Origin of the sequence: Caballeronia sp. LZ029, from assembly GCF_031451275.1 — a bacterium.
GTDB lineage: Bacteria > Pseudomonadota > Gammaproteobacteria > Burkholderiales > Burkholderiaceae > Caballeronia > Caballeronia jiangsuensis.
Genome location: NZ_JARUXO010000001.1, coordinates 1,591,600 through 1,649,270, shown reverse-complemented (window position 1 = coordinate 1,649,270; position 57,671 = coordinate 1,591,600). Strand labels below are relative to the sequence as shown.

Sequence of the window (57,671 nt, the reverse complement as noted above, 5' to 3'; positions counted from 1 at the left end):
CGACATCCTCCCGCAGGATGCCGCGTTGTGGGACTTCTTCGAAACCACCGTCAAGTCGATGCTGCGCGCATACGGCTATCAGAACATCCGCACGCCGATCGTCGAGCATACGCAGTTGTTCACGCGCGGTATCGGCGAAGTGACCGATATCGTCGAGAAAGAGATGTACAGCTTCACGGATGCGCTCAATGGCGAGCATCTGACGATGCGCCCGGAGAACACCGCGGCGGTCGTGCGCGCGACCATCGAGCACAACCTGCTGTACGACGGCCCCAAGCGCCTGTGGTACGTCGGCCCGATGTTCCGTCACGAGCGTCCGCAGCGCGGGCGTTATCGCCAGTTCCATCAGGTCGGCGTGGAAGCGCTCGGCTTCGCGGGTCCGGATACCGACGCCGAAATCATCATGATGTGCCAGCGTCTCTGGGACGATCTCGGGCTCACCGGCATTCGCCTCGAACTCAACTCGCTCGGTCAGGCGGAAGAGCGCGCGGCGCATCGCAAGGAACTGATCGCGTATCTGGAGAAGCATGCCGATTCGCTCGATGAAGAAGCGAAACGCCGTCTCTATACGAACCCGCTGCGCGTGCTCGACACGAAGAATCCGGCGATGCAGGAGATCGCGCAGAACGCGCCGAAGCTCGTCGATTTTCTGGGTGACGCGTCGCGCAAGCACTTCGAAGGCGTGCAGCGTCTGCTCAAGGCGAACAACATTCCGTTCAAGATCAATCCGCGTCTCGTGCGCGGCCTCGACTATTACAACCTCACCGTGTTCGAATGGGTCACCGACAAGCTCGGCGCCCAGGGCACGGTCGCGGGCGGCGGTCGCTACGATCCGCTCATCGAGCAACTCGGCGGCAAGCCGACGGCCGCGTGCGGCTGGGCGATGGGCGTCGAGCGCATCCTCGAGTTGCTGAAGGAAGAGCAACTCGTGCCGGAAGCCGAAGGCACGGACGTGTATGTCGTGCATCAGGGCGAAAAGGCGGCGGAGCACGCGTTCATCGTCGCCGAACGTCTGCGCGACACGGGCCTCGACGTCATCCTGCATTGCAGCCCGGACGGCGCGTCCGCGAGCTTCAAGTCGCAGATGAAGAAGGCCGACGCGAGCGGCGCGGCCTTCGCGGTCGTGCTCGGCGAGGACGAACTCGCGCAAGGCATGATCGGCGTCAAACCGCTGCGCCGTTCGGGCGACGAAACCTCCGACAGCCAAAAGAACGAGCAAGTGAACGTTCCGGCGGAAGACTTGACCGAATACCTAATCAATGCGATGGTTGCAACCGCCGATGACGAGGGCGCCTGAGATACAGGCCCATTTTGCCGTTCGCCGCGGTCCGGATCGACACAATCCGGCATCGCGCGCGGTGCTCGTTGAGGGAATTGAAACGCAGGAAGGAATAGCTGGACGATGAGCTATCACGACGAACAAGAATCACTTGAAAGCGTAAAGGCCTGGTGGGCCAAATGGGGTAACACCACGACGTGGGTTGTGCTCGTGGCGCTCGTCATTGGGGCCGGGTACAACGGATGGAATTTCTGGCAGCGTCGTCAGGCGGCCGAAGCATCGGTGCTCTACGACCATCTTCAGCAGGCAGTCAACGCCAACGATCAGGCGCTCGTCACGCGTGTTGCCACCGACATGGAAGACAAGTTCGGCGGCACGGGTTACGCGCAGATGAGCGCGCTCGCGGCCGCGAAATCGCTTTACATGGCGGGCAACACGGCGGGTGCGAAGACGCAGCTGCAATGGGCCATCGACCACGCGAAGGACGACGAGTACAAGCAGATCGCGAAGCTGCGTCTCGCGCTCGTCCTGCTCGACGAGAAGAACTACGACGCAGGCCTCAAGCTGCTCGCGGATCAACCGCTCGATGCGTTCAAGGGCGTGATCGCGGATCGCCGTGGCGACCTGCTCGCCGCGCAAGGCAAGCGCGACGACGCGCGCGCGGCCTACAAGGTCGCGCTCGAGACGCTGCCCGAGAACGACACGTCCGCGCGTCAATTGATCCAGTTCAAGCTCGATGCGCTCGGCGGCTGATCCGCATCGTTTCAATCGGTATCGATCGATCCTGCACATCAGTCAATCAAGCCGCCCGCCACGGCGTCGCGATGCAGCGACGCGGCGGCCGGCGCCGATCAACCCAATTCACCAATTCATGTTGCGTCCACCGATGACTTTTTTGAAACGCTACGCCGTGCCGCTCACTTGCGCGATGACCGTCTTGCTGGCCGCCTGCTCGTCGACCAAGGATGAACGCCGCGTGCCGACACCGCTCGCGGACTTCAAGCCGGTGTTGAGCGTCAACCAGACGTGGAAGGCGAGCGTCGGCAAGGCGGGCCGGTATCTGTTCTCGCCGGTCGCGGTCGGCGATTACGTCTTCGCCGCGGGCACGAACGGCACCGTCGCCAAAATCGATGCGAAGACCGGTCAGGACGTCTGGCGCATCAAGCTCAAGGACGATCTGTCCGCGGGCGTCGGCAGCGATGGCAATCTCACGGCCGTGGGCGGTCTGAAGGGCCAGGTCGACGTGCTCGGCTCCGACGGCAAGCTGCTGTGGACGGCCACGGCGCCCGGCGAGATCGTCTCGCCGCCGCTCGTCGGCAACGATCTCGTGATCGTGCGCACGATCGACGGCAAGGTCATCGCGTTCAACGCGCAGACGGGCGAGCAAAGGTGGGTCTTTCAGTTGCGCGCCGTGCCTTTGAACCTGCGTGTCGCGGCGGGCATGACGTTCGCCGGCAATCAGGCGGTGCTCGCGGGCTTCCCCGGCGGCACGTTCGCGGCGATCAACCTGCAAACGGGCGATGCGTACTGGCAGGCGCCGGTGTCGTATCCGAAGGGCGTGACCGAAGTCGAGCGTATCAACGACGTGACCGGCGCGCCGGGACTCGTCGGCGCGCAGACCTGCGCGGTGACGTTCCAGGGCCGCATCGGCTGCTTCGATGCGAACTCGGGCCAGCCGGTGTGGGAAAAGAATTTCTCGAGCGACAGCGGCCTCGCGCAAGACGAGCAGATCGTCGCGGCGGGCGACGACTGGTCGGTCGTGAACGCGTTCCGCGCGACGGACGGCTCGCAGATCTGGAAGACGGATACGCTGAAGAACCGCAGCGTCAGCGTGCCGTACATTCTGGGCCGTGCGGTCGTCGTGGGCGACTATCAGGGCTTCGTGCACTTCCTGAACACGGAAAACGGCCAGATCATCGGCCGCGCACCGACCGACGGCAGCGCGATCACCGCGGCGCCTGTGCTGGCGGGCAACACGCTCGTCGTGCAGACGCATGACGGCGATCTCTACGGTTTCCGTCCGGGCAACTGAGTGAAAACCGGGCTGCGAGCGCGTGACGCGCACTCGCAGCCTTGAGCAGCAAAGCGCGCCGTCGATGTCCGGCGGCGCGGCAGGCTCGCCACGACGAGCCGCACGAGAAAGAAGCGTCGCGCCGCGCGCGCATCGCGATAAAACCCGCCTGCAAAAGCAGGGTAGAAGAACGAGCGCGTCGTGCGAAGGCGCCGCGCAAGACGAGCCTCGAACGAGGCAAGACCGGCGAACGACCGCCGATCATCCGGCCAACCGACGCGCCTCGCGTGCGGCAAGCCGAATCCATGCTAATTTGCGACAAGCGCAGCCATTGCGCGGCGTAGCGGAACGCAACGAGACGTTTCTACCGCCCGTTCCGCGTTCGCCTTGCGTTCAACCTTGAACAAAATCAGATGAAACCCGTGATCGCGCTCGTCGGGCGCCCCAATGTTGGGAAATCGACGCTTTTCAACCGGCTGACGCGCTCGCGCGACGCGCTCGTCGCGGACTTGCCGGGCCTGACCCGTGACCGCCACTACGGCGAAGGTCGCGTGGGCGGCGAACGTCCGTATCTCGTCGTGGACACGGGCGGTTTCGAGCCGGTGGCGAAGGACGGCATCCTGCACGAGATGGCGCGGCAGACGCGTCAGGCGGTCGAAGAGGCCGATATCGTCGTGTTCATCGTCGATGGCCGCAACGGACTCGCGCCGCAGGACAAGGCGATCGCCGACTATCTGCGCAAGACCGGCCGTCCGCTCTTTCTGGTCGTGAACAAGGCCGAGGGCATGAAGTACTCGGCGGTCGCAGCGGACTTCTACGAGCTCGGTCTCGGCGATCCGCGCGCGATCTCGGCGGCGCATGGCGACGGCGTCGTCGAGATGATCAACGATGCGCTCGACATCGCGTACAAGGATCAGCCGGAAGAAACGGACGAAGAGAAGGCGAAGCACGGCGTCAAGATCGCGATCGTCGGGCGTCCGAACGTCGGCAAGTCGACGCTCGTGAATACGCTGATCGGCGAGGAGCGCGTGATCGCGTTCGACATGCCCGGCACCACGCGCGATTCGATCTATGTTGATTTCGAGCGACAAGGCCGCAAATACACGTTGATCGACACAGCCGGTCTGCGCCGCCGCGGCAAGGTGTTCGAAGCGATCGAGAAGTTCTCGGTCGTGAAGACGCTGCAGTCCATCGCGGACGCCAACGTCGTGATCCTTCTGCTCGATGCGCAGCAGGACATCTCGGAGCAGGACGCGCACATCGCGGGTTTCGTGGTCGAGCAGGGCCGCGCGCTCGTCGTCGGCGTGAACAAGTGGGACGGTCTGGACTCGCATGTGCGTGAGCGCACGAAGGCGGACCTGACACGCAAGCTCAAGTTTTTGGACTTTGCTAAATTCCACTACGTTTCGGCGCTGGAGAAGACGGGCATCGGCGCGCTGATGAAATCGGTCGACGACGCCTACGCCGCCGCGATGGCGAAGCTGCCGACGCCGAAGCTCACGCGCGCGCTGATCGACGCGGTGGAATTCCAGCAGCCGCGCCGTCGCGGCCCGGTGCGGCCGAAGCTGCGTTACGCGCATCAGGGCGGGCAGAATCCGCCGATCATCGTCGTGCACGGCAACGCGCTCGACGCGATCACGGAGACGTACAAGCGTTATCTGGAAGGACGTTTTCGCGAAACTTTCGGGCTCGCCGGCACTCCACTTCGCATAGAGTTTCGGTCGAGTCACAACCCATACGCGGACAAGGACTGAGAACCGCGTGAAGCCTTACGGTTCGGTGCCGTCAGCCATTTGGCCGAGGGGTCCCGAAAACGTAAAACAGCGAAAATCGGCTATAGTGTAGCGATTGTCGGCGGATCTCTTTTTCTTCGTCCACAATACTTCCAACCTGCAAAAAAACACGGAGTTTGCTATGAGCAACAAAGGGCAATTGTTACAAGACCCGTTTTTGAACGCACTGCGTAAAGAGCATGTGCCGGTGTCGATCTATTTGGTCAACGGCATCAAGCTTCAAGGCAACATCGAATCTTTCGACCAGTACGTCGTGTTGCTCCGAAATACGGTCACCCAGATGGTCTATAAGCACGCTATTTCGACGGTCGTGCCTGCCCGCCCGGTGAATTTCCACCCGGACGCTGAACCGTCCTAAACCTCGTCGCGGCCGGCGCGAATCTGCCATTTCAAAAGCGAACATTAAGCAACTCGCCGGTCGCTTCAAAAACGTAAATACATCAATTTGATCAACGCAGCGCTCGTCGGCATAGACTTCGGCAAGATCGATTTCGAAGCCAGTCTGGAAGAACTCAGCCTGCTCGCACAAAGTGCGGGCGCTCATCCCGCCGTCACGCTCACCGGCCGCCGCTCGAGCCCCGATGCCAAGATGTTCATCGGCAGCGGCAAGGTCGAAGAACTGCGCCTGCAGTGTGAAGCGAACGACGTCGAACTCGTCATCTTCAATCATGCGCTCGCGCCCGCGCAGCAGCGCAATCTCGAGGTCGCGCTGAATCGCCGCGTGGTGGATCGCACGAGCCTCATTCTCGATATCTTCGCGCAGCGCGCCCGCAGCCACGAAGGCAAGCTGCAGGTCGAGCTTGCGCAACTGCAATATCTGTCGACGCGCCTCATTCGCGCGTGGACCCACCTCGAACGCCAGAAGGGCGGTATCGGCTTGCGCGGCCCGGGTGAAACGCAGCTCGAAACCGACCGCCGTCTGATCGGCGAGCGCATCAAGGCGCTCAAGTCGCGGCTCGAGAAGCTGCGCCGTCAGCACGGCACGCAGCGGCGTCAGCGCGTGCGCAACCGGACCATGTCGGTGTCGCTCGTCGGCTATACGAACGCGGGCAAGTCCACCTTGTTCAACGCGCTGACGAAGGCGCAGGCGTACGCGGCCAATCAGCTCTTCGCTACGCTCGACACCACGTCGCGCCGCGTGTTTCTCGGCGAGGAAGCGGGGCATGTCGTCGTGTCGGACACGGTCGGGTTCATCCGCGAATTGCCGCACCAGCTCGTCGCCGCATTCCGCGCCACGCTCGAAGAAACCATTCATGCGGACGTGCTGCTACATGTGGTCGATGCATCGAGCGCGGTGCGCCTCGATCAGATCGATCAGGTGAACGAGGTGTTGCGCGGCATCGGCGCGGACAACATTCGCCAGATTCTCGTCTTCAACAAGATCGATGCGGTGCCTGAACTCGCGGCCCGTGACGAAGCGGTTGAAAGGGACGAGTATGGTAATATTTCGCGCGTTTTCTTGAGTGCACGCACGGGTCAGGGGCTCGATGCGCTGCGCGCTGCCATCGCCGAAATCGCCACGGCGGAAATCGGTGAGATCGATGCGGGCCTACCCAGCGTGCTCGCCGAATTTCCGGGCTCGCACGAGGCGTCCGACGCAACGCAATCCACGCAGTCCGAGTCAAACGCCACACACGACACGAACGCGCAGCCGGACGACCACCGGCAGGCTGTCGAACGTGACGATCACAAGGTCCCCGAGCACGGACATTAAGTTGCTTCGGAATTGCATCGACCCGGCATCGACCCCGGCTGTCTAATGGTGAATCACCGAGTGAACGACTACAAAGAGCGGACTATCCGGCAAGCTGTGCATGCCGTCTTTTCGATCAACGATCCGCGCTGGGGGCGGGGCGACGGCAATGGCGTGAAGAACGACTCGAAGCGCCCGCAAGACGGCAAGCGCCCGAACGGCAAGGACGAAGGTCCACCCGATCTCGACGAGATGTGGCGCGAGTTCAATCGCCGCATCGCCGGCGTGTTCGGCAAGAAGCCCGGCAACGGCGCACCGCGCGAGAACGGTCGCGGCACGAAGATCGGCGTCGGCATCGTCATCGGCGTGTTGATCGCCATCTATCTCGGCAGCGGCGTGTTCGTCGTGCAGGACGGGCATGTCGGCGTCGTCTCGCAATTCGGCAAGTATCGTCAGACGGTCTCGCAGGGCATTCACTGGCGTCTGCCGTATCCGTTCCAGTCGAGCGAAATCGTCGATACCTCGCAGATTCGTTCCGTCGAGGTCGGCCGCGGCACCGCGCTGTCGCAAGGCAACGTGCGCGACGCGTCGCTTCTGACGAACGACGCGGATATCGTCGACGTGCGCTTCGCCGTGCAGTACCAGATCAAGTCGCCCACTGACTTCCTCTTCCGCAGCGTCAATGCTGACGACAGCGTCACGCAGGCCGCGCAGTCGGCGATCCGCGAGATCGCGGGCGGCCTCACCACGGACGACATGCTCTACAAGGATCGCGAGGCGCTGCGCGCGCGCCTGATCGAAACGATCCAGCGCTCGCTCGACACCTATCGCACCGGTCTGCAGGTGACGGGCGTCGCGGTGCAGAGCGTGCAGGTGCCGCAGCAGGTGCAGTCGGCGTTCGAGGAAGCGGCGCGTGTGCGTCAGGACAACGAACGCGCCCGCGACACCGCGCAAGCCTATGCGGATCAGTTGCTGCCGCGCGCGAAGGCCGACGCGGCCAAGCTGATCGACGAGGCGCGCGCCTATAGCAACCGCGAAGTCACGCAGGCGCAGGGAGACGCGGAGCGCTTCAAGGAGGTCTACGCGGAATATTCGAAGGCGCCCGCGGTCATTCGTCAACGCATGTACCTGGACACGATGCAGCAGATCTACTCGCGCACCACGAAGGTTTTCGTCGACAGCAAGGCGGGCAATAACGTCGTCTATCTGCCGCTCGACAAGCTCGTCGAAGCCAATCGACAGCAAGCGAAGGACGCGGCCGAAGGCGCGAGCGGCGCAGCCGCATCCGCCGCACCCGCCGCGACGGAAGCGCCTCAGGCGCGCGCGCAGGGCACGGCGGGCGCGTCGGCGCCTGCTGCTGCCGCACCCGCCAGCGCGGCAAGCGCTGCCAGTGGCGCGAGCGCGAATGCCGGCGGCGATCCGCTGCGCTCGCGCGACGCGTTCCGTTCCCGCAGCCGGTCGGAAGACCTGCAATAAGGAGCGCGAACATGAATCGAATCTTTGCGCTCGTCGTCGCCGTCGTCATCGTGCTGTTCATCGGTTCGTCGATGATCTTCACCGTCGACGAAAGACATGCCGCCGTCGTCGCCGCACATGGCGAAGGCAATCCGCGTCTCGAAGGCCCCGGTCTGCACTTCAAGCTGCCGCCGCCGTTCCAGACGCTTACGCTCATCGACACGCGCACGCTCACCATCGACGAATCCGGCGCCGACCGTTTCTCGACCGCGGACAAGAACGAAGTGCTGGTCAACACGGTGATCAAATATCGCGTCTCGGATCCTTTGAAACTCTTCGAAAGCAACGAGAAGAACACGCAGACGGCCGAGGAGCGCATCACCGCGCTTGCGCGCACGGCGCTCGCGAGCGCCTTTGCGAAGCGCCCGCTCACCGACGCGCTCGGCGCTCAGCAGGCGATCGAAACCGACGCGCAGAAGAGCGTCGAAAGCGCGGCCGCGGTGTTCGGCGTGCAACTGGTCGACCTGCAGATGACGCGCATCGACTTCCCGTCGGCGGTGGCCGATTCCGTCTACAAGCGCATGATCGCGGCGCGCCAGCAGGCCGCGGCGAACGAGCGCGCGAAGGGCACGGCGGAGGCGGACAAGATCAAGGCCGATGCGGAGCGCACGCAGCAGGCCATCGTCGCGGACGCCTACAGTCAGGCGCAGTCGATCAAGGGCGAAGGAGACAGCAAGGCGGCGGCCATAGCGGCCGATGCGTACGGACGCGATCCGCAGTTCTACCAGTTCTATCAGAGCCTGGAAGCGTATAAGAAGACGTTCAAGCCGGGCGACGTGATGGTCGTCGACTCGAACAGCGATTTCTTCCGCTTCATGAAGAGCCCGACCGGCGGCGCGACGGATACGTCGGCCCCGGCGACGGCGAAGCGCTGATTCCCGTCCGCGCCGCGCGCCGGATCGTCACGGTCGCGCGGCATCAAAAAAAACCCCTGGACATGGCCGAGACGTTACTGCTCGCTCTTGCGTTGATGCTGATTATCGAAGGCATGTTTCCCTTCGTTTTCCCGACCGCCTGGCGCGATACCTTTCGCCGCATCGCGGAGCGGCCGGTGCACCATATCCGCATCGGCGGACTGGTCGCCATGGTGCTCGGCCTGATTCTGCTCCTGATCGCGACGTGAGCCTCGTCCGGCAGGCCGCCGCCATTTCGCCTATCTTGTCCTTATCCTTTCGTCCCTGACCGTTCAAGTCCGTGAGCGCCGCGCGATCCGCGCCGAGCCTTCTCGTCCCGTAGGAAACGTATCGATGTCCACCTGGTTACTTCCCGAGAATATCGCCGACGTCTTGCCGTCGGAAGCCCGCAAGATCGAAGAGCTGCGCCGCCGCCTGCTCGACCGTTTCCGTTCGTACGGCTACGAGCTCGTGATGCCGCCGATGCTCGAGTATCTCGAATCGCTTCTGACGAGCGGCGGAAGCGACCTGAATCTGCGTACCTTCAAGCTCGTCGATCAATTGTCCGGGCGCACGCTCGGTCTGCGCGCGGATATCACGCCGCAGGTATCGCGCATCGACGCGCACCTGCTGAACCGGCAGGGCGTGACGCGTCTGTGCTACGCGGGCGTCGTGCTGCACACGCGCCCGCGCGGACTGCACGCGACGCGCGAGCAGATTCAGATCGGCGCGGAAATCTATGGGCACGCCGGGCTCGAAGCGGATCTCGAGATCCAGCAGCTCATGCTCGATTCGCTGCATCTCGCAGGTCTGAAGAAAGTGCGTCTCGATTTGTGCCACGCGGGCGTGCTCGCCGCGCTGCTGGAACTCGAGCCGGCGGCGGCATCGCTCGGTGAAGCGCTTTACGAAGCGCTCGCGAGCAAGGACGTGCCGCGCCTCAATGAGCTGACCGCGCATCTCGGACAAGTGCCGCGCGAGGCGCTGCGCGCCTTGCCGTCGCTCTATGGCGATGCTTCGGTGCTGCAGATCGCGCGTGGCCGTCTGCCGAATCTGCCGGTGATCGCGCGCGCCCTCGACGATCTCGCGTTCCTCGCAGGTCAGGTCGAAGGCGCCGAGCTGATGATCGACCTCGCGGACCTGCGCGGCTATGCCTATCACAGCGGCGTGATGTTTTCCGCCTATGTCGATGGCGTGCCGAACGCCGTCGCGCGCGGCGGCCGATACGACGACGTTGGCCTCGCCTACGGCCGTGCGCGGCCCGCTACGGGCTTCTCGCTCGATTTGCGCGAAGTGGCGCGCATCTCGCCCGTCGACGCACGCGGCAGCGCGATTGTCGCGCCGTGGAAGCACGATGAACCGCTGCGCGCAGCGATTCTCGCGTTGCGCGACGCGGGCGAAGTGGTGATCCAGGCGCTGCCCGGCCACGACCACGATCTGGACGAATTCGCGTTCGACCGTGTGCTCGTCGAACGTGACGGCAAATGGACGGTCGAAACCCGCACCTGAAGCGGACGATGAATACAGGCGCTTGATCGGCAAGGGAATTTGCTTAGCGGATTCCAATCACGCAAGCGTGACGAAATCGCGAAACGCGTCCCGAAAAACTCGGAACCTTTCGCGAACATAGGTAAAATACGTTTTTAACCAGCTAACGAATCAACATGTCTGCCAGTGCAGTGAATGTGAACCCGGGGCGCAACGTCGTCGTGGTGGGCACCCAGTGGGGTGATGAGGGCAAAGGCAAGATCGTCGACTGGCTGACGGACCACGCCCAGGGCGTCGTGCGCTTCCAGGGCGGTCACAACGCCGGCCATACGCTCATCATCGGCGGCAAGAAGACCATTCTTCGCCTCATTCCCTCGGGCATCATGCGCGCGGGCACGGCCTGTTACATCGGCAATGGCGTCGTGTTGTCGCCGGAAGCGCTGTTCAAGGAAATCGACGAACTGGAAGCTGCGGGCGTCGATGTCTGCAAGCGCCTCTTCATTTCCGAAGCCGCCACGCTCGTTCTTCCGTATCACGTCGCGATCGACCAGGCGCGCGAAGCCAAGCGCGGCGCCGGCAAGATCGGCACGACCGGTCGCGGCATCGGCCCGGCGTACGAAGACAAGGTGGCCCGTCGCGGTCTGCGCGTGCAGGACCTTTTCGATCGCGCGGTGTTCGAAGAACGCCTTCGCGAAACGCTCGAATTCCATAACTTCGTGCTGACTCAGTATCTCGGTGCGAAGGCCGTCGATTTCCAGGAAACGCTCGAGACAATGCTCGGTTACGCCGACCGTCTCGCGCCCATGGTCACGGACGTTTCCCGCCGTCTCTACGACGAAAACCACGCCGGCCGGAATCTGCTGTTCGAAGGCGCGCAAGGCACGCTGCTCGACATCGACCACGGCACGTATCCGTATGTCACGTCGAGCAATTGCGTCGCGGGCGCGGCGACTTCGGGCGCGGGCATCGGGCCGCAGCGTCTGAACTACATTCTCGGCATCACCAAGGCGTACTGCACGCGCGTCGGTTCGGGCCCGTTTCCGAGCGAGCTGTACGACGCGGACAACGCCCAGCGTCAGGATCAGGTTGGCCTGAATCTCGCGACCGTCGGCAAGGAATTCGGCTCGGTCACCGGCCGTCCGCGCCGCACCGGCTGGCTCGACGCGGCCGCGCTGCGCCGTTCGATTCAGATCAACGGCATCTCGGGCCTGTGCATGACCAAGCTCGACGTGCTCGACGGCCTCGACGAAGTGAAGCTGTGCACGGGCTACACGCTCGACGGCAAGCTGATCGACATCCTGCCGCGCGGCGCATCGGAAGTGGCGCGCTGCGAGCCGGTGTATGAAACCTTCGGCGGCTGGAAGGAAAGCACCATTGGCATCACGCAATGGGACGGGCTGCCGGAAAACGCGCGCAAGTACCTGTCGCGCGTGCAGGAAGTGGCGGGCGTGCCGATCGACATGGTGTCGACCGGTCCGGACCGTGACGAAACCATCCTGCTTCGCCATCCGTTCAAGGTCTGAGCGCTTTAACGAGCCTCGACCGGAACCGGACGCTGTAAAGAATGTGGCCGCCTGATGCGGCCACATTTCGTATATAACCTAAGCATTTGAAAGAGCCTCACCATGATCGCGATGACGGACCCGCGCAACGACGACAAGAACCTCTGGGTCGGCTGGGATGAATACCACCGGCTGATCGAACTCCTCGCACTGAAGGTGCACGAGTCGGGCTGGAAGTTCGACAAGATCCTGTGTCTCGCGCGCGGCGGCCTGCGCGTGGGCGATCAACTGTCGCGCATCTACGACCTGCCGCTCGCCATTCTCGCGACGAGCTCGTACCGCGAAGCAGCGGGCACGGAGCAGGGCGATCTCGACATCGCGCAATACATCACGATGACGCGCGGCGATCTGTCCGGCAACGTGCTGCTCGTCGACGATCTGGTCGATTCGGGCGTCACGCTCGCGCGCGTGCAGGAGCATCTGAAGGAGCGTTATCCGGCGATCACGTCGGTGCGCTCGGCGGTGCTCTGGTACAAGGCGTGCTCGAAGGTCAAACCCGACTATCACGTTCAGCATCTTGAAACGAATCCGTGGATTCATCAGCCTTTCGAGGAGTGGGACACGGTGCGTCCGCACAACCTGGGCGCGTGGATCAAGCGCGGCACGCAAAACGGACGCGGATGATCGGCGACACCTGATCTTTCGCATGACAGACGCCGTTCGCCTGGCACGAAGCCGGGCGCAACGGCGTTTTTTGTTTTCGCGAGATGACGGACCGGACGCCGAAGCATTGTCGTGAACACGCCCGCCGACGCACGCGGAGTGCGATGCTACACTCTCACACGCGTCTCTCGTGGCGCTGGAGCAACACGCGAGAAGGCGTCTTCGCGTGCAACGTTAGATAGAATGGCGTTCGTTTTTTTCCGCCCTGGACGGATATATCGCTTTTATGACTAACACGACTCACGCGCACGAGCATAAACAGCCAATGCACTCGCTTGCGCTCGCCGCCATTGGCGTCGTTTTCGGCGACATCGGCACGAGTCCTCTCTACTCCCTGAAGGAAGCCTTTAGTCCGTCGCACGGCATCGGCTTGTCGGAGGCGTCGATTCTCGGCGTCATCTCCTTGCTCTTCTGGGCGATCGTCATGGTGGTCGCCGTCAAATACGTGCTGTTCGTCATGCGCGCCGACAACAACGGCGAAGGCGGCGTGTTCGCCATGACGACGCTCGCGCTGCGCAGCGTGAGGGAGGCGGGCAAGATCTCGGGCGTGCTGATGATGCTGGGCATCTTCGGCGCATGCATGTTCTACGGCGACGCGGTCATCACGCCGGCGATGTCGGTGCTTTCGGCGGTCGAAGGTCTCGAGATCGCCGCGCCCAAGCTCACGCCGTACGTGCTGCCGATCACGATCGTGATTCTCATCGCGCTCTTCTGGATCCAGCGCCACGGCACGGCGGTGGTCGGCAAGCTCTTCGGCCCGATCATGGTCGTGTGGTTCGCGACGCTCGCGGTGCTCGGCGCCGCGCATATCGTGATGGAGCCGCGCATCATCGTCGCGCTCAATCCCTATTACGCCTTTTCCTTCATGGGGCAGCACGTCCTGCAGGCGTATATCGTGCTCGGCTCGGTCGTGCTGGTGCTGACCGGGGCGGAAGCGCTGTACGCGGACATGGGGCACTTTGGCGTCAAGCCGATTCGCTACGGCTGGTATGGCTTCGTCATGCCGTCGCTGTTGCTGAATTACTTTGGTCAGGGCGCGTTGCTGATGCACTCGCCACAGGCCATCGAGAACCCGTTCTTTCTGCTCGCGCCCGACTGGGCGTTGCTGCCGCTCGTGATTCTGTCGACGGTCGCGACCGTGATCGCGTCGCAGGCAGTCATTTCCGGCGCGTATTCGCTGACGAGCCAGGCGATTCAGCTCGGCTACGTGCCGCGCATGAAGATCCTTCACACGTCGGAACTTGCGATCGGCCAGATCTATATTCCGCTCGTGAACTGGATGCTGCTTTTCATCATCCTGTGCATCGTCATCGGCTTCAAGAGTTCCGAAAATCTCGCCGCCGCGTACGGTCTCGCCGTCACCGCGACGATGCTCACGACCACGATCCTCGTGTCCGTCGTGATGGTGAATCTGTGGGGCTGGAACCGCTGGCTCGTCGGCGGGATGATCGCCGTGTTCCTGATGATCGACATCGGCTTCTTCGGCGCGAGCCTGCTCAAGATCGAGCAGGGCGGCTGGCTGCCGCTGTGCATCGGCGGGGCGCTCTTCTTCTTGCTGATGACCTGGTACAAGGGTCGCATGATCGTGAAGGATCGCACGGCGGCGGACGGTATCCCGCTGATGCCGTTCCTGCAAGGCTTGCTCGCGCATCCGCCGCATCGGGTGTCGGGTACGGCGATCTATCTCACCGGCAGCGATTCGCTCGTCCCCGTGAGCCTTCTGCACAACCTGAAGCACAACAAGGTGCTGCACGAGCGCACCATCTTCATGAACTTCAAGACGCGCGACATTCCTTATGTCGACGATGCGCATCGTCTCGAAGTGAAGGACATCGGCGGCGGACTGTTCCTCGTGAAGGCGGCATACGGCTTCAACGAGACGCCGGATGTGAAGGCCGTGCTCGAACAGATCACACGCACGCACGCGATGACCTTCGAACTGATGGACACGTCGTTCTTCATGGCGCGCGAGACGGTCGTGCCGACGGAATTGCCGGGCATGTCGGTGTGGCGCGAGCGCGTGTTCGCGTGGATGCATCAGAACGCCGCGAAGCCGACGGATTTCTTCAGTATTCCCGCGAATCGCGTGGTCGAGCTGGGCACGAAGATCGAAATCTGACGCTTCGTTTTCAGAAGCGCAAAAAGAAAACCCCACGTTGCAAGACGTGGGGTTTTTTATTGGCAGCGGGGAACGTCAGCGTTTCAGTTTTGCGAATGCCGCGGCCATCGCACCGGCGGCTTCCGGTTCGCGACGCTGCTGCGGACGCTGACCCGAACGACGATCCTGCGAACCGCGCGATTGCGCGCCGCCCGCACTGCCGCTCGCCGAAGCCTGCGCGGAGTCATCGTCCAGACGCATCGTGAGCGAAATACGCTGGCGCTTCACATCCGTCTCGATCACTTTCACCTTGACAACCTGACCGGCCTTCACGACTTCGTGCGGGTCCTTGATGAATTTCGTGGACATGGCCGATACGTGCACGAGACCGTCCTGATGCACGCCGATATCGACAAACGCGCCGAACGCCGCGACGTTCGTCACCACGCCTTCGAGGATCATGCCCGGCACGAGGTCCGAGATTTTCTCGATGCCTTCCCTGAACGTCGCCGTCTTGAACTCGGGGCGCGGATCGCGGCCCGGTTTTTCGAGTTCCGCGAGAATGTCGCGTACGGTCGGCAGGCCGAAACGATCGTCGACGAATTCAGTGGGCGACAGGCCCGTCAAGGCGTCGCGCTTGCCGAGCACATCGCCGATATGCTTTTTGATCTTCGCGAGAATGCGTTCGACGACCGGATACGCCTCCGGATGCACCGACGAGCGATCGAGCGGATTCTCGCCGTTGTTGATGCGCAGAAAGCCGGCTGCCTGCTCGAAGGTCTTGTCGCCGAGACGCGGCACCTTCTTCAGATGCGCGCGCGACGGGAACGGCCCGTTGGCATCGCGATAATCGACGATATTGCGCGCGAGCGTCGAATTCAGCCCCGACACGCGCGCGAGCAGCGCGACCGACGCCGTGTTCGCATCGACGCCGACGGCGTTCACGCAATCCTCGACGACCGCATCGAGCGAGCGCGCGAGTTCGCGCTGATTCACGTCGTGCTGATACTGGCCGACGCCGATCGCCTTCGGCTCGATCTTGACGAGCTCGGCGAGCGGGTCTTGCAGCCGCCGTGCGATCGACACCGCGCCGCGCAGCGACACGTCGAGCTCCGGAAACTCCTTGGCGGCAAGCTCCGATGCCGAATAGACCGATGCGCCCGCCTCGGACACGACGATCTTCTGCAGCTTCAGATCCGGGTGCTTCGCGATGAGTTCGCTCGCGAGCTTGTCGGTTTCGCGCGATGCGGTGCCGTTGCCGATCGACACGAGTTCGGCCTGAGTCGCGTGCGCGATGCGGGCGAGCTTCGCGATGGAACCGTCCCAGTCGCGGCGCGGTTCGTGCGGGTAGATCGTGTCGGTCGCGAGGAGCTTGCCGGTGCGATCCACGACCGCGACTTTCACGCCGGTGCGCAAGCCCGGATCGAGACCGATCACGGCCTTCGGGCCGGCAGGCGCCGCGAGCAGCAAGTCCTTCAGATTACGCGCGAAAACGCGAATGGCTTCATGCTCGGCTTCTTCGCGCAATTGCGTGAGCAATTCGGTTTCGATGTGCGGCTGCACCTTCACGCGCCAGCACCAGCGGCACACGTCGGAGAGCCACTTGTCGCCGGCGCGGCCACGATTGGCGATGCCGAAGTGCTGCGCGATCATCGCTTCGCAGGGGTGCGGAATCTGCGCGTCGAGTTCCTCGCCGAGGCCGAGCTTGACGGTCAGCACGCCCGCATTGCGGCCGCGGAACAGCGCGAGCGCGCGGTGCGACGGCACGGTGCGGATCGTCTCGCTGTAGTCGTAGTAGTCGCGGAATTTTTCGCCTTCCTCGCCTTGTTTGCCGTCCACCACGCTCGACGTGACGAGCCCCTGGTTGAACAGATGCTCGCGCAGCTTGCCGAGGATTTCGGCGGTTTCGCCGAACTGCTCGGAGAGAATGTCGCGCGCGCCGTCGAGCGCGGCTTTGGTGTCGGCGACGCCTTTTTCCGCATCGACGAACTTTGCGGCTTCGGCTTGCGGATCGAGCGTGGGATCGGCGAGGAGCGCCTGCGCGAGCGGTTCGAGACCGGCCTCGCGAGCGATCTGCGCACGCGTGCGGCGCTTGGGCTTGTAGGGCAGATAGAGGTCTTCGAGAACCTGTTTGCTGTCCGCGCCTTCGATGGCCCCGCGCAGTTCGGCCGTGAGCTTGCCTTGCTCGTCGATGCTTTGCAGGATCGTCGCGCGGCGGTCTTCGAGCTCGCGCAGGTACAGCAGGCGCTCTTCGAGCGTGCGCAACTGCGTGTCGTCGAGATTGCCGGTGACTTCCTTGCGATACCGGGCGATGAACGGGACAGTCGAGCCTTCGTCGAGAAGCCCCACGGCGGCGGCGACCTGACGCGGCTGCACGGTGAGTTCGGAGGCAATGCGCTGTACGATCTTGAGTGCTACGGTTTCCGTCATGTTTCTGCGCTGTCTGCGGCTCGCCGGCAGGATTCGCGCCGCGTGCGCAGCCTCGCGAGAGCGAGACGCCGCGGGCGGATGACCGTGCAACGAGCCAGGTTCGGACCGGGTTGCTGGAGCGGGGCATTTTGCCATAAATGGCGGAGCGCTCCGGCGCGCGGTGATAGAATTTGGACATCGCACAAGCCGTTTCGCACCTGATTCTTTATCACGTTGCCGTTCATCCATTTGCCCAACTTTCGCCTTTCAAACGCGCCGGTCGCCGCGGCTCTTTCGCTGCTGTGCGCGGCAGGCGCATTCGCGTCGCAGCAAGCGCTCGCTCAAACCGCCAGGCCGATCGACCCCGGCACGTCCGTGACCGCACGTCCGCTGGACGCGGCGTTGTCGGACGCGCCGGCTGCGCAAAATCCCGACGACGCGCTGAAAGCCGAGTTCGTCCAGCGCCAGAAGGTGCTCGACCGGCGCACCGAAGAAAACAACTACAGTTACGGCGTGAAGCAGCACGACTGCTACAGCAAATTCTTCGTGAATCACTGTCTGGATAACGCGCGCAACGAAATGCGCGAAACGCGTCAGCAGATCCGCCAGCAACAACTCGCACTCGACGACGAGCAGCGCGCCGAGCGGGCGAAGCAACGCGACGAGCAGACGGCCATCAAGCGGGCGCAATACGAAGCGGAAGCGCCGCAGCGCGCCGCGAACGAGAAGGCCAGCCAGCAGTCCTACGAGGACAAGCAGCGTCAGAACGCGCTGGCCGCCGCCCAGCGCGACGCCGAAGCGCCGCAGCGCGCGGCCAACCAGGCGGCGTACGATCGCAAGCAGGCGGACTACCAGAAGAAACTGGACGACGCGCGCGCTCGCGGCGTGCAGGACGCGCAGGAACGCGAGCAAAAGGCGCAGCGCTACGAGCAGAAGCAGCAGGAAGCCGCGCAGCATCGCGCGGAAGTCGATGCGCGTCAGAAGGAAGCCGCCAGAAAGGCGCAGGAAAAGGCGCAACAGCAGGAGCAGGAGCGCCAGGAGCAACTGAAACTGCAGCAGCAACAACAGCAGCAAGGTAAGTAGGGCGGTCGGGCTCGCTCTTTGGGCCCGCGCAAAGAGGATGAAAGGAGGCGAGCATGCAGCAGCGCTTGAATGAATCCACGCGCGCACCCCGACAACCCGCCATGGATGCCGCTGTGCTGCGCGACCGAATCGCGCAATTGCAGGAAGAGCATCACAGCCTGGACACGCTGATCGAAAAGATGTCCGGCACCGACGACCTGGAGCTGAGGCGCCTGAAAAAGCGCAAGCTCAAGGTGAAGGACACCATTCTCCTGCTGCAATTGCAGCTGGACTCTGACGCGCACTGAACGCAGCGCGCCGGCCGCAGGCTCGCTGGCGTCGGCGCCTCGCGTGCGCGGCCGCGCCGAAACCCGCAGGATTTAGCACGCCTTGAATTCACCCGCACAATCCAGCGACGGCGCCAGCGCGCCGCTCGCGCTGACCGACAAACGCGCCGTCGAGCTCGACGCCATCTTTTCCGCGCAAGGACTGCTTGCGCGCGCGATCGACGGTTATCGCTCGCGCGCATCGCAGATCGAAATGGCGCGCTCGGTCGCGGCCGCGATGGAAGCATCCGGCCGCGCCATGCCCGAACCCGCGATGTTCGAGGCGCAGCGCCGTCCCGCGCGCAAGCTCGGGCCTTCCGACAAGCCGTACGCGCCCGACGAGCAGCCGGCCGATGAGATCGGTATCGCGACGGCGAAAGCGGCCATCGACGGCGGCGAGAACACGCTCATCGTCGAGGCCGGCACGGGCACCGGCAAGACCTATGCGTACCTCGTTCCGGCCATGCTGTGGGGCGGCAAGGTCATCGTGTCGACGGGTACGAAGCATCTTCAGGATCAGCTCTTCCAGCGCGACATCCCGACCGTGCGCGACGCGCTCGCCGTGCCCGTGTCCGTCGCGATGCTGAAGGGCCGCGCGAACTATCTCTGCCATTACTACCTGGAACGCACCGCCGACAACGGCCGCCTGCCGTCGCGCCAGGATACGTCGCATCTGCAGGAGATCATCCGGTTTGCGAAGATCACGCGCACCGGCGACAAGGCCGAGCTCGCGAGCGTGCCGGAGAATTCGCCCGTCTGGCCGATGGTCACGTCCACGCGCGATAACTGCCTCGGTCAGGAATGTCCGCATTACAAGGAATGCTTCGTGATGCAGGCGCGCAAGGAAGCGCAGCAGGCGGACATCGTCGTGGTGAATCACCATCTGTTCTTCGCTGATGTGATGCTGCGCGACACCGGCATGGCCGAGCTGCTGCCGACGGCGAACACCATCATCTTCGACGAGGCGCATCAATTGCCCGAGACGGCGACGCTCTTTTTCGGCGATACGCTCTCGACGACGCAGTTGCTCGAACTCGCGCGCGATACGGTCGCCGAAGGTCTCTCGCACGCGCGCGACGCCGCCGACTGGACCAAGCTCGGCGCGGCGCTGGAGCGCGCGGCGCGCGATGTGCGGCTCGCGTTCAAGGAAGATTCGGTGCGCCTGTCGCTCGGGCAGTTGGCGGACGGTCATCCGATTTTCGAGGCGCTCGACACGCTGGAGACGCATTTGTCCGCGCTCGCCACGACGCTCTCGTCGCATGCGGAGCGGGCCGAATCGTTGCAGGGGCTGGTGCGCCGCGCGCGCGAGTTGCAGGATCTGCTCGCGGGCTGGACGACGCCGCCGACATCGCTCGAACGCGCGGTCGTCGCGGACGAGGACACCGCCAAGCAGGCCGCGAAGGAAGAGCCGAACGAGATGGTGCGCTGGATCGAAGTGTTCTCGCACACGGTGCAGTTGCACGAGACGCCGCTGTCGGTCGCGCCGATCTTCGCGAAGCAGCGCGCCGGCGTGCCGCGCGCATGGATTTTCACCTCTGCCACGCTGTCGGTGCGCGGCGACTTCACGCACTACGCGGCGCAGATGGGCCTGAACGCACGACGGTCGATGACCTTGCCGAGCCCGTTCGATTACCCGTCGCAAGGTTTGCTGTACGTGCCGCGCAATCTGCCGCAACCTTCGTCGCCGCAATTCACCGATGCCGTGTTCGAGGCGGCGCTGCCGGTGATCGAGGCGGCGGGCGGCGGCGTGTTCGTGCTGTGCACGACGTTGCGCGCGGTGGATCGCATCGCGACGCGCATGCGCGACATCATCGAACGGCGTGGCTGGGACAATCCGCTGCTCGTGCAGGGCGATGCGAGCCGTACCGAACTGCTCGACCGTTTCCGCGCTTACGGCAATGCGATTCTGGTGGGCAGTCAAAGCTTCTGGGAAGGCGTCGATGTGCGCGGCGATGCGCTGTCGCTCGTCGTCATCGACAAGCTGCCGTTCGCGCCGCCCGACGATCCCGTGCTCGCCGCGCGTCTCGACGCGCTGACGAAAAAAGGTCTGAGCCCGTTCGCCGTGCATCAGTTGCCGCAGGCGGTCATCACGTTGAAGCAGGGCGCGGGTCGCCTGATTCGCGCGGAGACGGATCGCGGCGTGCTGATGATCTGCGACACACGCCTCGTCGACAAACCGTATGGCCGGCGCATCTGGCAAAGCCTGCCGCCGTTCAAGCGCACGCGCGAACTGGACGTGGTGCGCGAATTCTTCAGCGATGCGGCGAAGTGGAAAACGGAGCTGGCGGAGTAACGGTCGGAATCCTGATTTTTCATCGACGAAAAAAAACGGCCGGTTATCAACCGGCCGTTTTTTCGTTGCCTGCGTGACTTACCAGATCTGGTACCAGGGCTTCTCGGCGTTCGCGCGGCGTTTGCCCGTCACATACGGGCTGTCCGGGAAGGTCGCGGCGAGCACGCGCTTGGTGTCGTCGGCGAGTTGCGGCTGATCGAGTTTCTCGTACGACAGCATCATGATGTGCAGCGCGTCTTCCGTTGCCGGCGCATTGCGGTACTCGCGAATCGCGAGTTGCGCGCGGTTGATCGCGGCCACATACGCGCCCCGGCGATAGTAGTAATCAGCAGCATGCACTTCGTGCGACGCGAGCGCGTTCACGATATAGCGCATGCGCTGCGCGGCATCGGGCGCGTACTTGCTTTGCGGATATTTGTCGACGACGACCTTGAATGCGTCATAGGACTCGCGCAGCGACTTCGGATCGCGCTCGCTCATGTCCTGACCGGAGAAGCGGCCGAAGAGACCGAGGTCGTCGTTGAAGTGGATCATGCCCTTGAGATAGTACGCATAAGCGATCTCGGGATGATCCGGGTGCAGCTTGATGAAACGGTCGATGGCCTGGTCGGCGTTGGCGGTTTCGCTATCCTTCCAGTCGCAGTACGCGACGTTGATCTGCGCCTGCTGCGCGAAATGGCCGAACGGGTCGCGGCCTTCGAGCGCTTCGAAATACTTCGCGCACTTGCCCCAGTCGCTGCCGGATAGCGCGTCCTGAGCCTCCGTATATAATTTGTTGTTGTTCCACGTTGCCGTTTCGTCGGTCTTCTCGGGCAGGCCGTGACAGGCCGTTACGATGGCGACGCTCGCGGCCAGCGCCAGATACTTGATGGATTGACGCATCGAGAGATGAATGGTGTTGAAGGCTCGCATCAGTGCTTGCTGTTCCTGGCTGATTCTCGCTGTTCTAGCTGTATTTCCGGCGCGGCTTCCGTTTCATGCCGCCGAATCTCGTTCAAATGACCCGCTCAAGTACTCGTCGTACCAAAGACCAACTCAAAGATTATAGCCCATGCGACCCCGGCCACGACTCGGCATCGCCCGAGTCGACCGGCAGCGCGGGCCGCGAAGCGACGCGCGAGGCGCACGTGCCCGACGAACTCGCGGGCGAACGGCTCGACAAGGTGCTCGCCAAAGTCTTCCCCGAGTTTTCGCGCAGCCGGCTGCAGGGCTGGATCGAAGAAGGACGCGTGCTCGTCGATGGCGCGGGCGCGAAAGTGCGCCAGCCCGTGCCGCTCGGCGCGACGATCACGCTCGTGCCCGACCTCCTGCCGGAGCAGCTCGCCTTCGCGCCCGAGCCGGTGCCGCTGCATATCGTGTACGAGGACGAGACGCTCGTCGTCGTCAACAAGCCCGCGGGCATGGTGGTGCATCCGGCCGCGGGCAACTGGAGCGGCACGCTGCTCAATGGCCTCCTGCATCGTTACGGCGATGCCGCCGCCGGCCTGCCGCGCGCGGGCATCGTGCATCGGCTGGACAAGGAAACGTCCGGCCTGATGGTCGTCGCGCGCACGCTCGAGGCGCAGACCGATCTGGTGCGCCAGTTGCAGGCGCGCACGGTCAAGCGCCGCTATGTCGCGTTCGTGTGGGGCAACATGCCCGACGAAGGCACGATCGACGCGCCGATCGGCCGCGATCCGCGTGAGCGCACGCGCATGGCAGTCGTGAAGACCGCATCGGGCAAGCCTGCGCGTACGCATTTCCGCACCATCGACCGGACCACGTGGCACGGTCAGCCCGTCAGCGCGATTCATTGCGATCTGGAAACGGGCCGCACGCATCAGATTCGGGTGCATTGCGCGCATATCCAGCATCCGCTGCTCGGCGATCCGGTGTACGGACACGCGCGCGGCAAGCGCTCCGTGAAGCCGCTGCCCAACGATTTCGCGCGTCAGGCGTTGCACGCATGGCGGCTCGGCCTGATTCATCCCGCGACGGGCAAGGAAGTGCATTGGCGCGCGGACGTGCCCGAGGACATCGCGGCGCTCGCAGCGGAACTCGGTTTCGGACAGGACGAGGAAGTCGAGTTCGATGAGGACGAGGGCTTCGTCGAAGTCTACGAGATGGGCGAGGGCGAAGAAGACGACTGGGACGACGAAGAGAGCGAGGACGACGAAGCATGACCAACGACGCCGCCGAACTGCAATCGAAAGACTGCGTGTTGCCGGAATGGAACGTGTCGCCGCGCGTGCGCGCATTCGTCACGACGCGCGCGGGCGGCGTGAGCGATGCGCCCTACGATGGCGGCGCGCCCGGCGCGGGCGGCCTCAATCTCGGCTTCTCGTCCGGCGACGTGCCCGACGCGGTGAAGGAAAACCGCCGCCGCGCGCTCGCATCGACGGGTCTGTGTAACGCCGCGTGGCTCGAACAGATTCACGGCACGCAGGTCGAGGATGCCCACGCGGTCATCGCACGCCTCGCGCTTGGCGAACGCACGCGCGCCGACGCCAGCGTGACGGATCGCGCGGGCATCGTGTGCGTCGTGATGACGGCCGATTGCCTGCCGGTGCTCTTCTGCGACGACGACGGCCGCGCGGTCGGCGCAGCGCATGCGGGCTGGCGCGGTCTCGCCGGCGGCATCGTCGAGAAGACGGGCGAGCGCGTGGCGACGCTCGCGGGCGTGCCGGCATCGAAGCTCAATGCGTTTCTCGGGCCGGCGATCGGGCCGAACGCGTTCGAAGTGGGCGAGGACGTGCTCGATGCGTTTGTCGCGGCCGCGCGGCCGGATCGCCGTGACGCGACGAAGGCCGCGCTCAGTCTTATCGACGGCACGCCGGACAAATATCTCGCGGATATCTATGCGCTCGCGCGCCTGCGCCTGGCCGACCTCGGCGTCGGCGTCACGCGCATTCACGGCGGCACGCATTGCACCGTCACTGAGAAAGAGCGCTTTTATTCGTACCGTCGCGATCGCGTGACCGGCCGCATGGCCGCGATGATCTGGCTCACCGATTAAACGATTGGCTATCGGCAATCGTCTCGGAAGATACCCGATAAGCATTTCCCGCCGATGACTAAACCTCATGCGAAACGCAATAATTCGCATGGGGGAAAACGATAATTAAAAAAATATCGCACTGCGGCAAAATCGGGACGAAGCATTGACATGCCTGACATCCTGGAGCAAGAATGTTCCTGGAATTCAACCAATCGGGCACGGCGTAGCAAGGCACACACTTGCCGCGCGCATAAGGCGCACCAATACTTGCGCGCTGGTCGAGGAAAGCCCGGCGATGCCTGCATCAGCAATCCAAGTCTTGCGAGACTCACAGGTCAATAGCGGGTATGGCTTCCAAATCTACTTCCTCATCTTCCCGCTCCCGTACCGCCGACAGCACCTCGGCCGAAGCATCATCCGCCGATACGACTGGCGTACAGCAGGCGTTCGATCAATGGCTGAACGCCTGGCGTTCCGTCGCCGATCCTTCGCAATGGTCGAAATTCACTCAACAGACGAATACCGCAAGTGATGCGGCGGCAGCGCCGTTCGCTGCATTCGCCGATTTTGCCAAAGGCTTTTCGAACGGATTTCCTTCCGCGGCATTTCCGACGGCATTCCCGACACCGGGCGCGATGCCGCAGATGCCCGATTTCACCAAGATGAACGGCCTCGCGGAATTCGCGAAGCTCGCGAGCAGCATGCCGGGCTTCGGCGCGGCGATGCAGGGATTGCCCACGCTGCCGAAGATTCCGACCGCCGCGATCGCGCCCGAGCGCCTCCATGAATTGCAGAGCAGCTATTCGCGCGACGCCGCCGATCTGCTCAAGCAGGCGGGCGCGCAAAGCATCGATCCGAGCGCGCTGAAGGACCGGCGCTTCACCGATACCTCGTGGCAAACCACGCCCGCCTACGCGTTCACCGCCGCGTGGTATTTGCTGAACGCACGCTATCTGCAGGAACTCGCGGACGCGGTGCAGAGCGATCCGAAGACGCGCGAGCGCATCCGCTTCGCCGTGCAGCAATGGGCCGCCGCCGCCGCGCCGAGCAACTTCCTCGCGCTCAATCCCGATGCGCAGAAGACGCTCATCGAAAGCAAGGGCGAGAGCCTGCGCCAGGGCATGATGAATCTGCTGAACGACATGCAGCGCGGCAAGATTTCGCAGTCGGACGAATCGCGCTTTCTCGTCGGCAAGAACATCGCGTCGACGGAAGGGTCGGTCGTGTACGAGAACGATCTCGTGCAATTGATCCAGTACAAGCCGCTCGCGCCGAACGTGTATGCGCGGCCGCTTCTGATCGTGCCGCCGTGCATCAACAAGTTCTACATCCTCGATTTGTCGCCGGAAGGCTCGCTCGTGCGCTACGCGCTCGAAGAAGGGCATCAGGTGTTCATCCTGTCGTGGCGCAATGCGGATCAGTCGATCGCGCACAAGACGTGGGACGACTACGTCGAAGAGGGCGCCCTCGAAACGATCCGCGTCGTGCAGGAGATCAGCGGCGAGGACAAGATCAATACCCTCGGCTTCTGCATCGGCGGCACGATTCTCGCGACCGCGCTCGCGGTGGCGAAGGCGCGCGGCGAGGAGCCGGCCGCATCGATGACGCTGCTCACCTCGATGCTCGACTTCTCCGATACGGGCGTGCTCGACGTCTTCGTCGACGAGGCGCACGTGCAGATGCGCGAGCAGTCGATCGGCGGCAAGGGCGGCGCGCCTGCCGGCCTCATGCGCGGCATCGAGTTCGCCAACACGTTCTCGTATCTGCGTCCGAACGACCTGGTCTGGAATTACGTCGTCGATAACTACCTCAAGGGCCGCACGCCGCAAGCGTTCGATCTGCTCTTCTGGAACAGCGATTCGACGAACCTGCCCGGCCCGATGTGCGTCTGGTATCTGCGCAACACGTATCTCGAGAACAAGCTGAAGACGCCGCACGCGCTGACGGTGTGCGGCGAGTCGATCGACCTGTCGCGCCTCACGCTGCCGACCTTCATCTACGGTTCGCGGGAAGACCATATCGTGCCGTGGAAATCGGCTTATGCGTCCGCGCCGGTTCTCAGCGGTCCGCAGAAGTTCGTGCTCGGCGCATCCGGTCATATCGCGGGCGTGATCAATCCGCCGTCGAAGAACAAGCGCAGCTTCTGGATGATCGACAGCGCCGACGAGCGTCTGCCGGAAGATCCCGATGCGTGGTTCGACGCCGCGGCGGAGCATCCCGGAAGCTGGTGGCCGGCCTGGTCGAAGTGGCTCGGCGAAAACGCGGGCGAGCGGGTCAAGGCGCGCGCGGCGCAGGGATCGAAGACTCACCCGGTAATCGAGGCCGCACCCGGCCGTTACGTACTGGAACGCGATGTGTGAGCGGCGGCTGATCGTGTGCGAGAGCGCAGGGTGCCGTTCCGAATCGCATTAACATTCGATGCCAAAAGGAAACTGAAATGACTGACGTAGTGATCGTATCGGCCGCGCGTACGGCGGTAGGCAAGTTCGGCGGCTCGCTCGCGAAGATCGCGGCGCCGGAGCTGGGCGCGACGGTAATCAAGGCGGTTCTGGAGCGCGCGGGCGTGAAGCCCGACCAGGTGAGCGAAGTAATTCTGGGCCAGGTGCTCGCGGCCGGCTCGGGCCAGAACCCGGCGCGCCAGTCGCTCATCAAGGCCGGTTTGCCCGACATGGTTCCCGGCATGACGATCAACAAGGTCTGCGGTTCGGGCCTGAAAGCGGTGATGCTGGCGGCCAACGCGATCATCGCGGGCGATGCGGAGATCGTCATCGCGGGCGGTCAGGAAAACATGAGCGCCGCACCGCACGTGCTACCGGGCTCGCGCGACGGCTTCCGCATGGGCGATGCGAAGCTGATCGACACGATGATCGTCGATGGCCTGTGGGACGTCTATAACAACTACCACATGGGCACGACGGCGGAAAACGTCGCGAAGGAATTCGGCATCACGCGCGAAGATCAGGACAAGTTCGCTGCGCTGTCGCAGAACAAGGCGGAAGCCGCGCAGAAGTCGGGCCGTTTCAACGACGAGATCGTGCCGGTCTCGATCCCGCAACGCAAAGGCGAGCCGCTGCAGTTCGCCACTGACGAATTCGTGCGCCACGGCGTGACGGCCGAAGCGCTTGCGGGCCTGAAGCCCGCGTTCTCGAAGGAAGGCACGGTGACGGCGGCGAACGCGTCGGGCCTGAACGACGGCGCGGCGGCGGTCGTCGTAATGTCGGCGAAGAAGGCCGAGGCGCTGGGTCTCACGCCGCTCGCGCGCATCAAGGCGTACGCGAACGCGGGCGTCGATCCGAAGATCATGGGCATGGGTCCGGTGCCGGCATCCAAGCGCTGTCTGGAGCGCGCGGGCTGGTCGGTGAACGATCTGGACCTGATGGAAATCAACGAGGCGTTCGCGGCGCAGGCGCTGGCGGTGCACAAGCAGATGGGCTGGGATCAGTCGAAGATCAACGTGAACGGCGGCGCGATTGCGATCGGTCACCCGATCGGCGCATCGGGCTGCCGGATTCTCGTCACGCTGCTGCACGAAATGCAGAAGCGCGATGCGAAGAAGGGTCTGGCGTCGCTGTGCATCGGCGGCGGCATGGGTGTCGCGCTGGCGCTGGAACGTCCGTAAGTCACTGGCGGTCGATGGCGGGATTGGGAAGGGCCAGCGGGCGGCAAGGAGATCGCCGTCCGCATAACGAAAATGGAGAGCGGAATGACGAAGCGCGTAGCGTATGTAACGGGCGGGATGGGCGGCATCGGCACCAGCATCTGCCAGCGTCTGCACAAGGACGGCTTCACGGTCGTCGCGGGCTGCGGCCCGAACTCGCCGCGCCGGGTGAAGTGGCTGGAAGACCAGAAGACGCTCGGATTCGACTTCATCGCCTCGGAAGGCAATGTCGGCGACTGGGAATCGACCAAGAATGCGTTCGACAAGGTGAAGGCCGAAGTCGGCGAGGTCGATATCCTCGTGAATAACGCGGGCATCACGCGCGACGTCGTGTTCCGCAAGATGACGCATGAAGACTGGACCGCGGTCATCGACACGAACCTGACGAGCCTCTTCAACGTGACGAAGCAGGTCATCGACGGCATGGTCGAGCGCGGCTTTGGCCGCATCATCAACATTTCGTCGGTGAACGGCCAGAAGGGGCAGTTCGGCCAGACGAACTACTCGACCGCCAAGGCTGGCATTCACGGCTTCACGATGGCGCTCGCGCAGGAAGTGGCCACCAAGGGCGTGACGGTCAACACGGTGTCGCCGGGCTATATCGGCACGGACATGGTGAAGTCGATTCGCCCTGAAGTGCTGGAGAAGATCGTCGCGACGATTCCCGTGCGGCGTCTCGGCACGCCTGACGAGATCGGTTCGATCGTCGCGTGGCTCGCGTCCGACGAATCCGGTTTCTCGACCGGCGCGGACTTCTCGCTGAACGGCGGCTTGCATATGGGCTGACGGGCGGGGGGGGGGGGGGGGGGGCCGGGGGGGGGGGGCGGGCGGGCGGCCCCCCCCCCCCCCGCCCGGGCCGCCCGCCCCCCCGCCACTCGCCGGGGTACATCAACGATGCGGCGAACATGCAGCAGCGCTTTTTTGCGACAACGCAAGACCTGCTTGCTGCCATCGCAGTAAAGTTTTGCGTTTAAAGGCGTTAAATGACCACCACTACTACTACAAAGAAAGCCGCCGAACGACTTATCAAAAAGTATCCGAACCGTCGGCTGTATGACACGGAAACGAGCACCTACATCACGTTGTCGGATGTGAAGCAGCTCGTGCTCGATCAGGAAGACTTCAAGGTGCTCGATGCGAAGAGCAACGACGACCTCACGCGCAGCATCCTTCTGCAGATCATTCTGGAAGAAGAGAGCGGCGGCCTGCCGATGTTCTCCTCGGTGATGCTTTCGCAGATCATCCGCTTCTACGGTCACGCGATGCAGGGCATGATGGGCACGTATCTGGAGAAGAACATCCAGGCGTTCATCGACATCCAGCAGAAGCTGACCGAGCAGAGCAAGGGCATCTACGACGGCAACGCGCTCAATCCGGAAGTCTGGTCGCAGTTCATGAACATGCAGGCGCCGATGATGCAGGGCATGATGACGAGCTACATCGAGCAGTCGAAGAACATGTTCGTGCAGATGCAGGAGCAGATGCAGACGCAGGCGAAATCGATGTTCAACACGTTCCCGTTCCCGACGCCCACGCCGCCGTCGACGGAGAAGAAGTAATCCATTTCAGGCGCGCGTTCGGGCGACGGATTCGCGCGCCCGGTGCGAGCGAGTGCGCGTCGGGCGCCTAGAGTCCGCCTACCGCTCTTGCCGGGTCTTGCGCCCACGCCGCGCCGAAATCTCCGCGATAGGTGTACGAGCCGTGGTGCGCGAGTTTCGAGCGGGCATCGACATAGACCTTTCCGCCCAGATCGCGCCAGCGGCGGCAAAACGCGTAGTCCTCGGAAAGATAGCGTCCGGTTTCGCGCTCGACCATCACGTCGAAGAAGCGATGACAGTAGCCGTGCAGCGGCGAGTCGGGCGGCGCGTCCGGCGTGTATTGCAGTTCGGGCATCCGCGCGATCATCGTTTCGAGCACCGGGCGGCGAATGCACATGAAGCCCGTCGGCGCTTCGTTGACTTCAAGGAAACCGTCGGCGTCGATCTCGATGTGCGCGCCCGCGTGCGCGTTGACCGGATAGCGCAGCGCACGCGTCAGAAACTGTTCTTGCGTGAGGCCGGCGGGAATGTCGCCCGTCCAGTCGATGCGTTTGAGCGGATAGACGCCCGCGACGACATCGCGATCCGCCAGCAGCAATCGCAGCGCCTGGTCCGGTGTGAAGCCGATATCGGCATCGATCCAGAAAAGATGCGTGTGCTGCTTCTGCGCGAGGAAATGCGCGACGGCTTCGTTGCGCGCGCGGGTCACGAGACTTTCGCCGGAGAGGATGCGCACCGAGCCTTGCACGCCGAGTTGCCAGAGCTCGTTGGTGAGGGCGAGCATGCTGGTGGCGAAGCCGGAGGTCACCTGGCCGGAATAGCAGGGCGTCATGAAAAGGGGATTGAAGTTGCGCAGAGCGGAGGCGTCGAGCATGAGAGCGGGTTATGTGTGAGCCGAAAGCGGCGAAAGGGGCGGCGAGTTTGCGGCGCCCGGCCCGCGAAGGGAATGGGACAAGGACGGAAAGCGCCCCGATGCATATCGGCCGCTCCGGAGCTGCGAAACCGTGCCATCGGCACTCCGGGGTAAAATGTTGGATTGGCCTCGCGCGTCCCCACAAGACACTGTTCCCGTGAAAAATTCTTTAGATTCAACCGCCAAAACGACTCCCGCGCCGAAAATCGGCATGGTGTCGCTCGGCTGCCCGAAAGCGCTCGTCGATTCCGAGCAGATCATCACGCAGTTGCGCGCCGAAGGTTACGAAATCTCGGGCACCTATGACGGCGCGGACCTCGTCGTCGTCAACACCTGCGGCTTCATCGACGAAGCCGTGCAGGAAAGCCTCGACGCCATCGGCGAAGCATTGAGCGAGAACGGCAAGGTCATCGTCACCGGCTGCCTCGGTGCGAAAAAGAGCGCGAGCGGCTCGGGCCTCATCGAGGAAGTGCATCCGAAAGTGCTCGCCGTCACCGGTCCGCACGCGACCAACGAAGTGATGAACGCCGTGCACACGCACCTGCCGAAACCGCACGATCCGTTCACCGATCTCGTCCCGCCCGCCGGCATCAAGCTGACGCCGCGCCACTACGCGTATCTGAAGATTTCGGAAGGCTGCAATCATCGCTGCACGTTCTGCATCATTCCGTCGATGCGCGGCGATCTCGTATCGCGCCCGGTCGCCGAAGTCATGCTCGAAGCGGAAAATCTCTTCAAATCCGGCGTCAAGGAACTGCTCGTCATCTCGCAGGACACGAGCGCATACGGCGTGGACGTGAAGTACCGCACGGGCTTCTGGAACGGCAAGCCGCTCAAGACGCGCATGACCGATCTCGTCGGCGCGCTCGGCGAACTGGCCGCGCAATACGGCGCGTGGGTGCGGCTGCACTATGTCTATCCGTATCCGAGCGTCGACGACGTGATCCCGATGATGGCCGAAGGCCCGCTGCGCGGCCACGTGCTGCCGTATCTCGACGTGCCGTTCCAGCACGCGCATCCCGAAGTGCTGAAGCGCATGAAGCGCCCCGCCAATGCCGAGAAGGTGCTCGAACGCGTGAAGACGTGGCGTGAAATCTGTCCCGATCTGACCATCCGCAGCACGTTCATCGCGGGCTTTCCGGGCGAGACGGAAGAGCAGTTCCAGACGCTCCTGGACTTTCTTGAAGAAGCGGATCTGGATCGCGTCGGCTGCTTCGCGTATTCGCCGGTCGAAGGCGCCACCGCGAACGAACTCGACGGCGCGTTGCCCGACGAAGTGCGCGAGGAACGCCGCGCGCGCTTCATGGAACTGGCCGAAGAACTGTCGGCGAAGCGCATGAAGAAGAAGGTCGGCAAGACGCTGAAGGTGCTCGTCGATGAAGTGAGCACGGACGGCGGCATCGGCCGCACGGCGGCGGATGCGCCGGAAATCGACGGCGTCGTGTACATCGCGCCGGCGACGAAGGCATCGAAGCGCTACAAGGCCGGCGACTTCGTGTCGGTGAAGATCACCGGCGCCGATGGCCACGATCTCTGGGGCGAGGTGTAAGCCATGCCGCAAACGCCGCACATTCTCGCGCTCGGCGAGGCGATGATCGAGTTCAATCAGTCGACGCGCGATCAGCCTGACTATCTGCAAGGCTTCGGCGGCGATGTCTCCAACTTCCTGATCGCGGCATCGCGCCAGGGCGCGGCGACGGGCTTCGTGTCGGCAGTCGGCAACGATCACTTCGGGCAATTGCTGCTCGATCTGTGGCGTGCGGAAAACGTCGATACCTCGACGGTTCGCGTGGACCACGACGCTCCCACGGGCGTCTACTTCGTGTCGCACGGAGAGAACGGGCATCGCTTCGACTATCTGCGCGCGGGCTCGGCGGCGAGCCGCTACGCGCCATCGCATCTGCCGCTCGACGCGATCGCCGCCGCGAAGGTCGTGCATCTGTCGGGCATCAGCCTCGCGATCGGCGTAGCGGCGTGCGACGCCGCGCTCGCCGCGATCGATCACGCGCGCACGCACGGCGTGAAGGTCAGCTTCGACACGAACCTGCGCTTGAAGCTGTGGCCGCTCGCACGCGCACGCGCCGTCATGCTCGAAGCAATCCGCTCGACGGATATCTGTCTGCCGAGCTGGGACGACGTGACCTTGCTCACGGGCCACGAAGACAAGGACGCGATCGTCGACGCGCTGCTGAACCTCGGCCCGAAGGTCGTGGCGCTGAAGCTCGGCAAGGAAGGCGCATACATCGCGACACCCGACGAGCGGCGCGTCGTGCCGGGCCGCGTCGTGAAGGCGGTCGATGCGACCGGAGCGGGCGATTGCTTCGGCGGCGCGTTCATCGCGCGCATCGTCGCGGGCGACGATCCTTTCATGGCGGCGCGCTACGCCAACGTCGCGGCGGCTTTGTCGACGCAAGGCTTCGGCGCGGTCGCACCGATCCCGGATAAAGCCACCGTCGAGCGCGCGCTCGGCGAGTGACGAACCGATCATCGAACGAGTTACGAGTTACCAGATCAACACAACCAGCGGAGATGGCAACATGCAACGTGAAGTAGTGGTGGTAAGCGGCGTGCGCACGGCAATCGGCGATTTCGGCGGCGCGCTGAAGGACTTCTCTCCGACCGATCTCGGCGCGCGTGTCGTGCGCGAGGCGCTTTCGCGCGCGAATGTCGCGGGCGATGAAGTCGGCCACGTGGTGTTCGGCAACGTCGTTCATACCGAGCCGCGCGACATGTATCTCGCACGCGTCGCGGCGCTCGACGGCGGCGTATCGCAGGACGCGCCCGCGCTCACGGTGAACCGCCTGTGCGGCTCGGGACTGCAGGCGATCGTCTCGGCGTCGCAATCGATTCTGCTCGGCGACGCGGATGTCGCGATCGGCGGCGGCGCGGAAAACATGAGCCGCGCGGCGTACATCATGCCCGCCGCGCGCTTCGGCCAGCGCATGGGCGACACGCGCATCGTCGACATGATGGTCGGCGCGCTGAACGATCCGTTCGACAAGATCCACATGGGCGTGACGGCCGAGAACGTCGCGCAGAAGTTCGGCATCACGCGCGAGATGCAGGACGCGCTCGCGCTCGAATCGCATCGTCGCGCGGCGAAGGCGACCGAAGCCGGTTACTTCAAGGAACAGATCCTGCCGATCACGCTCGCGTCGAAGAAGGGCGACACCGTGTTCGACCGCGACGAGCACGTGCGCATGAACGCGACCGCCGAAGACTTCGCCAAGCTCAAACCCGTGTTCGTGAAGGAAAACGGCACGGTGACGGCGGGCAACGCGTCGGGCATCAACGACGCGGCGGCGGCCGTCGTGCTGATGGAACGCGGCGTCGCGGAAAAGCGCGGTGCGAAACCGCTCGCGCGCCTCGTCGCCTACGCACATTCGGGCGTCGATCCGAAGATCATGGGCATCGGCCCGGTTCCCGCGACGCAAAAGGTGCTGGAACGCGCGGGCCTGACCGTGAACGATCTCGATGTCATCGAAGCGAACGAGGCGTTCGCCGCGCAGGCGTGCGCCGTGTCGCAGGAACTGAAGCTCGATCCCGCGAAGGTCAATCCGAACGGCTCGGGCATTTCGCTCGGACATCCGATCGGCGCGACCGGCGCGCTCATCACCGTGAAGGCGCTGTACGAGCTGCAGCGCATCGGCGGGCGTTACGCGCTCGTGACGATGTGCATCGGCGGCGGGCAGGGCATCGCGGCGATCTTCGAGCGCATTTGAAGGACGAAGGATGACGCAAAGCAAGACCGGGCCGCGCGTCTTCGCGGCCTTCGCGATCTCGGCCGCGCTGCTTGCGCTGGCCGGCTGCAATTCGCCGATGCCGTCGGGTTCGTCCGGCGCGTCCGGTGTCATTCCAGCCGATCAGCGCGAACCGGCGGGCGCCGATGCGCACGGCGCGCAGGCCGCCATCAAGGAGCTTGCGCTGCCGCCGCAGAAGCCGCTGACGCCGAATCCGGAATACGCGCGTTTTCCGCGCTATGTCGGCACGCTCGGCGACAGGCAGATCGAGATGAAGCTCGGCGCGAAAACCGACGAGCCGTCAGGCGTGCATGGCGAATACAAGTTCGCGGGCAGCCCGAACGTGATTCTGGTCGCGGGCGATCGCGACGGCGACACGCTCGAGATCGAGGAATCGAACGACGGCACGCATATCACGGGCAACTGGGTCGGCAAGTTCGCGGCGGACGGCAGTGTGTCGGGCGAGCGCATGGACCCGGACGAATCGAACGCGCAGCCATTCGATCTGCGCCCGGCGGTGCCCGGCAAGACCTTGCCGCCGATGGGCGCGGCCAAGGCGCCGGCTGCGCCGTCGCTCGAACCTGCTCCGCCCGCGCCGCCGAAGAATTCTGTCGGCGGCACGAGCAACGTCATCATCGGCGAATAGGCTGTCTCGTCTTCACGCCGCCGCGTGTTTCCGGCGGCGGCTTTTCCTTATTTCGCTTCAAATCGACCTCATGACCGATTCCAGCAACAACGCCCTCGACCGCGACCTGCAGACGCGCATCGTGCAGCCCGAGGATCGCATCACGCCTGGCTTCGAGTCGTTCTCGGTGCCGGTCGCGCGCGCTTCGACGGTGGTGTTCCCCGATCTCGCGACGATGCGCTCGCTCGTCTGGAGCGACGATTCGAAGTGGCGCTACGGCTTGCACGGCACGCCGACGACCATCGCGCTCGCGCAGCGCCTCGCGACGATCGAAGGCGGCGAGTACGCGCTCTTGCAGCCGTCCGGGCTGGCGGCGATCTCCAATGTCTACTTCGGCCTGGTGAAGGCGGGCGACCACGTGCTCGTGCCCGACAACGCCTATTCGCCGAACCGCGATCACGCCGACTGGCTCGTCGCCGATTTCGGGCTCGAAGTGACTTACTACGACCCGATGACCGGCGCGGGCATCGCCGATGCGATCCGTCCGAACACGAAGCTGATCTGGCTCGAAGCGCCCGGCTCGGTGACGATGGAAGTGCAGGACGTGCCGGCGATCGTCGCTGTCGCGCGGGCGAAGGGCATCGTCACGGCGATCGACAACACGTATTCCGCGGGCCTCGCGTTCAAGCCGTTCGAACATGGCGTCGATATTTCCGTGCAGGCGCTGACGAAGTATCAGTCGGGCGGCAGCGACATCCTGATGGGCGCGACCATCACGCGCGATCCGGAGCTGCACAAGAAGCTGAAGCGCGCGCGCATGAGAATGGGCATCGGCGTATCGGCGGACGATGCATCGCTCGTGCTGCGCAGCTTGCCGTCGATGAAGGCGCGTTACGAAGCGCACGACCGCACCGCGTTCGCGCTCGCGAAATGGCTCAAGACGCGCCCCGAAGTGACGGCGGTGCTGCATCCGGCGCTGGAGGATTGTCCGGGGCACGCGTTCTACGAGCGCGATTTCAAGGGCGGCGCGGGGGGCTTGTTCTCGATCGTGTTCGATGGCCGTTATACGCCTTCGCAAGTCGATGCTTTTGTCGAAGCGCTCGAACTGTTCTCGATCGGCTGGAGCTGGGGCGGCGCGCACAGTCTCGCGATGCCTTACAACATTTCGTCGATGCGCACTGCGTCGCAATGGCCGCATGAAGGGGTGTTGGTGCGGTTTTATGTCGGGCTGGAAGCGGAGGCGGATTTGCGGGCGGATCTGGAGGGGGCGCTGGGCAAAGCGCTTGGTTGACCGACGGATTTTTGGGGCTTTCGCTGGATCCCGTATTCGTGTTGGTTTATTAGCACTGCCCCTGTGCGGGGCGGCAGTCACTTTCTTTGCTGCTGCAAAGAAAGTAACCAAAGAAACAGCTATCCCCAGCCTAAGCACTTCACACCGGCCGCGGCACAGACGATTGGCTGAATGGCCCGGCAGTAGCGAGTGCCCCCGCAAGCAGACAAAGACTTGGACCGCGCACGGTCTGACTCACCGCACCGCATAACACACTGGTTCAGCACCAAATAGCTCCGGCCCGCTTCGCGGCCGATGGGTCAATCGGGTGCGCGTGCGCTTCTTCTCGACTGTTTCCCTCGCATATCCAACGGCAGCGCGCAGCGCTGTGCCGATGCTATTTGGCGCTGAACCAGCACGCTTAATTCACTAGCGCGTCAGACCGTGCGCGAGCCAAGCCCAATTGGGCCTTTGGGGGCGACACTTAGGCGAGGGCCATTGGCGGCTGGCAAGCATGGCCAACGTGCGTGTGACCGCGGGCGGTGAGAAGCTGTTTCTTTGGTTACTTTCTTTGCAGCAGCAAAGAAAGTGACTGCCGCCCCGCACAGGGGCAGTGCTAATAGACCGACACGAATACGGGATCCAGCAAAAAAAACCCACCCATACATCGATCAAAAAAGCCTCAACAACCCATCGAGCCCAACGAAGTTGAACGCGACACTCGCCGACTGCCTCACAACGGGCTTCGCCCGAAACGCCACCGACAACCCCGCTTCGGCCATCATCTTGAGATCGTTCGAACCATCGCCCATCGCGATGGCCCGCTTCGGCTCGATGCCGATCTTCGCGCACGTGTCGATCAGCGTGCGCGCCTTCTCATCCGCGTTCACGACGTCGCCGACGACCTTCCCAGTCAGCTTCCCATCGACGATTTCGAGCGTGTTCGCGCGCGTGTAATCGAGCCCGAGGCGCGTCTTCAGACGCTCGGTGAAGAACGTGAACCCGCCCGACACGAGCAGCGTCTTAAGACCGGCGGCGCGCGCGCCTTCGAGCATGCGTTCCGCGCCCGGCGAAAGCCTGAGCCGCTCCTCGTAGACACGCTCCAGCGCGCCCGCGTCGAGGCCCTTCAACAGCGCGACGCGCCGCGTGAGGCTCTCGTTGAAATCCTTGATCTCGCCGCGCATCGACGCTTCCGTGATCGCCGCGACCTCGGCCTTCAGCCCGCAAAAATCGGCGATCTCGTCGATGCATTCGATCGTGATGAGCGTCGAGTCCATATCCATCGCGACGAGGCCGAAATCGGCGAGCTGCGCGTTCGGATCGACGTAAGCGTAATCGAGCGCATGGGCGCCGCAGTAGGCGTCGATATCCGGACGCTGGAGCGGATCGGCGTCGATCAGGCGCAGCAGCGTGTCGTCGGCGCGTTGCGTCTCTCGCGAGCGCGCGAGGGCCGCGAGCGGCCGCAGATGTGAATCGGAGATGGGGCTGGGACTTTGAATGACGAGGTTCATCGGCGGGGCAAACGCTTGAAGGCGGAAACCGCCATTGTAAAGAACCTTCAGCGCTGCACGCGCGCAGGATCGACGTCCCAGTAAGGCGGCTCGCCGAACTGCGCCGCCAGAAAGTCGATGAACGCGAGCGTCTTCGGCGGCACGAACGCGCGGCTCGGATACACGGCCCAGATCGCCACCGTCTGCGCGAGCGGGTAGTCGTCGAGCACGGTGACGAGCTCGCCGCTCGCAATCAGCGGCGCGACGCTCCACGTCGATTTGAGCCCGATGCCGACGCCCGCCGCGAGCGCATCGCGGATCACTTCGCCGTTGTCCGTCACGAGCCGCCCCGATACGCGCACATCGATCACGCCGGTCGGCGTCACGAAACTCCAGTCGCGCTGATCGGCGAGTATCACGCATTCGTGCCCGGCGAGATCGGCCGGATGACGCGGCGTGCCGTGCGCGGCGAGATATGCGGGCGACGCGCACAGCACGCGCCGGTTGCTCGCGAGCTTTTTGGCGACGAGCGTCGAATCCTTCAGCGCGCCGATACGGATCGCGAGGTCGATGCCTTCATCGACGAGATCGACGATCTGGTCGGTCATGCGCAGATCGACGCTCACGCCGGGATACGCGCGCAGAAACGCGGGCATCAGCGGCGAGATGTGCTGGCGGCCGAGCGACGAGGGCATCGTCACGCGCAGGCGGCCATGCGGATGCTCACGCGCCTGCCCGACCGAGGCACGCGCGGCCTCGGCGGCGTCGAGCAGCTCGCGCGCGTGCGCCGCGAAGATCTCGCCTTCCTGCGTGACGGAGACGCGCCGCGTCGTGCGATGCAAAAGCCGCGCGCCGAGCATGCGTTCCAGCCCGGCGATGCGCGCGCTCGCCACCGCCGGCGACAACCCGAACTCACGCGCCGCCGCCGACAGGTTCGCCAGCGCCGCCGCTCGCATGAACAGGCCGACGTCGAGCAGATCGAGCCGCTCACGTGTCGCGCCGTCCGTCAGGGGATCGCTCGCCATTCGATGGATTTCCCGAAAAATGTTTCATCGATTATGACGGTTTTCGAGATGGCCATCGCGCACTAAGATCGAAGCAAACTCACTTCACGGAGCACACACATGAAAGCCATCGGCCTGACGCGCTACCTTCCGATTTCCAATCCCGAATCGCTCGTCGATATCGAGCTCGACAAGCCCGTGCCGACGGGCCGCGACCTGCTCGTGAAAATCGAGGCGATCGCGGTCAATCCCGTCGACACGAAAGTGCGCGCGCCGAAGGACAAGGTCGAAGCAGTGCCGCGCGTGCTCGGCTGGGACGCGGCAGGCGTCGTGGAGGCGGTCGGTCCCGAGGCCACGCTGTTCAAGGCGGGCGACCCGGTCTACTACGCGGGCGACATCACGCGCCAGGGCGCGAACAGCGAGTTCCATCTGATCGACGAGCGCATCGTCGGCGCGAAGCCGAAGTCGCTCGATTTCACCTGCGCCGCCGCGCTGCCGCTCACGACCATCACCGCGTGGGAAGCGCTCTTCGACCGGCTGCGCGTGTCGGCGGAAGGCAAGGACGCGGGCAAGTCGGTGCTGATCATCGGCGGGGCGGGCGGCGTCGGCTCGATCGGCATCCAGCTCGCCAAGCGCGTCGCGAAGCTTCAGGTGATCGCCACGGCCTCGCGGCCCGAATCGGCGAAATGGGCGGAGGATCTCGGCGCGGATCACATCGTCGATCACTTCGGGGACATCCCGAAGCAGATGAAGGATATCGGCTTCCCGCAAGTCGATTACGTGCTGATCTTCAACGACACCGACAAGCATTTCCCCGCCGCCGCCGAAGTCATCAAGCCGCAAGGCGCGATCGCGACGATCGTCGAGAACGCGAAGCCGCTGCCGGTCGAATTGCTGAAATCGAAGAGCGCGGCGTTTCACTGGGAGTTCATGTTCACGCGTGCGATGTTCAAGACGCCCGACATGATCGAGCAGCACAAGCTGCTTTCCGAAGTGGCGCGGCTGATCGACGCAGGCACGATCCGCACTACGCTCGGACGCGATCTCGGCAGGATCGACGCGGCGAATCTGCGCGAGGCGCATCGGCTGCTGGAAGAAGGGCGCACGGTCGGCAAGCTCGTTCTGACCGGCTTCTGAGCGCGCGTTGACGAACGTCATCGACATTGCAGCGCACGCGGGTTTTCCACTAGGATGAGCCGCCATGCGGGGCGCTAGACTGAAACCGCCCTACAGCACGCTGGCGCCTCGCGGCGCCGGCCTTCCTCAGCGCTCGATACGGAGGTGGCGGCATGAATCGTCGTTCGGTCGTTCGTCGCATCGTTTCCGTCGCCGCGCTCGCAATGTTCGCGGCGACCGCCCACGCGACGCCAGGCATCAAGGTTCTCTCCGAAGCGCCCAATGACGGTCCCATCAAGTACACGGTGAAGATGACGTCGAAGAGTTTCGGCAACGAGCAGGAAACGCGCACCATCCGTTCCGGCCAGACCGATGACTTCACCTGGCAGGGCTCGGCGCCGGGCGGCGCGCAGGCCGTGCCGGATGCTTGCCCGCAGGCGGCGTCGGTGCCGAAGAGCGCGGACGGGCAGGCGGTGCGGCAGGTGCAGATCCGCTTCGCGCCGGTCGTCGCGGACAATGGTTCCGCGAATGTGCAGATCAGCTTTCGCGCCTACGCGCCGAAGGGCACGAGCAAGGTGACCGTGGGCGGCAAGACCGTGCAATGTCCGGTCGATAATCGCTTCAGCCAGATCGTGCGTTTTTCGATGCCGACGTCCACCGGCTCCAAGAAAACCGTCACGCTCGACGACGGCACGCAGTTGACCGTCACGGCGAACCGCAAATAACCGACACTGTCCGACGCGCCGATTTCCGATCGGCGCTTTTTTAGAAGCGTCGTCTGCAACTAACGGTCTTTGTTTCGGGCCGGCTCAAATTTCCCGCGGACGAGCATCGTCAGTAAAGCTTACAGATCGATGCAGCGAATCGCTTGGCGCGTAAACGCATTTGCCCAGATGCCGCGCGGATCGGCGCTCGCACACCTCTTGGCACGCTTCGTGCGATTGCATCCGATACCGCGCTGATTGCCGGCGCGAAAACCGCCTTGGCACACGCGCTTAGGCGTATCCATCGACTCGATCCGACAGCGAAGGTGCCGCGATGCCGCACATGATCTGGAAAGGCGCGATCAGCTTCGGGCTGGTCCACGTGCCCGTGCAACTCTATCCGGCGACGCAGTCGGAGAAGGTCGGCTTCAATCTGCTCGACAAGCGCTCGATGGATCCGATCGGCTACAAGCAGATCAACAAGAACACGGGCAAGGAAGTCACGCGCGACAACATCGTGCGCGGCTTCGAATACGAGAAGGGCAAATACGTGGTGATGACCGACGCCGAAATCCGCGCGGCCAATCCCGAATCGACGCAGACGGTCGACATTCTCGCTTTCGTCGACGCGCCCGACATCTCGTTTCTCTCGCTCGATACGCCGTACTATCTCGCGCCCGATCGCAAGGGCGAAAAAGTCTACGCGCTCCTGCGAGACGCGCTGAAGGACACCGGCAAGGTCGGCATCGCGAGCGTCGTGCTGCACAACAAGCAGCATCTGGCGGCGCTGATTCCGGTCGGCCCCGCGCTCGCGCTCAACACGCTGCGCTGGGGCGACGAAGTGCGCGACTTCAGCGAGTTCAAGTTCCCCGACGAAGACACCAAGAAGGCCGGCGTCACGCCGAAGGAACTGGAAATGGCGAAGCGTCTCATCGACGACATGAGCGACTCGTGGGATCCGGCCAAGTATCAAGAAACCTTCAAGGACGACATCATGGCGCTCGTCGACAAGAAGGTGAAGGAAGGCAAGGTCGCCGAAGTCATGAAGGTCGAGGAGGGCGGCGAGCAAAAGGCATCCGCTGAAATTCTCGATCTGTCGGAATTGCTCAAGCGCAGTCTGAAGAAGGGCGCCCCGGCGAAACGCGGCAGCAAGGCCGCGCCGTCCGACGACGATACCAGCGAGGAAACGGCGCGTCCGGCACGCAAGACGACGCGTCGCAAACGCGCGTGAGTCACGCATAGACGACGATGGCTGACAAACTCGAAACCTATCAGCGCAAGCGTACCTTCGACAAGACGCCCGAGCCCTCCGGCGCCGCGAAGCGGAGTGCGCGCGCAAGGAAGTCCGCGGATCACGCGTTGTCATTCGTGATCCAGGAACACGACGCGCGCCGTCTTCATTACGACTTCCGTCTCGAACTCGACGGCACGCTCAAATCATGGGCGGTGCCTAAAGGACCGAGCCTCGATCCTTCGGTCAAGCGGCTCGCGGTGCATGTCGAGGATCATCCGCTCGACTACGGCTCGTTCGAAGGCGATATTCCCGAGGGCAACTACGGCGCGGGCAGCGTCATCGTGTGGGATCGCGGGACGTGGGCGCCGCAGTCGGGCACTGTCGAGGAAGCCGCGCGCGAGTACGAGAAAGGCAAGCTCAAGTTCGTACTCGACGGCGAAAAGCTGCACGGCGGCTGGACGCTCGTGAAGAGTCACATGCGCGGCAGCGGCGACAAGGAGCAATGGCTGCTCATCAAGGAACGCGACGACGAAGCGCGTCCCGAAGCCGAATACGACGTCCTGCTGAAGAAGCCGGGCAGCGTGATGTCGACATCGCTCGGTGCGCGCGACAAAAGCGGCGCGGTACGCGAACGCACCGAACGCAAGGCCGCCGCGAAGAAAGCGCCGGCACGAAAAACGGCCAGCAAGAAAGCGAACGGACACGCGCATCCGGATATCGTCGCGAATCGCAGCGCCGAGTCGTTGCGCACGTTGTCGCACGAGCCGGCGATCGAAGGCGCGGTAAAGGCGAAGCTGCCTGCGACCTTCAAGCCGCAACTCGCGACACTTGTCGATGCCGCGCCGCCCGGAAATGATTGGGCCTACGAAATAAAATTCGATGGCTATCGCGTGCTCGCGCGCATCGACACCATCAAGGGCAAGCACGAGATTCTGATCTACACGCGCAACGGCAACGACTGGACCGCGAAGTTTTCGAAGCAGGTGAAGGCGCTCGAACGGCTCGATATCGAAAGCGGCTGGCTCGACGGCGAAGCCGTGGTGCTCGACGATCGCGGCCTGCCCGATTTTCAGGCGCTGCAAAACGCGTTCGATGTGGGACGCCCGCAGGACATCGTCGTGTATTTCTTCGACGTGCCTTATCTGAACGGCTACGACCTGCGCAACGTACCGCTCGTGCAGCGCCGCGCGATCCTGAAGGCGCTCATCGAGCCGGTGGAAGATCCCGTTCTGCGCTATTCGCAGGACTTCGACTTTCACGCCGACGATCTCCTGAAAAGCGCCTGTGACATGGCGCTCGAAGGGATCATCGGCAAGCGGATCGACAGCACGTATGTGTCGGGGCGCAGCGCCTCGTGGATCAAGCTCAAGTGCCGTCGCCGGCAGGAGTTCGTGATCGGCGGTTATTCGGAGCCGTCGGGCAGCCGCGGGCAGTTCGGCGCGCTCCTGCTCGGCGTGTACGACACGCACGGCAAGTTGCAGTACGCGGGTCGCGTGGGCAGCGGCTTCGATCACGCGACGCTCGTCGCGGTGAAGAAGGAACTCGACAAGCGCGAAGTGAAGCGCATGCCGTTTGCGAGCGAGCCGCAGGAACGCAGCCGTACGCCCGTGCATTGGGTGAAGCCCGAACTCGTGGCCGAATGCAATTTCGCGGAATGGACCAAGGAGCGCATCGTGCGACAAGCCTCGTTCGTCAGTCTGCGCGACGATAAACCCGCGCGTCAGATCGTGAAGGAAGTGCCGGCATCGGCGAAGAAAGTGGCGTCGAAAAAGGCGCCTGCAAAGAAGACCGCTTCCAAAGCCAAAGCGGGCTCGGCGGAAATCGAAGGCGTGAAGATCAGCCATCCGGATCGTGTGATCGACAAATCGAGCGGCTTCACCAAGCTCGATGTCGTCGAGTATTACGCGTCCGTCGCCGACTGGATGCTGCCGCATCTGAAGGATCGTCCGGTGTCGCTCGTGCGCGCGCCCGAAGATATCGGCGGCGAACTGTTCTTTCAGAAGCACAGCGCGAAGCTCGCGATTCCGCATATCACGCAGCATGCCGATATCGATCCGGGGCATCCGCCGCTGCTCACGATCGAATCGTCGCAAGCGCTCGTCGGCACCGCGCAGATGGGCACGATCGAGTTGCATACGTGGAACGCGGTGGCATCGAACATCGAGAAGCCGGATCGCATGGTGTTCGATCTCGATCCGGGCGAAGGCGTCGGCTGGGAACGCATGATCGAGGCCGCGAAGCTGACGAAGGACCTGCTCGCCGAACTCGGTCTCACGTCGTTCTGCAAGACGAGCGGCGGCAAGGGCTTTCATGTGGTCGTGCCGCTCGCGAAGCAGGCCGGCTGGGACGATATGAAGGACTTTTCGCAGGCGGTCGCGCAGCACATGGCGAGCGCGCTGCCCAAGCTCTTCTCGGCGAAGATGGGCATGCAGAACCGCAAGGGCAAGATCTTCATCGACTATCTGCGCAACAACCGCGGGTCGAGCACCGTGGCGGCGTTTTCGCTGCGCGCACGGCCGGGGCTCGGCGCATCGATGCCGCTCTCGTGGGACGAGCTCGATGAAGTGAAAAGCGGCGATCAATGGAACATCGGCAACGTGCGCGAGCGGCTCGATGCGTTGAAAGGCGATCCGTGGGCGGGCTATGACAAGGCGCGTCAACGGCTTACGGCCGAGATGAAGAAGCGGCTCGGCATGAATGGCTCACGCAAGTGAGCGTTCACACAGGGAGACGAAGATGAAGCAGACGAACACGACGCCCGCGAGCGCGCCCGATAGCGGACGCGAGATGGCGAGCAAGGATCGCGCGACCCAAACGCACGACGATGCATCGAACGCGCCGTTGCCTCACGAGGCGGATCAGAGCGTCGAATCGCAGCATGAACATGAACCGCGCGACGTCGGCATGCAGGCGCATGAGGACATCGAACGCGGTCTGGTCGATACGGACCGGCGGGGCGGCGACGACTATCAACGCGATACGCAGCGCGACGAACACGCAAACGTGAACAGCGATGAAGGGAGCCCGGTCAAGCGGTGAACCGAACGGTGAAAACCTTCGCGAATGGCACCGCACGGGCCGCTTGCGTAGAATGAACCGTTGATCATGAGCGAGTATTGAAGCTATCGTTTGCCGCGTTTTTTCTACCGATGCGCGCAATACATGGCACGCGCAAACCGGTAAGCCCTTCCGATGCTCGCCTTCTTTGCCCCGCCATGCGGACCGAAGCCAACTTAACGGAACATGCCACACGACCTTCTGTCCCGTCTGAAGAACGAAACCGCCGCGTGTCATGCGCGGCTCGAGACTGCGCTCGACCTGATGCGGGACGATCTGCAGGGCGACGAATACATCGCGCTGCTCGAACGATTCTATGGTTACGTCGCGCCATGGGAAGATGCGACCGCGGCGTGCATGCCGGCATCGCTCGCGGACTTTTTCGATGCGCGCCGCAAGGCGCAGCTTCTCGCCGCCGACCTCGTCGCGCTGACGGGCGAGACGCAGCGCAGCGCTTCAGTACAACACGCCGATTCGCACGACGATCTGCCGCGCATGCATAACATCGGCGGTGCGTTCGGCTCGATGTACGTGATGGAAGGCAGCACGCTCGGCGGCCGCTTCATCGCGCCTCATGTCGCCGAGCGGCTCGATCTCGTGCCGGGCCGCGGCAACGCGTATTTCGAAGGCTACGGCCCGCGCACCGGCAGCATGTGGAACGCGTTTCGCGAGATCGCGGCGGCGAGCGTTCCCGAAAGCCAGTACGACGACGCGGTGAACGCCGCCATCGCCACGTTCGAAAGCCTGCACGCGTGGCTATGCCCGGAAGCGGACGATGCCCGGCAGCGTTCGCAGTCGGTAGCGGGAGCGGCCTGATGAACGAGTCCGCAAGCGAGCCGCCTATCGCGAGGGCTTCGCACGAAGCATCGCAAGGACCGCCCGATGCCGAGGCGCGTCGTCGCACGCTCAGTTCGGGCATCGCGGGCAAGGACTGCGATGCCGAGCCGATTCATATTCCCGGCGGCATCCAGCCGCACGGTTTTCTGCTCGTGCTCGCCGACGATCTGCGCATCGTGCAGGCGAGCGAAAACCTTGCGTCGCTGACAGGCGAGGACGTCGATGCGTTGCTCGGCGAGCCGCTCGATGCCGTGATCGGCGCGGCGGGCACGCAACGCATCGCGCAGGCGGCTGGCACGTCCGCGCTCGACGATGCGCCGCTCTACATCGGTCCGATCGACGTGACGGCTTCGTCCTCCGACAATCCGCTGCGCTTCGATGTCACGATGCATCGTCATGAGGGCGCGCTCATCGTCGAGATGGAAGCCGCCGCAGCCAGCGGCGACGCCTTCGCATCGATGTATCCGCTCGTGCGCACGTTCGCGCGCGGCCTTCAGGACGCGGGGAACGTGCAGGCGCTCGCCGAGCTCGCGGTGCGCGAAGTGCGCGCGATCACGGGCTTCGGCCGCGTGATGCTCTACAGCTTCGACGAGGAAGGCCGCAGCCACGTGCTCGCGGAAGACCGCGAGGAAGGTTACCCGTCGTTCCTGCATCAGTTTTTCCCCGCATCGGACATTCCGCGGCAGGCGCGCGCGTTGTATCTGAAGCACCGCATCCGCCTCGTCGCCGACGTGAACTACACGCCCGCGCGGCTCGTGCCGAACGTGAACCCGATCACGGGCCGTCCGACCGATCTCACGTACACGACGCTGCGCAGTTTCTCGCCGGTGCATCTGGAGTACATGCGCAACATGGGCACGCATGCATCGATGTCGGTGTCGATCGTAGTGCGCGGGCAGTTGTGGGGACTCGTCTCGTGTCACGATCACGACGCGCGCATCGTGCCGTTCAACACGCGCGTCGCGGTCGAGCATCTCGGTCACATGCTGTCGTTGCAGATCGAAGCGAAGGAAGAACGCGCCGAAGGCGAGTATCTGGCCGCGCTGCGCCGCACGATGGGCCGTCTCATTTCCGCGATGGGCGAGCACGAGAACTTCGTCGCGGGCTTGCAGGCGGTGCCGAAGGACGTGTTGAGCTTCGCGCGCTCGGCGGGCGCGGCGATCGTTTTCGACGACCGGATCACGCTGCTCGGCGCGACGCCCGACGAGGACACCGTGCGCGCGCTCACGCACTGGCTCGCGGAGAACACGTCCGGCGTATGGGCGACGGATTCGCTCGCGCGCGAATGGGCGCCGGCGAAGGGACACGAGGACCACGCGTGCGGCGTGCTCGCGGTGCCGGTCTCGCAGATCTTTCGCAACTATCTGCTGTGGTTCAGGCCCGAAGTGATGCAGACCATCAAGTGGGCGGGCGAGCCGGTCAAGATAGAAGGCGCCGATGGCGCGAGCGCGCCGCGCACGAACTTTTCGCCGTGGCTCGAAACGGTGCGCGGCCAGTCCGCGATGTGGCGTCAGGGCGAACTCGAAATTGCCGGCGAATTGCGCGGCGCGTTGCTGAACATCGTGCTGCGCCGCGCGGAAGAACGCGCCGAACTCGCGACCGAGCTCGCACGCGCGAACAAGGAGCTTGAAGCATTCTCGTATTCCGTGTCGCACGACCTGCGCGCGCCGCTGCGCCATATCGCGGGTTACGGCGATCTGTTGCGCGAGCAGGAAGGCGAACGCATGTCGGACAAGAGCCGGCGCTTTCTGAACAACATGCTGGATTCGGCGCGCTTCGCGGGCACGCTCGTCGACGATCTCCTGACGTTCTCGCAGATGGGCCGCGCGGCGCTCAGACCCGCGCCGGCCGATCTCGGGCAGCTCGTGCGCGGCGTCGTCCAGGAGTTCGAGGCGGAAGGCGCGGGAAGGCGCATCGAATGGGTCATCGGCGAGCTGCCGCGCGTCACCGGCGACGCGGCTTTCCTGCAACTCGCACTGCGCAACCTGATTTCGAACGCGGTGAAATATACGCGGACGCGGGAATCGGCGAAAATCGAGATATTCGCGAGCCGGGACGGCGATGAATACGTGATCGGCGTGCGCGATAACGGCGTCGGCTTCGACATGAAGTACGGCGCGAAGCTGTTCGGCGTGTTCCAGCGGCTGCATCGCGCGGAAGAATTCGAAGGCACGGGCATCGGGCTCGCCAACGTGAGGCGCATCGTCGAGCGTCACGAAGGGCGCACGTGGGCCGAAGGCCGGCTGGGAGAGGGCGCGGTATTCTATTTCTCGCTGCCTGTCGAATTCCGCAATGCGAATGGAACGCAGGGCGCGCCAGCTACAAAGTCAAGAAAAGACCATGCTTAAACCGATTTTGCTCGTTGAAGACAATCCAAACGACCTCGAGCTCACACTCGTCGCGCTCGACAAGAGTCAGCTCGCGAACGAAGTGATCGTCGCGCGCGATGGCCAGGAAGCCATCGACTATCTCACCTGCGAAGGCGAGTGGAAGGAGCGCGCGCCCGGCAATCCGGCCGTGATCCTGCTCGACCTGAAGCTGCCGAAGATCGACGGTCTCGAAGTGCTCGACATGATCCGCTCGAATGCTTCGCTGAAGAGCGTGCCGGTCGTCATGCTGACGTCCTCGCGCGAGGAACAGGACCTCATCCGCAGCTACGAGCTCGGCGTGAACGCCTACGTCGTCAAGCCCGTGGAATTCGCGGAGTTCGTCGAGGCGATCGGCGATCTCGGCGTATTCTGGGCCGTGCTCAACGAGCCGCCGCCCGGTTCGACGCGCTTTCGGCGGCCGACGTCCACTCAATGACCGCAGCGCTCATGTTCGCGAACCCGCCCCGTCCGATGGGCCCGCAAGCGTCCTTTGAAGAGGACGTCTAGATCATGCAGCCTCTGCATCTGCTTCTCGTCGAAGACAACGCACTCGATGCGGAGTTGACGATCGCCCAGCTTGAGCGCGCGGACTACGCGGTCGATGCATCGATCGTGTACGACTCCGCGGCCTTCATCGGCGAGCTCGACAAGAAGCGCTTCGACGTGATCCTCGCCGATTTCGTGATGCCCACCTTTTCAGGCATCGAGGCGCTCACGATCGCGAGCGAGCGCTCGCCGGACACGCCGTTCATCTTCGTGTCGGGCTTGCTCGGCGAAGAACATGCGGTCGATATGCTCAAGCGCGGCGCGACCGATTACGTTCTGAAGCAGCGCCTGCAACGCCTGCCCGCGGTCGTGCGCCGGGCGATGCGCGAGAGCGCGGAGCGCGCGCAACGCATCGCGGTCGAGCGTGCGCTGCGCGAGACGGAAACGCATTTTCGCCTGCTCATCGATGCGCTCAAGGACTACGCCGTCATCACGCTCGATCCCGAAGGGCGCATCCGCACGTGGAACGCGGCGTCCGAGCGCATTCTGGGCTTTCCCGCGCAGGACGTGCTCGGCCAGTCCGCGAGCATCTTCTATGCGCAGGAAGACCGCGAAGCGGGCGTGTTCGAGGCAGAGCTTGAGACGGCGCGGCGCGAAGGCAGCGCGAGCGACGACCGCTGGCTCTGGCGCAAGGACGGCCATTCGTTCTTCGCGTCGGGCGTGACGACCGCGATCCGCAGCGAGCATGACGAGCTGATCGGCTTCTCGAAGATCGTGCGCGACGCGACCGACGCCCACATGGCCGCCGACGCGCTGCGCCTCGCGAAAGATCAGGCCGAATCCGCGAATCGCGCGAAGGACCATTTTCTGGCGGTGTTGTCGCATGAGCTGCGCACGCCGCTCACGCCTATCCTCGCGGCCGTGCGTCTCCTGGAGATGAAGCATTCGTTGCCGCGCGAGGCGCATCCGACGCTCGATCTCATCCGCCGCAATGTCGAACTGGAAGCGCGTCTGATCGACGATCTGCTCGATCTCACGAGCATCGCGCGCGGCAAGCTGTCGCTCAATTTCGCGAGCGTCGCGCTCGATACCTTGCTCACGAGCGCGCTCGACATGTCCGAGGCCGATCTGCGCACGAAGGACCTCACGCTCGACACGCGTTTCGATGCGGACCATTTCATCGTGCTCGGCGACGCGGCCCGTCTGCAGCAGATCGTCTGGAACCTGATGAAGAACGCGGTGAAGTTCACGCCGGCGGGCGGGCGCATCGACGTGCGCACCTGGAACCCTGACCCGGCGACGATCGCGGTTTCGGTGACGGACAGCGGCATCGGCATCAGCGCCGAGGCGCTGCCGCGCATCTTCTCCGCGTTCGAGCAGGCCGACGATTCGATCACGCGCTCGTTCGGCGGCCTGGGCCTCGGCCTCGCGATCGCGAGCACGCTGGCGCAGAAGCACGGCGGCACGCTCTCCGCCCATAGCGAGGGGCGCGACGCCGGCGCGCGCTTCACGCTCACGCTGCCGCTCGCCCGCGTTCAGCCCGCGCACGAGGACGAGCCGGCGGTCGAGGCCGCGAGACAGGAGCAGGGGCGCGCGCTCAGGGTGCTGCTCGTGGAGGACAACGAGCAGACGTCGTCGGCGATGGCCGAGGTGCTCGAAATGCTCGGCCACGAAGTGACGGTCGCCGTCACAGTCGCGGAGGCGCTGGAGCGCGCGAAGAGCGGGCCGTTCGATCTGCTCGTCAGCGATATCGGCCTGCCCGACGGCAGCGGGCTCGACGTCGCCCGCGCATGGCAGACCTTTCAGCCCGAGAAGCCTTCGGTGGCGATCACGGGCTACGGCATGGACGAGGACATCCGCCGCTGCCGCGAAGCGGGCTTTCGCGATCATCTGACCAAGCCCGTCAATTTCTCGCGTCTCGAAGCGCTGATTCAATCGCTCGCGGAGCAGTCTTCGAAATAGGCTATCTGCGTGCCGGTACACGAAATTTGACGGCGGTGTGGGTAGTCGTGTCGATTGACCGGCTGCCCGTTCGTTGTAGGGTATGAGAGCCGCGCCGAACCCGGCGCGCCTCATTCACTACACGGAGCCGATATGTCCACATCCGCTGTCAAGCCGATCCCCGAAGGCATGCATTCGCTGACCCCGCATCTCGTCTGCGCGGGCGCGGCCGAAGCGATCGAGTTCTACAAGCGCGCGTTCAACGCCGTCGAGCTGGGCCGCATGCCCGGACCGGACGGCAAGCTCATGCATGCCATGGTCAAGATCGGCGATTCGATGCTGATGCTCGTCGATGAATTCCCGCAATTTGGCTCGGTCGGTGCGAAGGCGCTGAAGGGCTCGCCGGTCACGATCCACCTGTATGTCGAAGACGCCGACGCCACCGTGAAGCAGGCCGAAAGCGCCGGCGCGAAAGTGACGATGCCCGTCGCCGACATGTTCTGGGGCGATCGCTACGGGCGCCTGGAAGACCCGTTCGGCCATCAATGGTCGGTCGCGACGCACACGCGCGACGTCACGCCGGAAGAAATGAAGCAGGCGATGGGACAGCAACCGTGCGCGTGACGCACGATTCCACCAACGGAGATCCGCATATGCACAAGATTTCGCCCTGTCTATGGTTCGAAAGCGCCAATGCCGAAGAGGCCGTGAACTTTTATGTCGACACCTTCAGGAATGCGCGCATCACGGAGATCATGCGTCATACGGAGTCCAGTCCGGGACCGGTCGGCAGCGTGCTCGCCATCCTGTTCGAACTGGAAGGAGAGGCGTTCCTGGCGCTGAACGGCGGCTCGGAGTTCAAGTTCACGCCGGCCATCTCGATGTTCATCAAATGCGACACGCAGGAAGAGATCGACCACTACTGGGACAAGCTGCTGGACGGCGGCCAGTCGCTGGCCTGTGGCTGGCTCACGGATCGCTTCGGCGTGACGTGGCAGATCGCGCCGAGGCGCCTGCTCAAGATGCTGCAGGACCCGGACCCGGTGAAGGCCGATCGCACGATGAAAGCGATGCGCGAGATGATCAAGCTCGATCTCCCGACGCTCGAGCGGGCCTATAACGGCGAGTGAGTTACGCGGCGCGCTTGCGGGCGTTTCGTTCGATCAGCTTCGACGCCATGAACCGGTGATCGCTCGAAAACAGCCGCCGATACGTCAGCACGACGGCCCCGACCACGCCGAGCCCCGACGCCGCCGCGATCAGAAACATGATGACGATCTGATACCGCACCGCCTGCAACGGCGACTGCCCGGCCAGGACCTGGCCCGTCATCATGCCCGGCAGGCTGACGAGCCCGACCACGGCCATCTGGTTCAGGGTCGGAATCATGCCCGCGCGCACGGCCTGGCGCGCGGGCCCTTGCGCCGCTTCCCAGCGTGACGCGCCGAGCGCAAGCGACATCTCGACCGCCGCGCGTCCCGCGGTCAGTTCCTCCGTCATGCGCTCGATGCCGAGCGACACCCCCGTCAGCGTGTTGCCGAGAATCATGCCGAGAATCGGGATGGCGTATTGCGGCTCGTACCACGGATGAATCCGGATCACGACGAACAGCCCGAACGCGCCGATCAGCCACGAACTGCCCCAGATCGACACGATGCTGTCCGCGCGCTGTCCCGCGTAGGTCCGCCGTCCGCGGCCGGAGGCGGCGAAGCCGGCGATGATCGTCATCAGCGCCATCAGCGGCAGCACCACATACCAGCGGCTGAACGCGAACACCCAGCCGAGCACATAGCCGATCAGCAGCAGTTGCACGACGGTCCGCACCGCGGCGATCAGCAACCTGCGTTCGAGCCCGAGGTCGAGCGCGACCGAGAGCGCGCCATTGACGACGATCAGCGCCGCCGCGAGACCGATATCGAAGAGACTGAGGTTCTGATAGCCGCTCATCGTATATCGCCTCCGAGCACGCCCGCGTTCATCGTCAGATGACGTGTGGCGACGCGCCGCGCCTGTTCCAGATCGTGCGACACCCAGATGCATGCGCGTTCCGCGTCCGCGTCGAACCAGGCGGAAACGAGCGCTTCGATCGAGCGCGCCGAAGCCGGATCGAGCGATGCGGTCGGCTCGTCGAGGAGCAGCACGTCGGGCGCGAGTTGCAGCACACGCACGAGCGCCGCGATCTGCGCCTCGCCGCCGGACAGATCGCTCGCGAGCTTGTCGAGGAAATCCGGGGCGCGTCCGGCAGCCAGCGCGAGCCGCATCGCCGTGTCGCGATCGAAATGCGCGTCCCGATAGGTTTTCAGCGTGAACGGATAGCGCAGATTGTCTTCGACAGTGCCATCGAGCATCGCGGGCCGCTGCGCGATATAGGCGACGCGCCGCCGGTAAGCCGGTATGCGCGAACGCGCGATGCGCTCGCCGCGCCACGTGACATGACCGGCATCGCACGCATCGAGCAGCGCGAGCGTGCGCAGGAAGACGCTCTTGCCGGAGCCCGATGGCCCGGTGATCGCCGCGCGTTGACCCGCGTAGAGCGTGAAGTCCGTGGGATGCAGAAGCATGGTGCCGCGCACGGCATCGCGGCGCACGACGCCATGCGCGGCGACGAGCTCGATCGAAGGCGAAGGCGAAGGCGAAAGGGCGGGCGATGTCGCGTCGGGCATCGTTTTTATGTGGGGTCTCGTTCTTCGAGCGGACATCTTACGGACATTCGGCGGTCCACGGCTACATGGCGCGCGTTTCGCGCGGGCACACTATGTGCTGCCGCACTCATAATCAGAAAAAACGGATGGAGCCGTCATGCCGCAGGCCAGTACGACCGGAAAAATCGGAAGGATCGTCGCATGGTTTTTTGCCGTTCTGGCGGTTCTGATCGCAATACTGGTGGTCATATTCCTGACCTTCGACTGGAACCGTCTGCGACCCTGGGTGGATGACAAAGTGTCCGAAGCGATCGGCCGCCGCTTCGAAATCACGGGGGATCTGAAAGTAGGCTGGCGTCGTCCGCCGAACGAGACGGGCTGGAAACGCTGGGTGCCGTGGCCGCGCTTCTCCGCTGAAAAAATCACCATCGCGAATCCGGACTGGACGCGTCAGAAGTTCTTCGCAACGCTCGACGAGATCGACTTTCAGGTGGCCGTGCTGCCGCTGCTCGCGCACGACATCGTCGTGCCGACGATCAATCTCGTGAATCCGTCGATCGATATCGAGCGGCTCAAGGACAATCGCAACAACTGGACGTTCAAGTTCAAGCAGTCCACCGAACCGTCCACGTGGAATCTCAAGCTCGGCGATATCTCGCTCGCGAAGGGCACCGTCGATGTGCGCGATGAAGTCACCAAGGCCGAGATGCACGTCGTCGTCGATACGCTCGGGCAGCCCGTGCCGATCGGCGATGTGATGAAGCAGCAGGAAGCGGCGTCCGCGAAGTCGTCGTCGGAGATGGTCGGCAAGAGCGGCGCGGCGAAGCTCAATAAACAGGCCGATGCGGCCGCGGCATCCGAAGCGTCGGCGGCGTCTGCCGCGTCCGCTGCCGCCGCGGCGAACGCATCCGCGCCGAATCCGGCGAGCACGTCGGCGAATACGAGCATCACGACCAAGGAAGGCCCGAAGCCGCCCATTCCGCCCTACGCGTTCGGCTGGACCGTGAAGGGCACCTACAACGGCGGCAAGGTTTCCGGCGACGGCAAGCTGGGCGGCGTGCTCGCCGTGCAGGACGCGACGCGTCCGTTCCCGGTTCAGGCCGACGTGCGCCTGGGCGACACGCATATCGCGTTCGTCGGCACCGTGACCGATCCCGCGCATCTGGCCGCGCTCGATCTGCGGCTGTGGATTCAGGCCGTGAGCATGGCGCATCTCTATCCGTTCACCGGCGTGACGCTGCCCGAGACGCCGCCGTTCGCGACCGAAGGGCGGTTGACCGGCCAGTTCCGCGAAGACGGCAACGTGTTCCATTACGAGAACTTCACCGGGCGCGTGGGCGGCAGCGACATCAACGGATCGCTCGTGTATGCGGGCAGGAAGCCGCGACCGCTCTTGCAGGGCGAACTCGTGTCGCATCTGCTGCAGTTCAAGGATCTCGCGCCGATCATCGGCGCCGATTCGAACGCGAGCAAGGCCAAGCGCGGCGAGACGGAAAAGCAGCCGGCGTCGAAGGCGCTGCCGACGGAGGAGTTCAAGACCGATCGCTGGAAGGCTATCGACGCCGACGTGAAATTCACCGGCGAGCGCATCATCAAGGATCCGGATCTGCCGATCACGAACCTGTACACGCATGTTCTGATGACGAATGGCGTGCTCTCGTTCGAGCCGCTCAAGTTCGGCGTGGCGGGCGGCTCGCTCGCATCGAACATTCATCTCGACGGCAGCACCACGCCGCTGAAGGGCCGCGTGTCGGCGCAGGCGCGGCATCTGAAACTGAAGCAGCTTTTCCCGACCGTCAAGACGATGCAGTCCGCGCTCGGCGAAGTCAACGGCGATGCTGCGCTCTCGGCCACGGGCAACTCGCCCGCGGCGCTCGCGGCGACATCGAACGGCGAAGTGAAGGCGCTCATCACGGAGGGCACCGTGAGCCGCCTGTACATGGAGGCCGCCGGGCTGAACGTGGCGAACGTCGTCTATGAAAAGCTTTTCGGCAAGCGCGACGTGAACATCAACTGTGCGGCGGCGGATTTCGTCGTGACCGACGGCGTGCTCGATTCACGCGTGTTCGCGCTCGATACGGACGACGCGGTCATCAACGTCGATGGCACGATCAATCTCAAGACCGAGGACATGGATCTCGGCATCCATCCCCACACGAAGGGCCTGCGCATTTTCTCGTTGCGCTCGCCGCTGTACGTGAAGGGCACGTTCAAGGATCCTCATATCGGCGTGAGTCCGGTGCTTGCGCTGCGGGGCGCCGCCGCGGTCGGGCTGGGACTGATCAATCCGTTCGCGGCGCTGATTCCGCTCATCGCGCCGAGCAACAACAAGCCGCTGCCGTGCCAGCAGATGCTCGCCGATATCGGCCGTCCGCCGAGCGCGCCGCCCGCCGGGCAGAAGCAACAGGCAAAGGCAGCGCCGGCGTATATGTCGTCGGATGCGGCGGCGAGCGGCGCGGCGAAGGACAAGGGCGCGAAGAAGCCCGCCGCGCCTGCGCCGGCGAGTGCGGCGCAGTATCGGGGGAGTTGAGCGGTCGGCGCGGGCTGGCGATTGCTTGCTGCTGTCGCGCGGTTCTTCTAAGAACCGCGCTTTATCAACTGCTTCGAGCGCGTTAGTCTGGTTCTGCGCGATTCTTTCGACTTACGGCCTCGGCGTAACATTCCGGTCCGAGGTTCATGCAACCAGTACTACGTGTGCTTGGCACGGTTGCGCTGCTCCAGTTCTTCGAGCAATAGCGGAAAGCGGTGAATCGTTATCTGCCTCAGGTTTGTAGCGCGTTTCAAGCTGTCAAAATCCGGTCCGTCGAACTCATTTTTCCCTAAATAGTCAATATCTATGTAGACATCGAATGGAGAATCTTCGGGGAGTGGGAGCCGATAAATCAACGTTATCATATCAGGGTTTCCGTTCGGGACGATATTCGGGTTAAAGAAATTGCTTTCCTCTCTGCGCTGTCCGTCGATCAATTCCCCTCTTACTACTCTATGTAGCCCCAATATATTCTCATAGTTTTCTTTCGGAATAACGGTGTCCAGTTCGGGGCTGACTGTTAGCGTGAAGGCCTTCGCGCTGCCATCATCTATGCTGGATTCCAGAGAAATTGAGGCGAAATCTGGAAAGTAATCCAGAGATCGCACTTTTCTCACAACGTTGTCCAGCTTGGGTCTGCCGAATGTGCGGATTAATTCCTCTGAATCAGCTCGTCCACGCGCCCAATCCAAGCCAAACTTCAACCACTCCAAGATCTTTCTCTGCTGCTCGGCGCTAGCCATCTTGAGATTGCTGGGCATATCACTTTTCCCGCTCGGAATGTTCTTTGCCGGCACTTGTGTGTGCGACGTACTCTGCAGTGCGGCTGTCCGTGTCGAACTTGGGGCTGCACACGTCAGGTTCGGGAAGAACAAGCTCACCGCTGACGTTAAGATGATCCCAGTAACAGCCAGCGACTTCCTCGCTGAAAAACGCATCATCCTCCCACGGACGACCGCTGTAATCGACGTTACGCCGAACTGAACCGACTGCCATGTCGTCGACATCAACTGCTGTCCCTCCGAGGCCGGTATGCTTCATTAGATCGATCACAAATTCTCTTGCTTTTACCAATTCGTCGGCCATTGCGGTTTCGTCCTTCACGAATGCCGGACGGCTACCATTTTGTCGATTGAATCCTAAATAGAACCAATAATAAGAAACAGCCATTCTCTTAATGCTGATCAATGTCGCAATGTTTTCTGGAATAGGTTGTCTCGCAGTTATTTTGACAACATGTTTGGCAGCCACATTAATCGCTTCTTCGTTGGGCCAGAACGCAATGTTACGTAAGTCGGGTAATATCTTGTTTTCTTTCCCGGTCTGACCACAGAAACTTTCGGGCTGCGTCTGCGCGAGCGCGTACATCCAGAAACTTTGCTGGCAATGTCTGGTTTCGTGGTAAAGCGTCATTGCGAGCGTCCGGATACCTTTAAGGCGCAGCGAGCGAGCACCTACATCATTCATATCACCTTTGAAAATATCGTCCAGGCGGTCGGTATTAATGCACAGATCCCATCGGGCAGCTGTAAAACCCCCTTGTGAGTTGGAAATATTTCGGTTGTCGATTGAGACCTTGAAAGATTCAAATTTAATTGATGGTAACGCGGTGTCAGGCAGGGCGAACCCGCCAACAGAGCTCGTGAGAGCATCGTACAACACTGAAGCAATCAAACTGGACATCTCGCGCGCCGAGTCCGGACTGATCGGCCACGCGAGCTCGACTTTTACCTGTTTTTCATCTTTGCCAAAATACCCATCGCCCCATTTGACCTTATCCAGCAGGCATTGATGTATCGCTGCTGCATACTCGCTCGCTACCGGATACGCCAGCTTTCCCGTTTGAACGTCGTGGGCCACAGAATATCGCATGCCCCAGTTGTTAGGGCTGCACTTTGCCAGGCTGGCGTATCGGCCTAGACTTGTCGGCTCATTCTGATTCTTTTCAGCATTTTTTGAACCGAATTTCTGAACGCGTTTTTCCATTGTCAAAGGCAGAGGGGAGGCCATGACATCGGAGTTTTGCGTCAGCGCGGCACGCGAAATTCCGAGGGGATTCTCTGTGCCGTCAACATGCAAAATCTCTACCGTAGCAAACTGAACGGCCGCCGAGAGTACCAACGACGTTTCGCCCCGCGCATTCGTCTTGCCTTTTATAACAGCACCGTCATCGAGCGTAATCCGATAAGGTTGCTCAGGAAGCCGAAAGCCCGATCCGTGTTCGATCAGCACGAAGTGCTCGGCCACCTTCGCATCTTCGATATCGGTCAGCGGCATCTTCATCGGCTTTTCCTGCGGCGCGTCTGTCGCATGGCTCGCCGCATGAACCCGGAACTCTCCACCGGTAAAGCCGCGCAGACCTTGCGGACTGATCTCGATGACGCTCCCACCGCCATTGATGCGCACGCCCTTGGCGGCGGTGAGATTGATCCACCCATCCGCGCTCACGATCTCCACG

Annotated in this window: 48 protein-coding genes (1 of these 48 running past the window's edge); 39 read left to right on the top strand and 9 right to left on the bottom strand. The window is 63.5% G+C overall.

All coding sequences use genetic code 11. The features are described 5' to 3' along the window. The 13 genes from hisS to QCE73_RS07740 form a co-directional block, all read left to right on the top strand. Nucleotides 1–1,297, top strand: the 3' portion of a protein-coding gene (gene hisS / locus QCE73_RS07800) for a histidine--tRNA ligase (protein WP_035501006.1). It extends 53 nt beyond the left edge of the window; only the last 1,297 of its 1,350 coding nucleotides appear in the window; its start codon lies beyond the left edge, outside the window; it ends in the stop codon at nucleotides 1,295–1,297. Between the two features lie 105 nt (nucleotides 1,298–1,402). After that, nucleotides 1,403–2,032 carry a tetratricopeptide repeat protein gene (locus QCE73_RS07795; protein ID WP_035501005.1) on the top strand — a complete coding sequence of 210 codons (630 nt, stop codon included), beginning with the start codon at nucleotides 1,403–1,405 and terminating at the stop codon, nucleotides 2,030–2,032. Nucleotides 2,033–2,165: 133 nt separating this feature from the next. After that, complete coding sequence (bamB, locus tag QCE73_RS07790; protein ID WP_309880535.1) at nucleotides 2,166–3,311, top strand: outer membrane protein assembly factor BamB; 1,146 nt, start codon at nucleotides 2,166–2,168, stop codon at nucleotides 3,309–3,311. A gap of 392 nt (nucleotides 3,312–3,703) precedes the next feature. Continuing rightward, nucleotides 3,704–5,044: a ribosome biogenesis GTPase Der gene (gene der, locus QCE73_RS07785; protein WP_187604616.1), complete on the top strand. Its 1,341-nt coding sequence runs from the start codon at nucleotides 3,704–3,706 to the stop codon at nucleotides 5,042–5,044. A gap of 160 nt (nucleotides 5,045–5,204) precedes the next feature. Beyond that, entirely contained in the window at nucleotides 5,205–5,441 is a 237-nt protein-coding gene (gene hfq / locus QCE73_RS07780) for an RNA chaperone Hfq (protein ID WP_008349383.1), read from the top strand. An 87-nt stretch (nucleotides 5,442–5,528) separates the two neighbouring features. After that, on the top strand, nucleotides 5,529–6,797 hold the full coding sequence (gene hflX, locus QCE73_RS07775) for a GTPase HflX (RefSeq protein ID WP_238293083.1): 1,269 nt from the start codon (nucleotides 5,529–5,531) through the stop codon (nucleotides 6,795–6,797). 60 nt (nucleotides 6,798–6,857) lie between these two features. Continuing rightward, nucleotides 6,858–8,252 carry an FtsH protease activity modulator HflK gene (gene hflK, locus QCE73_RS07770; RefSeq protein ID WP_035501152.1) on the top strand — a complete coding sequence of 465 codons (1,395 nt, stop codon included), beginning with the start codon at nucleotides 6,858–6,860 and terminating at the stop codon, nucleotides 8,250–8,252. A gap of 11 nt (nucleotides 8,253–8,263) precedes the next feature. Further along, the gene (hflC, locus tag QCE73_RS07765) at nucleotides 8,264–9,166 is read left to right on the top strand and encodes a protease modulator HflC (RefSeq protein WP_035500999.1); all 903 of its coding nucleotides are present in this window, start codon (nucleotides 8,264–8,266) and stop codon (nucleotides 9,164–9,166) included. A 56-nt stretch (nucleotides 9,167–9,222) separates the two neighbouring features. Further along, nucleotides 9,223–9,414, top strand: coding sequence for a DUF2065 domain-containing protein (locus QCE73_RS07760; protein ID WP_035500998.1), 192 nt, complete (start codon nucleotides 9,223–9,225; stop codon nucleotides 9,412–9,414). A 124-nt stretch (nucleotides 9,415–9,538) separates the two neighbouring features. Further along, nucleotides 9,539–10,690 carry an ATP phosphoribosyltransferase regulatory subunit gene (locus QCE73_RS07755; RefSeq protein ID WP_035500997.1) on the top strand — a complete coding sequence of 384 codons (1,152 nt, stop codon included), beginning with the start codon at nucleotides 9,539–9,541 and terminating at the stop codon, nucleotides 10,688–10,690. Between the two features lie 155 nt (nucleotides 10,691–10,845). Beyond that, nucleotides 10,846–12,192 carry an adenylosuccinate synthase gene (locus QCE73_RS07750; RefSeq protein ID WP_035500996.1) on the top strand — a complete coding sequence of 449 codons (1,347 nt, stop codon included), beginning with the start codon at nucleotides 10,846–10,848 and terminating at the stop codon, nucleotides 12,190–12,192. A 102-nt stretch (nucleotides 12,193–12,294) separates the two neighbouring features. Continuing rightward, complete coding sequence (locus QCE73_RS07745; protein WP_213226005.1) at nucleotides 12,295–12,855, top strand: phosphoribosyltransferase; 561 nt, start codon at nucleotides 12,295–12,297, stop codon at nucleotides 12,853–12,855. Between the two features lie 265 nt (nucleotides 12,856–13,120). Continuing rightward, nucleotides 13,121–15,013: a potassium transporter Kup gene (locus QCE73_RS07740; protein WP_035500994.1), complete on the top strand. Its 1,893-nt coding sequence runs from the start codon at nucleotides 13,121–13,123 to the stop codon at nucleotides 15,011–15,013. Nucleotides 15,014–15,088: 75 nt separating this feature from the next. Here QCE73_RS07740 and QCE73_RS07735 read toward each other — a convergent pair whose 3' ends face one another. Further along, complete coding sequence (locus QCE73_RS07735) at nucleotides 15,089–17,422, bottom strand: Tex family protein (RefSeq protein ID WP_035500992.1); 2,334 nt, start codon at nucleotides 17,420–17,422, stop codon at nucleotides 15,089–15,091. Nucleotides 17,423–17,644: 222 nt separating this feature from the next. Here QCE73_RS07735 and QCE73_RS07730 point away from each other — a divergent pair, with 222 nt between their 5' ends. The 3 genes from QCE73_RS07730 to QCE73_RS07720 all read left to right on the top strand — a co-directional run bounded on the left by QCE73_RS07730 (nucleotide 17,645) and on the right by QCE73_RS07720 (nucleotide 21,082). Further along, nucleotides 17,645–18,484 (top strand): colicin transporter, encoded by an 840-nt coding sequence (locus tag QCE73_RS07730; protein WP_404989764.1) that lies wholly within the window; start codon nucleotides 17,645–17,647, stop codon nucleotides 18,482–18,484. 101 nt (nucleotides 18,485–18,585) lie between these two features. Next, entirely contained in the window at nucleotides 18,586–18,771 is a 186-nt protein-coding gene (locus QCE73_RS07725; protein ID WP_035500990.1) for a DUF465 domain-containing protein, read from the top strand. A gap of 82 nt (nucleotides 18,772–18,853) precedes the next feature. Next, complete coding sequence (locus tag QCE73_RS07720; protein WP_309880532.1) at nucleotides 18,854–21,082, top strand: ATP-dependent DNA helicase; 2,229 nt, start codon at nucleotides 18,854–18,856, stop codon at nucleotides 21,080–21,082. Nucleotides 21,083–21,160: 78 nt separating this feature from the next. On the opposite strand, the gene QCE73_RS07715 is transcribed toward QCE73_RS07720, so the two are convergent. Continuing rightward, nucleotides 21,161–21,994: an outer membrane protein assembly factor BamD gene (locus QCE73_RS07715; protein WP_309880531.1), complete on the bottom strand. Its 834-nt coding sequence runs from the start codon at nucleotides 21,992–21,994 to the stop codon at nucleotides 21,161–21,163. Nucleotides 21,995–22,080: 86 nt separating this feature from the next. Between QCE73_RS07715 and QCE73_RS07710 the strand changes: the two genes are divergently transcribed. From QCE73_RS07710 to phaR, 6 genes are all read left to right on the top strand, one after another. Continuing rightward, a complete protein-coding gene (locus QCE73_RS07710) occupies nucleotides 22,081–23,244 on the top strand; it encodes an RluA family pseudouridine synthase (protein ID WP_309880529.1) in 1,164 nt (387 codons plus the stop codon). Then, entirely contained in the window at nucleotides 23,241–24,077 is an 837-nt protein-coding gene (gene pgeF / locus QCE73_RS07705) for a peptidoglycan editing factor PgeF (protein WP_309880527.1), read from the top strand. Before QCE73_RS07710 ends, pgeF begins: the two co-directional genes overlap by 4 nt. Before the next feature lie 329 nt (nucleotides 24,078–24,406). Then, nucleotides 24,407–26,419, top strand: a complete 2,013-nt coding sequence (gene phaC / locus QCE73_RS07700; protein WP_309880525.1) for a class I poly(R)-hydroxyalkanoic acid synthase — start codon at nucleotides 24,407–24,409, stop codon at nucleotides 26,417–26,419. 77 nt (nucleotides 26,420–26,496) lie between these two features. Continuing rightward, entirely contained in the window at nucleotides 26,497–27,678 is a 1,182-nt protein-coding gene (locus QCE73_RS07695; protein WP_035500982.1) for an acetyl-CoA C-acetyltransferase, read from the top strand. A gap of 84 nt (nucleotides 27,679–27,762) precedes the next feature. Further along, a complete protein-coding gene (locus QCE73_RS07690) occupies nucleotides 27,763–28,503 on the top strand; it encodes a 3-ketoacyl-ACP reductase (RefSeq protein ID WP_035500981.1) in 741 nt (246 codons plus the stop codon). Nucleotides 28,504–28,700: 197 nt separating this feature from the next. Further along, nucleotides 28,701–29,276 carry a polyhydroxyalkanoate synthesis repressor PhaR gene (gene phaR / locus QCE73_RS07685; RefSeq protein ID WP_035500980.1) on the top strand — a complete coding sequence of 192 codons (576 nt, stop codon included), beginning with the start codon at nucleotides 28,701–28,703 and terminating at the stop codon, nucleotides 29,274–29,276. 67 nt (nucleotides 29,277–29,343) lie between these two features. Here the strand turns inward: phaR and QCE73_RS07680 are convergent, their stop codons facing one another. Further along, the gene (locus QCE73_RS07680; protein WP_035500979.1) at nucleotides 29,344–30,129 is read right to left on the bottom strand and encodes a hypothetical protein; all 786 of its coding nucleotides are present in this window, start codon (nucleotides 30,127–30,129) and stop codon (nucleotides 29,344–29,346) included. 250 nt (nucleotides 30,130–30,379) lie between these two features. Here QCE73_RS07680 and rimO point away from each other — a divergent pair, with 250 nt between their 5' ends. The 5 genes from rimO (at nucleotide 30,380) to QCE73_RS07655 (ending at nucleotide 35,824) form a co-directional block, all read left to right on the top strand. Continuing rightward, on the top strand, nucleotides 30,380–31,717 hold the full coding sequence (gene rimO / locus QCE73_RS07675; RefSeq protein WP_238214382.1) for a 30S ribosomal protein S12 methylthiotransferase RimO: 1,338 nt from the start codon (nucleotides 30,380–30,382) through the stop codon (nucleotides 31,715–31,717). A 3-nt stretch (nucleotides 31,718–31,720) separates the two neighbouring features. Continuing rightward, the gene (locus QCE73_RS07670; RefSeq protein WP_309880522.1) at nucleotides 31,721–32,644 is read left to right on the top strand and encodes a sugar kinase; all 924 of its coding nucleotides are present in this window, start codon (nucleotides 31,721–31,723) and stop codon (nucleotides 32,642–32,644) included. A 61-nt stretch (nucleotides 32,645–32,705) separates the two neighbouring features. Then, a complete protein-coding gene (bktB, locus tag QCE73_RS07665) occupies nucleotides 32,706–33,890 on the top strand; it encodes a beta-ketothiolase BktB (protein ID WP_035500974.1) in 1,185 nt (394 codons plus the stop codon). 10 nt (nucleotides 33,891–33,900) lie between these two features. Continuing rightward, entirely contained in the window at nucleotides 33,901–34,554 is a 654-nt protein-coding gene (locus QCE73_RS07660) for a hypothetical protein (protein ID WP_309880520.1), read from the top strand. A gap of 70 nt (nucleotides 34,555–34,624) precedes the next feature. After that, nucleotides 34,625–35,824 (top strand): cystathionine beta-lyase, encoded by a 1,200-nt coding sequence (locus QCE73_RS07655; protein ID WP_309880518.1) that lies wholly within the window; start codon nucleotides 34,625–34,627, stop codon nucleotides 35,822–35,824. 650 nt (nucleotides 35,825–36,474) lie between these two features. Here the strand turns inward: QCE73_RS07655 and serB are convergent. Both serB and QCE73_RS07645 read right to left on the bottom strand, forming a co-directional pair. Next, entirely contained in the window at nucleotides 36,475–37,314 is an 840-nt protein-coding gene (serB, locus tag QCE73_RS07650) for a phosphoserine phosphatase SerB (protein ID WP_309880517.1), read from the bottom strand. Between the two features lie 47 nt (nucleotides 37,315–37,361). After that, on the bottom strand, nucleotides 37,362–38,318 hold the full coding sequence (locus QCE73_RS07645) for a LysR substrate-binding domain-containing protein (protein ID WP_309880516.1): 957 nt from the start codon (nucleotides 38,316–38,318) through the stop codon (nucleotides 37,362–37,364). 99 nt (nucleotides 38,319–38,417) lie between these two features. On the opposite strand from QCE73_RS07645, the gene QCE73_RS07640 reads away from it, so the two are divergent. The 11 genes from QCE73_RS07640 to QCE73_RS07590 all read left to right on the top strand — a co-directional run bounded on the left by QCE73_RS07640 (nucleotide 38,418) and on the right by QCE73_RS07590 (nucleotide 51,171). Continuing rightward, on the top strand, nucleotides 38,418–39,434 hold the full coding sequence (locus QCE73_RS07640; RefSeq protein ID WP_309880514.1) for a zinc-binding alcohol dehydrogenase family protein: 1,017 nt from the start codon (nucleotides 38,418–38,420) through the stop codon (nucleotides 39,432–39,434). Between the two features lie 152 nt (nucleotides 39,435–39,586). After that, nucleotides 39,587–40,138 carry a DUF6013 family protein gene (locus QCE73_RS07635; protein WP_309880512.1) on the top strand — a complete coding sequence of 184 codons (552 nt, stop codon included), beginning with the start codon at nucleotides 39,587–39,589 and terminating at the stop codon, nucleotides 40,136–40,138. Between the two features lie 313 nt (nucleotides 40,139–40,451). Further along, nucleotides 40,452–41,348, top strand: a complete 897-nt coding sequence (locus tag QCE73_RS07630) for a Ku protein (protein ID WP_309880511.1) — start codon at nucleotides 40,452–40,454, stop codon at nucleotides 41,346–41,348. Nucleotides 41,349–41,365: 17 nt separating this feature from the next. Further along, a complete protein-coding gene (ligD, locus tag QCE73_RS07625) occupies nucleotides 41,366–44,065 on the top strand; it encodes a DNA ligase D (protein ID WP_309880510.1) in 2,700 nt (899 codons plus the stop codon). A gap of 73 nt (nucleotides 44,066–44,138) precedes the next feature. After that, nucleotides 44,139–44,390, top strand: coding sequence for a hypothetical protein (locus QCE73_RS07620; protein ID WP_309881939.1), 252 nt, complete (start codon nucleotides 44,139–44,141; stop codon nucleotides 44,388–44,390). A gap of 204 nt (nucleotides 44,391–44,594) precedes the next feature. Further along, nucleotides 44,595–45,224 (top strand): biliverdin-producing heme oxygenase, encoded by a 630-nt coding sequence (locus QCE73_RS07615; protein ID WP_309880509.1) that lies wholly within the window; start codon nucleotides 44,595–44,597, stop codon nucleotides 45,222–45,224. After that, nucleotides 45,224–47,593, top strand: a complete 2,370-nt coding sequence (locus QCE73_RS07610) for an ATP-binding protein (protein ID WP_309880508.1) — start codon at nucleotides 45,224–45,226, stop codon at nucleotides 47,591–47,593. The genes QCE73_RS07615 and QCE73_RS07610 overlap by 1 nt, the downstream gene beginning before the upstream one ends. Then, on the top strand, nucleotides 47,586–48,050 hold the full coding sequence (locus tag QCE73_RS07605; protein ID WP_035507806.1) for a response regulator: 465 nt from the start codon (nucleotides 47,586–47,588) through the stop codon (nucleotides 48,048–48,050). Before QCE73_RS07610 ends, QCE73_RS07605 begins: the two co-directional genes overlap by 8 nt. Before the next feature lie 74 nt (nucleotides 48,051–48,124). Next, nucleotides 48,125–50,062, top strand: a complete 1,938-nt coding sequence (locus QCE73_RS07600; RefSeq protein ID WP_309880505.1) for a response regulator — start codon at nucleotides 48,125–48,127, stop codon at nucleotides 50,060–50,062. 132 nt (nucleotides 50,063–50,194) lie between these two features. Beyond that, nucleotides 50,195–50,665 carry a VOC family protein gene (locus QCE73_RS07595; RefSeq protein ID WP_035507810.1) on the top strand — a complete coding sequence of 157 codons (471 nt, stop codon included), beginning with the start codon at nucleotides 50,195–50,197 and terminating at the stop codon, nucleotides 50,663–50,665. 29 nt (nucleotides 50,666–50,694) lie between these two features. Then, a complete protein-coding gene (locus QCE73_RS07590; RefSeq protein ID WP_187604644.1) occupies nucleotides 50,695–51,171 on the top strand; it encodes a VOC family protein in 477 nt (158 codons plus the stop codon). Nucleotide 51,172: 1 nt separating this feature from the next. Here the strand turns inward: QCE73_RS07590 and QCE73_RS07585 are convergent, their stop codons facing one another. Both QCE73_RS07585 and QCE73_RS07580 read right to left on the bottom strand, forming a co-directional pair. Then, nucleotides 51,173–51,988, bottom strand: a complete 816-nt coding sequence (locus QCE73_RS07585) for an ABC transporter permease (protein ID WP_187604645.1) — start codon at nucleotides 51,986–51,988, stop codon at nucleotides 51,173–51,175. Beyond that, on the bottom strand, nucleotides 51,985–52,704 hold the full coding sequence (locus QCE73_RS07580; protein ID WP_309880502.1) for an ATP-binding cassette domain-containing protein: 720 nt from the start codon (nucleotides 52,702–52,704) through the stop codon (nucleotides 51,985–51,987). The genes QCE73_RS07585 and QCE73_RS07580 overlap by 4 nt, the downstream gene beginning before the upstream one ends. A 136-nt stretch (nucleotides 52,705–52,840) precedes the next feature. Here QCE73_RS07580 and QCE73_RS07575 point away from each other — a divergent pair, with 136 nt between their 5' ends. Then, a complete protein-coding gene (locus tag QCE73_RS07575) occupies nucleotides 52,841–55,213 on the top strand; it encodes an AsmA family protein (RefSeq protein ID WP_309880501.1) in 2,373 nt (790 codons plus the stop codon). A 158-nt stretch (nucleotides 55,214–55,371) separates the two neighbouring features. Here QCE73_RS07575 and QCE73_RS07570 read toward each other — a convergent pair whose 3' ends face one another. Both QCE73_RS07570 and QCE73_RS07565 read right to left on the bottom strand, forming a co-directional pair. After that, complete coding sequence (locus tag QCE73_RS07570) at nucleotides 55,372–55,974, bottom strand: hypothetical protein (RefSeq protein ID WP_309880499.1); 603 nt, start codon at nucleotides 55,972–55,974, stop codon at nucleotides 55,372–55,374. A 1-nt stretch (nucleotide 55,975) separates the two neighbouring features. After that, nucleotides 55,976–57,671 (bottom strand): DUF2345 domain-containing protein (locus QCE73_RS07565; protein ID WP_309880497.1); only part of this gene is annotated, 1,696 nt, incomplete at its 5' end.

Bases quoted from the DNA above. Each gene is read 5' to 3' on its own strand.
- QCE73_RS07795 (WP_035501005.1), top strand. From the start codon at position 1,403: ATGAGCTATCACGACGAACAAGAATCACTTGAAAGCGTAAAGGCCTGG.
- bamB (WP_309880535.1), top strand. From the start codon at position 2,166: ATGACTTTTTTGAAACGCTACGCCGTGCCGCTCACTTGCGCGATGACC.
- der (WP_187604616.1), top strand. From the start codon at position 3,704: ATGAAACCCGTGATCGCGCTCGTCGGGCGCCCCAATGTTGGGAAATCG.
- hfq (WP_008349383.1), top strand. From the start codon at position 5,205: ATGAGCAACAAAGGGCAATTGTTACAAGACCCGTTTTTGAACGCACTG.
- hflC (WP_035500999.1), top strand. From the start codon at position 8,264: ATGAATCGAATCTTTGCGCTCGTCGTCGCCGTCGTCATCGTGCTGTTC.
- QCE73_RS07755 (WP_035500997.1), top strand. From the start codon at position 9,539: ATGTCCACCTGGTTACTTCCCGAGAATATCGCCGACGTCTTGCCGTCG.
- QCE73_RS07750 (WP_035500996.1), top strand. From the start codon at position 10,846: ATGTCTGCCAGTGCAGTGAATGTGAACCCGGGGCGCAACGTCGTCGTG.
- QCE73_RS07745 (WP_213226005.1), top strand. From the start codon at position 12,295: ATGATCGCGATGACGGACCCGCGCAACGACGACAAGAACCTCTGGGTC.
- QCE73_RS07740 (WP_035500994.1), top strand. From the start codon at position 13,121: ATGACTAACACGACTCACGCGCACGAGCATAAACAGCCAATGCACTCG.
- QCE73_RS07735 (WP_035500992.1), bottom strand. From the start codon at position 17,422: ATGACGGAAACCGTAGCACTCAAGATCGTACAGCGCATTGCCTCCGAA.
- QCE73_RS07725 (WP_035500990.1), top strand. From the start codon at position 18,586: ATGGATGCCGCTGTGCTGCGCGACCGAATCGCGCAATTGCAGGAAGAG.
- QCE73_RS07715 (WP_309880531.1), bottom strand. From the start codon at position 21,994: ATGCGAGCCTTCAACACCATTCATCTCTCGATGCGTCAATCCATCAAG.
- QCE73_RS07710 (WP_309880529.1), top strand. From the start codon at position 22,081: ATGACCCGCTCAAGTACTCGTCGTACCAAAGACCAACTCAAAGATTAT.
- pgeF (WP_309880527.1), top strand. From the start codon at position 23,241: ATGACCAACGACGCCGCCGAACTGCAATCGAAAGACTGCGTGTTGCCG.
- phaC (WP_309880525.1), top strand. From the start codon at position 24,407: ATGGCTTCCAAATCTACTTCCTCATCTTCCCGCTCCCGTACCGCCGAC.
- QCE73_RS07695 (WP_035500982.1), top strand. From the start codon at position 26,497: ATGACTGACGTAGTGATCGTATCGGCCGCGCGTACGGCGGTAGGCAAG.
- QCE73_RS07690 (WP_035500981.1), top strand. From the start codon at position 27,763: ATGACGAAGCGCGTAGCGTATGTAACGGGCGGGATGGGCGGCATCGGC.
- phaR (WP_035500980.1), top strand. From the start codon at position 28,701: ATGACCACCACTACTACTACAAAGAAAGCCGCCGAACGACTTATCAAA.
- QCE73_RS07680 (WP_035500979.1), bottom strand. From the start codon at position 30,129: ATGCTCGACGCCTCCGCTCTGCGCAACTTCAATCCCCTTTTCATGACG.
- rimO (WP_238214382.1), top strand. From the start codon at position 30,380: ATGGTGTCGCTCGGCTGCCCGAAAGCGCTCGTCGATTCCGAGCAGATC.
- QCE73_RS07670 (WP_309880522.1), top strand. From the start codon at position 31,721: ATGCCGCAAACGCCGCACATTCTCGCGCTCGGCGAGGCGATGATCGAG.
- bktB (WP_035500974.1), top strand. From the start codon at position 32,706: ATGCAACGTGAAGTAGTGGTGGTAAGCGGCGTGCGCACGGCAATCGGC.
- QCE73_RS07660 (WP_309880520.1), top strand. From the start codon at position 33,901: ATGACGCAAAGCAAGACCGGGCCGCGCGTCTTCGCGGCCTTCGCGATC.
- QCE73_RS07655 (WP_309880518.1), top strand. From the start codon at position 34,625: ATGACCGATTCCAGCAACAACGCCCTCGACCGCGACCTGCAGACGCGC.
- serB (WP_309880517.1), bottom strand. From the start codon at position 37,314: ATGAACCTCGTCATTCAAAGTCCCAGCCCCATCTCCGATTCACATCTG.
- QCE73_RS07645 (WP_309880516.1), bottom strand. From the start codon at position 38,318: ATGGCGAGCGATCCCCTGACGGACGGCGCGACACGTGAGCGGCTCGAT.
- QCE73_RS07640 (WP_309880514.1), top strand. From the start codon at position 38,418: ATGAAAGCCATCGGCCTGACGCGCTACCTTCCGATTTCCAATCCCGAA.
- QCE73_RS07635 (WP_309880512.1), top strand. From the start codon at position 39,587: ATGAATCGTCGTTCGGTCGTTCGTCGCATCGTTTCCGTCGCCGCGCTC.
- QCE73_RS07630 (WP_309880511.1), top strand. From the start codon at position 40,452: ATGCCGCACATGATCTGGAAAGGCGCGATCAGCTTCGGGCTGGTCCAC.
- ligD (WP_309880510.1), top strand. From the start codon at position 41,366: ATGGCTGACAAACTCGAAACCTATCAGCGCAAGCGTACCTTCGACAAG.
- QCE73_RS07620 (WP_309881939.1), top strand. From the start codon at position 44,139: ATGGCGAGCAAGGATCGCGCGACCCAAACGCACGACGATGCATCGAAC.
- QCE73_RS07615 (WP_309880509.1), top strand. From the start codon at position 44,595: ATGCCACACGACCTTCTGTCCCGTCTGAAGAACGAAACCGCCGCGTGT.
- QCE73_RS07610 (WP_309880508.1), top strand. From the start codon at position 45,224: ATGAACGAGTCCGCAAGCGAGCCGCCTATCGCGAGGGCTTCGCACGAA.
- QCE73_RS07605 (WP_035507806.1), top strand. From the start codon at position 47,586: ATGCTTAAACCGATTTTGCTCGTTGAAGACAATCCAAACGACCTCGAG.
- QCE73_RS07600 (WP_309880505.1), top strand. From the start codon at position 48,125: ATGCAGCCTCTGCATCTGCTTCTCGTCGAAGACAACGCACTCGATGCG.
- QCE73_RS07595 (WP_035507810.1), top strand. From the start codon at position 50,195: ATGTCCACATCCGCTGTCAAGCCGATCCCCGAAGGCATGCATTCGCTG.
- QCE73_RS07590 (WP_187604644.1), top strand. From the start codon at position 50,695: ATGCACAAGATTTCGCCCTGTCTATGGTTCGAAAGCGCCAATGCCGAA.
- QCE73_RS07585 (WP_187604645.1), bottom strand. From the start codon at position 51,988: ATGAGCGGCTATCAGAACCTCAGTCTCTTCGATATCGGTCTCGCGGCG.
- QCE73_RS07580 (WP_309880502.1), bottom strand. From the start codon at position 52,704: ATGCCCGACGCGACATCGCCCGCCCTTTCGCCTTCGCCTTCGCCTTCG.
- QCE73_RS07575 (WP_309880501.1), top strand. From the start codon at position 52,841: ATGCCGCAGGCCAGTACGACCGGAAAAATCGGAAGGATCGTCGCATGG.
- QCE73_RS07570 (WP_309880499.1), bottom strand. From the start codon at position 55,974: ATGCCCAGCAATCTCAAGATGGCTAGCGCCGAGCAGCAGAGAAAGATC.